Raw genomic sequence first — 53,508 nt, forward strand, 5'->3', positions numbered from 1 at the left:
CGACGCCGGAGCGCGCGGTGGACGGCACGTTCCTGATGCCGGTGGAAGACGTGTTCTCGATCTCGGGCCGCGGCACCGTGGTGACGGGTCGTGTCGAACGCGGCGTGATCAAGGTCGGCGAGGAAATCGAGATCGTCGGCATCCGTCCGACCGTCAAGACGACCTGCACGGGCGTGGAAATGTTCCGCAAGCTGCTGGACCAAGGCCAGGCTGGTGACAACGTCGGCATCCTGCTGCGTGGCACGAAGCGTGAAGAAGTCGAGCGCGGCCAGGTGCTGTGCAAGCCGGGTTCGGTGAAGCCGCACACGCACTTCACGGCCGAGATCTACGTTCTGAGCAAGGAAGAAGGCGGCCGTCACACGCCGTTCTTCAACAACTACCGCCCGCAGTTCTACTTCCGCACGACGGACGTGACGGGCGCGGTGGAGCTGCCGAAGGACAAGGAAATGGTGATGCCGGGCGACAACGTGTCGATCACGGTGAAGCTGATCGCCCCGATCGCGATGGAAGAAGGCCTGCGCTTCGCCATCCGTGAAGGTGGTCGCACCGTCGGCGCCGGCGTCGTCGCGAAGATCATCGAATAAGCGTGGACCCCCGGCCTGCTGCGCACGCTACGGCGCGCGCGTAGGCCGCCCCCGAGGGGGCTTCGGGGCATTCCCGGGAGACCCGTGAACGTCCCGCTCTCCGGCCACCATTTGCGCGCCCGTCGCCCTAGCGGCGGCGGGAGTGCTGTGCAAAGAGGAACACCATGTCCACGAAGCAAAAGATCCGCATCCGCCTGAAGGCCTTCGATTACAAGCTGATCGACCAGTCGGCCCTCGAGATCGTCGACACCGCCAAGCGCACCGGCGCCATCGTCAAGGGCCCGGTGCCCCTGCCGACGCGTCTGCAGCGTTTCGACATCCTGCGTTCGCCGCACGTCAACAAGACCAGCCGCGACCAGTTCGAGATCCGCACCCACCAGCGCCTGATGGACATCGTCGACCCGACCGACAAGACGGTCGACGCGCTGATGAAGCTCGACCTGCCCGCCGGCGTCGACGTCGAAATCAAGCTGCAGTAAACCGGGCTGGCGCAGCGGCTTCGGCTGCTGCTACAATCATCGGCTTTCCCCGACTCCGGCCTCGATGGGCCGGGCTCGGGGATTTCGTCCGCGTGGGTTTCGTGGGTGTTTCCACGGGCCCGTCAGGACATCACCCCGGCCAATCGTTGTCGGGATCGTGAACAAAGGCGTCCTTCCGCCAAGTCGGGCGCTGGAGAAATGACCATGAGCATGAGCGAACAGCTCGGCTTGCTGGGCCGCAAGGTGGGCATGATGCGCATCTTCACGGACGATGGCGACGCCATCCCCGTGACGGTGCTCGACGTGTCCAACAACCGCGTCACGCAAGTCAAGACGGTGGCCACCGACGGCTACAGCGCGCTGCAAGTCGCGTTCGGCGCCCGCAAGGCGAGCCGCGTCAACAAGCCCGAAGCGGGTCACCTGGCCAAGGCCGGTGTCGAAGCGGGCGAAGTCCTGAAGGAATTCCGCGTCACCGCCGAGATCGCCGGGCAGTACCAGCCGGGCGCCGTCGTGCCGGTGAGCCTGTTTGCCGCGGGCCAGCTCGTCGACGTGCAAGGCACCTCGATCGGCAAGGGCTACGCCGGCACCATCAAGCGCCACAACTTCGGCTCGCAGCGCGCGTCGCACGGCAACAGCCGTTCGCACAACGTGCCGGGCTCGATCTCGATGGCCCAGGACCCGGGTCGCGTGTTCCCGGGCAAGAAGATGACCGGCCACATGGGCGACGAGACCGTCACCACCCAGAACCTGGACATCGTCCGTGTCGACGAAGCGCGTTCGCTGCTGCTCGTCCGCGGTGCGGTTCCGGGTGCCAAGAACGGCCACGTCGTCGTGCGTCCCGCCGTCAAGGTCAAGCTGAAGAAGGGGGCCCAGTGATGCAACTCGAGCTCCTGAACGAACAGGGCCAGGCCACGGCCAAGGTCGACGCGCCGGACACCGTGTTCGCGCGTGACTACAACGAAGCGCTCGTGCACCAGGTCGTCGTTGCCTACCAGGCCAACGCGCGCCAGGGCACCCGCGCCCAGCTCGACCGCGGCGAGGTCAAGCACTCGACGAAGAAGCCGTTCCGCCAGAAGGGCACCGGCCGCGCTCGCGCCGGCATGACCTCCTCGCCGCTGTGGCGTGGGGGTGGTCGCATCTTCCCGAACCGCCCGGACGAGAACTTCTCGCACAAGGTCAACAAGAAGATGTACCGCGCCGGCATGGCGTCCATCCTCTCGCAGCTGGCCCGTGACGGCCGTCTGGCGGTGGTGGATTCGCTGACCGTCGACGCGCCCAAGACCAAGCTGCTGGCCCAGAAGCTCAAGGCCATGGGCCTGGAGTCGGTGATGGTGATCGCCGACCAGATCGACGACAACCTCGCGCTGGCCTCGCGCAACCTGGCCAACGTGCTCGTCGTCGAGCCGCGCTACGCCGATCCGCTGTCGCTGGTCTTCTACAAGAAGGTCCTGGTGACCAAGGGCGCGATCGAGCAGCTCAAGGAGATGTTCGCATGAGCGCCCCGCAAAAGTTCGACGAAGGCCGCCTGGCCAAGGTGCTGGTCGCTCCGATCATCTCCGAGAAGGCCACCAGCGTCGCCGAGAAGCACAACCAGGTCCTGTTCAAGGTCCTGCGTGACGCCACCAAGCCCGAGATCAAGGCTGCGGTGGAGCTGATGTTCAAGGTCGAGGTGGCTTCGGTCACGACGACCGTGCAGAAGGGCAAGGTCAAGCGCTTCGGCCGCACGATCGGCCGCCGCGATCACGTCAAGAAGGCGTACGTGGCGCTGAAGCCGGGTCAGGAGCTCAACTTCTCCGGGGAGGCCGCGTAATGGCTGTCATCAAGGTCAAGCCGACGTCGCCCGGCCGCCGTGCCGTGACGAAGGTGGTGCACAAGCACCTGCACAAGGGCGCCCCGGAAGCTTCGCTGCTCGAGCCGCAGAAGCAGAAGGCCGGCCGCAACAACAACGGCCACATCACGATGCGGCACAAGGGTGGTGGCCACAAGCACCACTACCGCGTCGTCGACTTCGTGCGCAACAAGGACGGCATCCCGGCGAAGGTCGAACGCATCGAGTACGACCCGAACCGCACCGCCCACATCGCGCTGCTGTGCTACGCCGACGGCGAGCGCCGCTACATCATCGCCCCGCGCGGTGTCGAAGCCGGTGCCACGCTGCTGTCGGGCGCGGAAGCCCCGATCAAGGCCGGCAACACGCTGCCGATCCGCAACATCCCCGTGGGTTCGACGATCCACTGCGTGGAGATGCTGCCGGGCAAGGGCGCGCAGATCGCGCGTTCGGCCGGCGCCAGCGTCACGCTGATGGCGCGCGAAGGCACCTACGCGCAGGTTCGCCTGCGCTCGGGTGAAGTGCGCAAGATCCACATCGACTGCCGCGCCACGATCGGCGAGGTCAGCAACGAAGAGCACAGCCTGCGCCAGTACGGCAAGGCCGGTGCGATCCGCTGGAAGGGCATCCGTCCGACCGTCCGCGGCGTTGCGATGAACCCGGTCGACCACCCGCACGGTGGCGGCGAAGGCCGCACCGGCGAAGGCAAGCCGCAGGTGTCGCCGTGGAACACGCTGACCAAGGGCTACCGTACGCGCAGCAACAAGCGCACGCAGACGATGATCGTCTCGCGCCGCAAGAAGTGAGGCCGTAGAACATGGCACGTTCACTCAAGAAGGGTCCCTTCGTGGACCACCACCTGATGGCCAAGGTCGAGAAGGCCTCCGCCAACAAGGACAAGAAGCCGATCAAGACCTGGTCGCGCCGTTCGACGATCCTGCCCGAGTTCATCGGCCTGACCGTCGCCGTGCACAACGGCAAGCAGCACGTTCCCGTGTACGTGACCGACCAGATGGTCGGTCACAAGCTCGGCGAATTCGCGCTGACCCGTCTGTTCAAGGGTCACCCGGCCGACAAGAAGGCCAAGCGCTAAGGGGACGAAGAGCATGGAAACCAAGGCAATCGTCCGCGGTGTGCGCCTCTCGGCCGACAAGGGTCGGCTGGTGGCGGACATGATCCGCGGCAAGAAGGTCGACCAGGCGATCAACATCCTCACGTTCACGCCGAAGAAGGCGGCCGTCATCATCAAGAAGGCGGTCGAATCGGCGGTGGCCAACGCGGAGCACAACGACGGTGCGGACATCGACGAGCTGAAGATCAAGTCGATCTACGTCGAGCAAGGCGCCACGCTGAAGCGTTTCTCGGCCCGTGCGAAGGGTCGCGGCAACCGCATCAGCAAGCCGACCTGCCACATCTTCGTGACCGTCGGCAACTGAGGAGCTGGAAAAGACATGGGACAAAAAATCCATCCGACCGGCTTCCGGCTGAGCGTCACGCGGGCCTGGGGCTCGCGCTGGTTCGCCTCGAACCGCAACTTCGCCGGCATGCTGGCCGAAGACCTGCAGGTTCGTGACTACCTGAAGACCAAGCTGAAGAACGCGGCGGTCTCGCGCATCCTGATCGAGCGTCCGGCCAAGAACGCCCGCATCACGATCTTCTCGGCTCGTCCGGGCGTCGTGATCGGCAAGAAGGGCGAGGACATCGAGAACCTGAAGGCCGAGCTGACCAAGCGCCTCGGCGTTCCGGTCGCGGTCAACATCGAGGAAGTGCGCAAGCCCGAAGTCGATGCCCAGCTGATCGCTGACTCGATCACCCAGCAGCTCGAGAAGCGCATCATGTTCCGCCGTGCGATGAAGCGCGCGATGCAGAACGCGATGCGCCTGGGCGCGCAGGGCATCAAGATCATGTCCGCCGGTCGTCTGAACGGCATCGAGATCGCGCGTACCGAGTGGTATCGCGAAGGTCGCGTGCCGCTGCACACCCTCAAGGCCGACATCGACTACGGCTTCTCCGAAGCCAAGACCACCTACGGCGTCATCGGCGTCAAGGTGTGGGTCTACCGCGGTGACCGCCTGGCCAACGGCGAAGCGCCGCAGCTGGCGAAGACCGAAGGTGACGACGAGCGCCGTCCGCGCCGTGGTCCGCGTCCGGGCGGTGACCGTCCGGGTGCCGGCCGCGGCCGTCCGGGTGGCGATCGTGGCCCGCGTGCCGACGGTGCTCCGTCGGCGGCCCCTGCCGGCGACGGCAAGGGTGGTCCGGCCGTCAAGCGCGTGCGTCGCGCCGGCGCTCCGGCTGCCGGCGGCGAGACCAAAGGAGAATAACGATGCTGCAACCTGCACGTCGCAAGTTCCGTAAGGAACACAAGGGCCGCAACACCGGCATCGCCACGCGGGGCAACAACGTCTCGTTCGGCGAGTTCGGTCTGAAGGCCACCGAGCGCGGCCGCATCACCGCGCGCCAGATCGAGGCGGCTCGCCGCGCGATCTCGCGTCACATCAAGCGGGGCGGTCGCATCTTCATCCGCATCTTCCCGGACAAGCCGATTTCGCAGAAGCCGGCGGAGGTCCGGATGGGTAACGGCAAGGGCAACCCCGAGTTCTACGTCGCCGAGATCCAGCCGGGCAAGGTGCTGTACGAGATCAACGGCGTTCCGGAACAGCTCGCTCGCGAGGCGTTCACGCTGGCGGCGGCCAAGCTGCCGCTGCGCTGCACGTTCGTCGCCCGCCAGGTCGGCCTGTAACGCCAAAGGAAGCAACATGAAGGCATCCGAACTGCGTTCCAAGGACGTCGCGGCGCTGGAGAAGGAAGTCTCCGATCTGCTGAAGGCCCATTTCGGCCTGCGCATGCAGAAGGCGACCCAGCAGCTGACCAACAACTCGCAGCTGGGCAAGACCCGCCGCGACATCGCCCGCGCCAAGACCATCCTGGCCGAGAAGAAGAGGGCCGCGAAATGAGCGAAACCCAGACCACCGCTCCGGTGAAGAACACCCGGACGCTGATCGGCCGTGTCGTCAGCGACAAGCGCGCCAAGACCGTCACGGTCCTGGTCGAGCGTCGCGCGGCGCACGAGCTCTACGGCAAGATCGTGGCGCGCTCGCGCAAGTACCACGCCCACGACGAGAACGGCGAGTACAAGATGGGTGACCTGGTCGAAATCGCCGAAGGGCGTCCGATCAGCAAGACCAAGAGCTGGGTCGTGACCCGCCTGATCGAGAAGGCGAAGCTGGTCTAAGACCCGCACGCCTGCTCGCGAACGGCCGCCGCCGGATACTCCGGCGCCGGCCGTTTTTCATTGCGCCGGCCAGAACATCAGGAGTGCGCATGCTGAAGATCGGTGACCCCCTGCCCGCCGGGCAGCTCCACGAATACGTCGATGTCGCGACCGAGGGCTGCGCGCTCGGGCCGAACGCCGTCGATGTCCGCGCGGCTGCGGCAGGCAGGACGATCGTCGTCTTCGGTCTGCCGGGCGCCTTCACGCCGACGTGCTCCGAACGGCACGTGCCGGGTTACGTCGAGAAGGCGGCCGAGCTGCGTGCCGCCGGCGTCGACGAGGTCTGGTGCGTGTCGGTCAACGACGCCTTCGTCATGGGCGCCTGGGGGCGCCAGCTCGGCGCCCGTGGCGCGGTGCGCATGATGGGCGATGGCAATGGCGACTTCGCGCGTGCTGCCGGCCTGACGCTGGATCTCACGGCGCGCGGCATGGGGCTGCGCTCGGCGCGTTACGCGATGCTCGTCGTCGACGGCATCGTGCGCTCGCTCGACGTCGAGGCGCCGGGCAAGTTCGAGGCGAGTTCCGCCGAGGCGATGCTGCAGCGCCTGCGGTCCTGCTGATTCTGCAAACGAGCGTTTGACACGCCGGCCGGAAGGCTGGCATAATCCGTGGCTTCGCCGAAATGGCGGCTTCTGTCATGAGCACCCAAGCGGTGCGGGTGGCAAAAAGCCTCCGGCTCGGATCAGCCCAGATCTACCCAGACACGGGCCCAAGACTGACCGGCAAGACTCGAGCAATCGGGTGGCGCGGGGAGAAGTTGGGGTACGAACAATGATCCAAATGCAATCGCGGCTCGACGTGGCCGACAACACGGGTGCCAAGTCCGTCATGTGCATCAAGGTGCTCGGCGGCTCCAAGCGGCGCTATGCCGGCATCGGCGACGTCATCAAGGTCAGCATCAAGGAAGCCGCCCCCCGTGGTCGCGTGAAGAAGGGCGAGGTCTATTCGGCCGTCGTCGTTCGCACCGCCAAGGGTGTGCGTCGCCAGGACGGCTCGCTGATCAAGTTCGACGGCAACGCCGCCGTGCTGCTCAACGCCAAGCTCGAGCCGATCGGCACCCGCATCTTCGGCCCGGTCACGCGCGAACTGCGCAGCGAGCGCTTCATGAAGATCGTGTCGCTGGCGCCGGAAGTTCTCTGACGCGACCGACAGATTCGAGGTTCGACACTCATGAACAAGATTCGTAAAGGCGACCAGGTCATCGTGCTGACCGGCCGTGACAAGGGCAAGCGCGGCACCGTGACGCAGCGCGTCGATGACGATCACGTCATCGTCGACGGCGTGAACATGGTCAAGAAGCATGTGAAGCCGAACCCGATGAAGGGCACGACCGGCGGCGTCATCGACAAGGCGATGCCGATCCACCAGTCCAACATCGCCATCTACAACGCCGCCACCGGCAAGGCCGACCGCGTCGGCATCAAGATCGATGGCGACAAGAAGACCCGCGTCTTCAAGTCCAGCGGCGAAGAGATCAAGGCGTAAGCACCATGGCAAAGACTCAAGCTTCCGCGACGTCGCGTCTGCAGGCTCTGTACCGCGAGCAGATCGTCCCCGAGCTGATGGCCAAGTTCGGCTACACCTCGGTGATGCAGGTTCCGCGCCTCGAGAAGATCACGCTGAACATGGGCGTGAGCGAGGCCGTGGCCGACAAGAAGGTGATGGATCACGCCGTCGGCGACCTCACCAAGATCGCCGGCCAGAAGCCCGTCGTCACCAAGAGCCGCAAGGCCATCGCGGGCTTCAAGATCCGCGAGAACGTGCCCATCGGCTGCATGGTCACGCTGCGTGGCGTGCGCATGTATGAATTCCTCGACCGCTTCGTCACCGTGGCGCTGCCGCGCGTGCGCGACTTCCGTGGTATCTCCGGTCGCGCGTTCGACGGCCGTGGCAACTACAACATCGGCGTCAAGGAACAGATCATCTTCCCCGAGATCGAGTACGACAAGATCGACGCGATCCGCGGGCTGAACATCAGCATCACGACCAGCGCGAAGAGCGACGACGAGTGCAAGGCGCTGCTCGCCGCGTTCAAGTTCCCGTTCAAGAACTGAAGGCAAGCCATGGCCAAACTGTCCCTCAAGCAGCGCGAAGAAAAGCGCGAGAAGCTGGTCGCCAAGTACGCCAAGAAGTACGCCGAGCTGAAGGCCATCATCGACGACGCGCAGCGTTCGGAAGAAGAGCGCTACGCCGCCCGTCTTGAACTGCAGAAGCTGCCCCGCAACGCCAACCCGACCCGTCTGCGCAACCGCTGCGCCCTGACCGGTCGTCCGCGCGGCACGTTCCGCATGTTCGGCCTGGGCCGCAACAAGATCCGCGAGCTCGCCTTCAAGGGCGACATCCCCGGCATGGTCAAGGCCAGCTGGTGATTCGGGTAGCCGCGAAGGAGATTTTTTATGAGCATGAGTGATCCCATCGCCGACATGCTGACCCGCATTCGCAACGCCCAGAGCGTTGAGAAGGCCGCGGTCACGATGCCGTCGTCGAAGCTCAAGGTCGCGATCGCGCAAGTCCTGAAGGACGAGGGCTACATCGACGGTTTCGTCGTGAAGGCCAATGCGGGCAAGAGCGAACTCGAGATCTCGCTGAAGTACTACGCCGGTCGTCCGGTGATCGAGCGCATCGAGCGCGTCAGCCGTCCCGGCCTGCGCATCTACAAGGGCCGCGACGAGATTCCGCAGGTCATGAACGGCCTGGGCGTGGCGATCGTCACGACCCCCAAGGGCGTGATGACCGATCGCAAGGCTCGCCAGACCGGTGTCGGTGGCGAAGTCCTGTGCTACGTGGCCTAAACAAAGGACGAACGACATGTCCCGCGTAGGAAAGATGCCGGTCGCCGTCCCGCAAGGCGTGGACGTCGCGATCTCGGCCGACAAGATCACCGTCAAGGGCGCCAACGGCACGCTCGTGCGCGACCTGACCCCGCTCGTGACGATCAAGAACGAAGCCGGCAAGCTGAGCTTCGTGCCCGCCAACGACACGGCCGCGGCCGATGCGATGAGCGGCACGATGCGTGCGCTGGTGGCCAACATGGTCAACGGCGTCGCCAAGAGCTTCGAAAAGAAGCTGACGCTCGTCGGCGTGGGCTTCCGTGCCCAGGCCCAGGGCCAGAAGCTGAACCTGCAGATCGGTTTCTCGCATCCGGTGGTGAAGGAGATGCCCGAGGGCGTCAAGGTCGCCACCCCGACCCAGACCGAAATCGTCATCTCGGGCGCCGACCGCCAACGCGTCGGTCAGATCGCCTCCGAGGTTCGCGCCTTCCGTCCGCCCGAGCCGTACAAGGGCAAGGGCATCCGCTATGCGGACGAGCGCGTGATCCTCAAGGAAACGAAGAAGAAGTAAGGAGCGCACCATGATGACGAAGAAGGAACAGCGCCTGCGTCGTTCGCGCCAGACCCGGCTGCGTATTGCCCAGCAGGGCGTCGCTCGCCTGAGCGTCTTCCGCTCCAACCTGCACATCTACGCCAACGTCTTCTCGGAAGACGGCAGCAAGGTTCTCGCTTCCGCCTCGACCGCCGAGAAGGAAGTGCGTGAGCAGATCGGTGCCGGCAAGGGTGGCAACACCGACGCGGCAGCCCTGATCGGCAAGCGCATCGCCGAGAAGGCCAAGGCCGCCGGCATCGAGAAGGTCGCGTTCGACCGCGCGGGCTTCGCCTACCACGGCCGCGTCAAGGCGCTGGCCGAGGCGGCTCGCGAAGCCGGCCTGCAGTTCTGACGGGCGCAAAGGAAGACTCGAAATGGCAAAGTTCACTCCCCGCCAGCAGGCCGAAGGCAACGACGACGGCCTGAAGGAAAAGATGATCGCGGTCAACCGCGTCACGAAGGTCGTCAAGGGTGGCCGCACGCTGAGCTTCGCTGCGCTGACCGTCGTCGGCGACGGCGACGGCCGCATCGGCATGGGCAAGGGCAAGGCCAAGGAAGTGCCGGTTGCGGTGCAGAAGGCCATGGAATCGGCCCGCCGCAACATGGTCAAGGTCGCGCTGAAGAACGGCACGATCCATCACAAGGTCGAAGGCGAACACGGTGCAGCCAAGGTCCTGATGGCCCCGGCCAAGCAGGGTGACGGCATCATCGCCGGCGGCCCGATGCGCGCCGTCTTCGAAGTGATGGGCGTGACGGACATCGTCGCCAAGAGCCACGGCTCGACCAACCCGTACAACATGGTGCGCGCGACGCTGAACGCGCTGAAGCGCTCCACCACGCCGGCCGAAGTGGCCGCCAAGCGTGGCAAGTCGGTCGAAGACCTCTTCAACTGACCCCGCGCCGGAGAAGCCTCATGTCCGACAAGAAGACCCTCACGGTCAAGCTCGTCCGCAGCATCGCCGGTACGCGCGAATCGCATCGCGCCACCGTGCGTGGTCTGGGCCTGCGCAAGCTGAACAGCCAAAGCGTCCTGGAAGACACGCCTGCCGTGCGCGGCATGATCAACAAGGTCTCGTACTTGGTGAAGGTGCTGTAATGCAGATCAACAACCTCAAGCCCGCCGAGGGCAGCAAGAAGGCGCGCCGTCGCGTCGGCCGCGGCATCGGCTCGGGTCTGGGCAAGACCGCCGGTCGTGGTCACAAGGGCCAGAAGTCTCGTGCCGGTGGCTTCCACAAGGTCGGCTTCGAAGGCGGCCAGATGCCGCTGCAACGCCGCCTGCCCAAGCGCGGCTTCAAGTCGCAGCAACTGAAGTACAACGGCGAAGTCACGCTGGCCGAACTTGAGACGCTGGGCGTCGACGAGGTCGATCTGCTCGTGCTCAAGGCGGCTGGCCTGGTGCGCCAGATCGTCAAGCAGGTCAAGGTCGTCAAGAGCGGCGAGATCACCCGGAAGGTGACGCTCAAGGGCATCGGCGCGACCGCCGGCGCCAAGGCCGCGATCGAGGCCGTCGGCGGCACGTTCGCCTAAAGGGACTCGCAGCCCGTGGCAACCTCCGCGAACCAGCTGGCCAAGAGCGGGAAATTCGGCGACCTCCGTCGCCGGATCGTCTTCCTGCTGCTGGCCTTGGTGGTCTACCGCATCGGTGCGCACATTCCCGTGCCCGGCATCGACCCGAACCAGCTGCAGCAGCTGTTTCAGGGTCAGGGCGGCGGCATCCTGAACCTGTTCAACATGTTCAGCGGCGGCGCCCTGTCGCGCTTCACCGTCTTCGCGCTGGGCATCATGCCCTACATCTCGGCGTCGATCATCATGCAACTGATGACCTACGTCGTGCCCTCGCTTGAGGCGCTGAAGAAGGAAGGCGAGGCGGGTCGCCGCAAGATCACGCAGTACACGCGCTACGGCACGCTGTTCCTGGCGATCTTCCAGAGCCTGGGCATCGCCCTGGCGCTCGAGGGTTCGCAAGGTCTGGTGCTCTCGCCGGGCTTCGGCTTCCGCATGACGGCGGTGGTCAGCCTGGTGGCCGGCACGATGTTCCTGATGTGGCTGGGCGAGCAGATCACGGAACGCGGTCTGGGCAACGGCATCTCGATCCTGATCTTCGCCGGCATCGTCGCCGGGCTGCCGAGCGCCATCGGCGGGCTCTTCGAGCTGGTTCGCACCGGCGCGATGAGCATCATCGCCAGCCTGTTCATCTGCGCGGTCGTCGTCGCCGTCACCTTCGTCGTGGTGTTCGTCGAGCGGGGTCAGCGCAAGATCCTGGTGAACTACGCCAAGCGCCAGGTCGGGAACAAGGTGTACGGCGGCCAGTCGTCGCACCTGCCGCTGAAGCTGAACATGTCGGGCGTGATCCCGCCGATCTTCGCGTCGTCGATCATCCTGCTGCCCGCGACCATCGTCGGCTGGTTCGCCACCGGGGAAGGTCTGCGCTGGCTGAAGGACATCTCGGCGGCTCTGTCGCCCGGGCAGCCGATCTACGTGATGCTCTATGCGGGCATGATCGTGTTCTTCTGCTTCTTCTACACGGCGCTCGTGTTCAACAGCCGCGAGACCGCCGACAACCTGAAGAAGAGTGGCGCGTTCATCCCGGGCATCCGTCCGGGTGACCAGACCGCGAAGTACATCGATCGCATCCTGTCGCGTCTGACGCTGGCCGGCGCGGTGTACATCACGGCGGTGTGCCTGCTGCCCGAGTTCCTGGTTCTGAAGTACAACGTCCCGTTCTACTTCGGGGGCACCTCGCTGCTGATCATCGTGGTCGTGACGATGGATTTCTGGGCTCAGGTCCAGTCCTACGTGATGAGCCAGCAGTATGAGAGCCTGCTCAAGAAGGCGAACTTCAAGGCGGGCTGATGCGAGATGGCGAAGGACGACGTCATTCAGATGCAGGGGGAGATTCTTGAGAACCTCCCCAACGCCACCTTCCGAGTGAAGCTGGAGAACGGGCACGTTGTGCTCGGCCACATCTCCGGAAAGATGCGGATGCACTACATCCGAATCCTTCCGGGTGACAAGGTGACGGTCGAACTCACCCCCTACGATTTGAGTCGCGCGCGGATCGTTTTCCGCGCCAAGTGAGGTCAAGGAGAAGACCATGAAAGTCGCAGCTTCGGTCAAGAAGATGTGCCGCAACTGCAAGATCATCCGACGCAAGGGCGTCGTGCGCGTGATCTGCACCGACCCGCGCCACAAGCAGCGTCAAGGCTGATAGTCAGAGGAAGAACATGGCACGTATCGCCGGCATCAACATCCCGCCGCACAAGCACGCGGAAATCGGCCTGACCTCGATCTACGGCATCGGCCGTACGACGGCGCAGAAGATCTGCGACTCGGTGGGCATTCCCTACTCGAAGAAGGTCAAGGACCTGAACGATTCCGAGCTGGAGAAGATCCGCGAGGAAATCGGCCGTCTGACCATCGAAGGCGACCTGCGCCGCGAGCTGTCCATCAACATCAAGCGTCTGATGGACCTCGGTTGCTACCGTGGCTTCCGTCACCGCCGCGGCCTGCCGGTGCGCGGCCAGCGCACCCGCACCAATGCCCGCACCCGCAAGGGTCCGCGCAAGGGTGCCGCCGCGCTGAAGAAGTAAGCCGCCGCCACGCACGAGGAAGATCTACATGGCCAAGTCCCCCGTCAACAACGCCGCGCGTCGCGTCAGCAAGAAGATCCGCAAGAACATTGCGGACGGCATTGCCCACGTCCACGCGTCGTTCAACAACACCATCATCACGATCACGGACCGCCAAGGCGGTTCGCTGGCGTGGGCCTCCAGCGGTGGCCAGGGCTTCAAGGGCTCGCGCAAGAGCACGCCGTTCGCTGCCCAGGTCGCCGCCGAGAACGCCGGCCGTGCCGCGCAGGAACAGGGCATCAAGAACCTGGACGTGCGCATCAAGGGCCCGGGCCCGGGTCGCGAGTCCAGCGTTCGTGCGCTGGCGTCGCTGGGCATCCGCATCACGTCGATCAGCGACGTGACGCCGGTCCCGCACAACGGCTGCCGTCCCCAGAAGCGCCGTCGCATCTGATGCGTCGCCGGCAGGCTCGTCCTGCCGGTGCTAGAATTCGCGGTTTCTCTCACGCCGGCGGCACTGACTGTGCACGCCGGCTGTTTTCCTCAAGGTTCCGGCCTTGAACCCCAAGCCCACCGTCCGCGCCCCGAGCACGAAGCGATTCGTCTGCGCAGGACTCGCGCGGGTCTCCGCCTGACGGCGGAGTCTGCCGCGTCAGCAACAACCAAGGATATCCAGTGGCACGTTACCTCGGCCCGAAGGCCAAGCTCTCCCGCCGTGAAGGCACCGACCTGTTCCTGAAGAGCGCCCGCCGCTCGATCGGCGACAAGGCCAAGTTCGACAGCAAGCCGGGTCAGCACGGCCGCACCAGCGGCTCGCGTACCTCCGACTACGGTGTTCAGCTGCGCGAGAAGCAGAAGGTCAAGCGCATGTACGGCGTGCTGGAGCGCCAGTTCCGCCGCTACTTCGCCGAAGCCGAGCGCCGCAAGGGCAACACCGGCTCGAACCTGCTCGCGCTGCTCGAGTCGCGCCTGGACAACGTCGTCTACCGCATGGGCTTCGGCTCGACCCGCGCCGAGTCGCGCCAGCTCGTGTCGCACAAGGCGATCACGGTCAATGGCCAGGTCGTCAACATCCCGTCGTACATGGTCAAGGCCGGCGACGTCGTCGCCGTGCGCGAGAAGGCCAAGAACCAGCTGCGCGTCCAGGACGCCCTGAAGCTGGCGCAGACCATCGGCCAGTGCGAGTGGGTGCAGGTCGACGCCACCAAGATGGAAGGCGTGTTCAAGAAGGTCCCGGATCGTGACCAGTTCGGCGCCGAGATCAAGGAAGCGCTGATCGTCGAACTCTACAGCCGCTGATCGGTCGCGGCCGGCGCGTGCCGGCCGCCGCCTCTGCGGTTGTCCCCATCTGGCGTTTCGCCTGCCGGGCGCGAAGCGGCCCCTACACAAAGCCCGGCGGTCCATCAGCCTTATCGGTGTAACGAGCCGAGGGTATTGACAGGAAACCACACACTCCATGCAAACCACTCTTCTGAAGCCCAAGGCCATTCACGTCGAGCCGCTCGGCGGCTACCGCGCCAAGGCGGTGCTCGAACCGTTCGAGCGCGGCTACGGCCACACGCTGGGCAACGCGCTGCGCCGCGTGCTGCTGTCGTCGATGGTGGGCTACGCGCCGACGGAGGTCACGATCGCCGGCGTGCTGCACGAGTACTCCGCGATCGACGGCGTGCAGGAAGACGTCGTCCACATCATGCTCAACCTGAAGGGCGTGGTGTTCCGTCTGCACAACCGCGACGAGGTCACGCTGGTGCTGCGCAAGGAAGGTGAGGGCGCGGTCACCGCGGCCGACATCCAGACGCCGCACGACGTCGAGATCATCAACCCCGATCACGTGATCGCGCACCTGTCGCAAGGCGGCAAGCTCGACATGCAGATCAAGGTCGAGAAGGGCCGCGGCTACGTGCCGGGCAACCTGCGCCGCTACGGCGACGAGGCGACCAAGGCCATCGGCCGCATCGTCCTCGATGCGTCGTTCTCGCCGGTCAAGCGCGTCAGCTACGCGGTCGAGAACGCCCGCGTCGAACAGCGCACCGACCTCGACAAGCTGGTCATGGAGATCGAGACCAACGGCGCCATCACGCCGGAAGAAGCGATCCGCCAGTCGGCCAAGATCCTCGTCGAACAGCTCGCCGTGTTCGCGCAGCTCGAAGGCCAGGTCAGCGACATCTTCGAGCCGCAGCCGCAGCGCACGCCGAACTTCGACCCGATCCTGCTGCGTCCGGTCGACGAGCTCGAACTGACGGTGCGTTCGGCCAACTGCCTGAAGGCCGAGAACATCTACTACATCGGCGACCTGATCCAGCGCACCGAGACCGAGCTGCTGAAGACCCCGAACCTGGGTCGCAAGTCGCTCAACGAAATCAAGGAAGTGCTGGCCTCGCGCGGCCTGACCCTGGGTGCGCGCCTGGAAAACTGGCCGCCGCAAGGTCTCGACAAGCGTTGAGATCGCGGGCCGCTCGCGGCCCCGCTGCAAGAAACCGCTGCGGCTCCCGGCGACGGGAGCCGCGGTGTCGATAGGGGCCCCGCGGCCCCGGTCCAGCCTCGGTACCTGACACGGCCGGGGTGTCATAACCAAAGAAGGAACGCGCCATGCGCCACCGCCACGGACTTCGCAAACTGAACCGCACCAGCAGCCATCGCCTCGCGATGCTGCGCAACATGGCCAACTCGCTGATCCGCCACGAGGCGATCAAGACGACCGTGCCGAAGGCCAAGGAACTGCGCGCCGTCGTCGAGCCGCTGATCACGCTGGGCAAGACCCCGACGCTGGCCAACCGCCGCCTGGCGTTCGACCGCACCCGCGACCGCGAAGTGGTCACCAAGCTGTTCAACGAACTCGGCCCGCGCTACGCCACCCGGCCGGGCGGCTACACCCGCATCCTGAAGATGGGCTTCCGCGTCGGCGACAACGCGCCGATGGCCTTCGTCGAACTGGTCGATCGTCCGGAACCGGCCGAAGAGACCACCGAAGCGGCCGAATAAGCCGATTCAGCCGAACAGACGGCCGTCGATTTCGACGGCCGTTTTGCTTTTCGGGGCGCCGCGCGATGCGGTGTCTGCCGGCTCCCCGCCGGCATGCGGTCTGCGGCCTCGCGGCCGCAGACCTGGCGCTTTCACCGATCTCCGTTCCGAGCCGTCAAAGCCGCGAGTCCGGCAGCGGGCTGATCTGCGCCAATCGATGAGAATGCGTCGCATCTAGACTTCGGGTGTGATCAAGCGAACCGACGCCCTGGTGCTGACCGGTGTAACCGCAACAACGCCGTGGAGCACGGTTCGCCGATGGCTCGCGACGAGGCTGCGCCTGTCTTCGGCGGAAGCGGCCTTCGTGTCTGGAGCGATCCTCCTCGCGGCCCTGCTGATCCTGCTCGCCTTCCTGCCGGCGCCGCATGACGATGCGCGGCTGTTCTCGGACGGGTGGGGCGCCGAGAGTTTTGTCGAAGGGGAGGCCTGCTCGCCTGGCGACGTCGCCGTGCCCCAGCTGATGCCCCGGCCGCCAGTGAAGGCGACCGCCGTGGACCGGACCAGCCTGGCGCTGCGCTACCTCACCTGGGGATTGCTGCTGCCGCTGCTGGCGGCGACGGCGCTGTCGTCGCGGCGCGTGTGGGTGTGCAGGCCGGACCTCGTCATCGTGTTGCTGTACGGCCTGGTCCCGGCGTACCTGCAGTGGTCGGCCAATCCGGCGTTCGTCGCCTTGCGCCAAACGCTGGCCGACGTCTGGCTGCAGCGCTGGCCGATGGCGGAGAGCCAGATCGTGTGGCTCGACATGATCTCCGTGGCGCTCTGGCACGGCGGCGGACTCGCGCTGGGCTTTGCCGTCTGGTCGCTGGTGGCCGCTGCTGCGGCCCTGTCCGCCACCGATCGACTGCGTGTCGCCAGAAGCCTGGTGCCGCTGGGCATCGTGATTCTGACGCTCGGCCTCACCGAGGCGTCGGCGTCGTACCTCCGGGGGGAGGGTGTCGTGCTGGATGTGCTCCCGGTGCTGCGGGCCACGGCTCTCGCCGCTGGCGCCGTCTGGAGCGCCGTGGCCGGTGCACGAGCGATGCGGCCGCTGCCCGTGCGGGTGCGCTCGGTCGCCGCCGTCGTGCTGTGGGCGCTTCCGATCGGCCTCGCGCTGGGCCACGGCTGGTGGATGTACTTCGAGTGGACCGGCCGCTATCGCGTCTGAACGCATGAGGCGTCATCAGCTGCGGGTACTAGCGCGTTGCGAAAAAAGCATGTTATAGTCACTGTCTCAGTCGCGGGGTGGAGCAGTCTGGTAGCTCGTTGGGCTCATAACCCAAAGGTCGCAGGTTCAAATCCTGCCCCCGCAACCAAATTCAGAAGCCCGTCTCGTGCGGGCTTCGTCGTTTGCGGCGCTCGCGAACACACGCCCTCCCCGGTGGCGTCACGGCGCGGCACGAGCGCGTCCCCACTTGGCGTGAAGTGCGGGCGCTCCATACCCCACCCCTTCAGGCGGAAAGCCCGGCGAGTCCGGCGTGGCGTGCTACGTTGTGCGCTGGTCGGGCTGGGTCGAAGGTGATGAAGCCGAGGTTCCCGGGATGCCGTGCCGCGTCGAGCCGCCCTGGCCGCGCAGTCGTGTCGAGGCGCCGCGCCGGGCCCAGCGCCCGCATCGCCGCGTGTGGCATGTTTCCGTCTGCGCGTCGCGCGATGGGCGCCCGATGACAGCGCCGTCCGGCCCCGAAGGCGTGAGCGCCGGTCCCGGCTGCGGGCTGTTGTCGGCCGCTCCCGCATCGGCCACGTCGGCGCCCGCACAAGCCGGCCCGCCCGACAGGCCCTCGGCCTCCTCGGCTGCCCGCGTGCTCGACTGCCTTTACGACGTCTTCCGGATCACCGAGGACGACGGTCGTGCGCCATCGGCGCAATGGCCGTCGCTCGCCGATCGGCTGGCCGCCGTCTGGGGTGGCCCGCCGGGCGTCAGCGCCTGCGTCGAGGTGGACGGTGTGCGCTACGCCAGTCGCGGCCATCTCGACCGGCCTGACGCCCACGCCGCCGAGATCCTGCGCGCCGGTGTCGCGGTCGGCTGCATCGGCGTGCAGTTCCACGGTTCGGCCGGCGTCGAGGCGGCGGCTTCGGTCTGCGCCGGGGAAGCCTGCCGGCTGCTGCGGGCGGTGGCCTCGCACGTCGGCTCCCGCCTGGCACAGCACGAAGCCCAGGCCGCGCTGCGCGAGAGCGAACAGCACTTCCGTAACGTCGCCAACGGCGGCTCGGCCTTGATCTGGACGGCCGAACTCGACAAGCGCTGCACCTACTTCAACGACGTCTGGCTGCGTTTCACCGGCCGCACGACGGCGCAGGAGACGGGGGCCGGGTGGCTCGAGGGTGTGCACCCCGACGACCGCGACTGGGTGGTGCGCCGCTACGAGCAGGCCTTCGACCGGCGCGAGAGCTTTCGCATGGTCTACCGCCTGCGCCGCGCCGACGGCGAGTACCGCTGGCTGCGCGACGACGGCGCGCCGCGCCACGACAGCCTGGGGCGCTTCGTCGGCTACATCGGCCACTGTGTCGACGTCACAGACCAGCAGAACGCCGACGCCGAACTCGCCCACCACCGGCGCCATCTGGAGCGTCTGGTGGCCGAGCGCACGCGTGAACTCGCCCAGGCCAAGGAGGCCGCCGAGGCGGCCAATCTCGCCAAGAGCACCTTCCTGGCGAACATGTCGCACGAGATTCGCACGCCGCTCAACGCCATCCTCGGCATGGCGCACCTGACCCGGCGCTCGGGCGTGACACCGCAGCAGGCGGAACGGCTGGCGCGCATCGACGCCGCTGGCGCGCACCTGCTGGACACCATCAGCACGCTGCTGGACCTGTCCAAGATCGAGGCCGACATGCTGGCGCTCGACCACGTGCCGCTGCAGGCCGCCGATGTCGTCGCCGACGTCGCCGCGATGCTCGCCGACGGCGCCCGCGCCAAGCGTCTGGAACTGCGCACCGAGCTTGCGCCGCTGCCCGGCCCGCTGCTCGGCGACCCGACGCGCCTGCGCCAGGCGCTGACCAACTACGTCGCCAACGCGATCAAGTTCACCGACGCCGGCAGCGTCACGCTGCGCGTGGCGCTGCAGTCCGAGCCCCCCGACGCCGTGCTGCTGCGCTTCGAGGTCGAGGACACCGGCATCGGCATCCCGGCGGACGTGCTGCCGCGGCTGTTCAACGCCTTCGAGCAGGCCGACGGCTCGATCACCCGGCGCTATGGCGGCACCGGGCTCGGCCTGGCGCTGACGCGGCGCCTGGCCCGGCGCATGGGCGGCGAGGCGGGGGCGCGCAGCCTCCCGGGCGAGGGCAGCGTCTTCTGGTTCACCGCCTGCCTGTCGCGTGCACCCGGTGCCGCCGCTGCACCGGCGCCGGTGGCGGCGGTCGCGGACGCCGAAGCGATGCTGCGCTGCCATCACGCCGGCCGGACCGTGCTGCTGGTCGAGGACGACGCGGTGAACCGCGAGGTCACCAGCTGCCTGCTGGCCGAAGCCGGCCTGGCCGTCGAGCTCGCCGAAGACGGCCTGCAGGCGCTGGAGTGCGTCGCGCGCCGGTCCTACGACCTGGTGCTGATGGACATGCAGATGCCCGGCCTGGACGGGCTGGAGGCCACCCGGCGGCTGCGCCAGCTGCCGCGTGGCCATGACGTGCCGGTGGTGGCGCTGACGGCCAATGCCTTCGCCGAGGACCGTGGCCGCTGCCTGGCGGCCGGCATGGATGACTTCATCACCAAGCCGGTGGACCCGGCACGGCTGTTCGAGGCGGTGCTCGCCCGCCTGACGCCCGGCCCGGTGCCGGGCGCGCCCGCGCGCCGCTGACCTTCAGGCCCAGGCGCCGGGCGCGGGGGTGGCCAGGGCGTCGAACGCCGGGCGCGCGAACAGCCAGCCCTGCATCAGCGTGATGCCCGCGTCGAGCAGCGCGTCACGCTCGCCGGCGGTCTCGACGCCTTCGGCGACGACGGTGAGGCCCAGTTCATCGCACAGCCGCACCAGCGAGCGCACGATCGCGCGTGAACGCGGCCGGCGGTCCAGCGCGCGGCTGAGGTCCATGTCCAGCTTGACGATGTCGGGTTCGAACGCGGCCAGCAGGTTCAAGCCCGAGTAGCCCGCGCCGAAGTCGTCGAGCGCGGTCAGGAAACCGAGCCGGCGGTACTCGGTGACGATCTCCACCAGGTGGCCGACGTCGTGCACGCGCTCGGTCTCGGTGATCTCGAACATGATGCGGTCCAGCGCGAAGCCGCAGTCGTTGGCGGCCCGCAGCGTCGCCTGGATGCAGGCCGACGGCCGGTAGATCGCGTTGGGCATGAAGTTGATCGACAGCCGCTCGCGCATGCCCAGGCGCGCCGCGCCCGCGATGGCGTCGCGGCGGCAACGCTGGTCGAAGGCGTAGCGGTTGCGGTCGTCCACCTGGGCCAGCACGCTGGCCGCCGACTCGCCGTTCGGCCCGCGCACCAGGGCTTCGTGGGCGAAGACGCTGCGGGCCGGCACGTCGACGATCGGCTGGTACGCGAAAGCCAGCGGGGCGCCGAAGGCCTCCCCGTCGCGACAGATCGCGCAGCGCTCACCGTGGCCTGGATGGCCGGCTTCCGACATCGTGCATCTCCTGGGCGCGGCCCCGTCGGCCGGCGAGCCGAGTATCGGGCGCCGGCGGCGGCCTCGATCCGCCGATAAGCGCGGCGATGTCCGCCACCGGCGAGCCGTCAGACCGAAAGAAAAGCCCCGTGCCGGAGCGGCAGCGGGGCTCGGGTGGCGCCGGCGTGGCCGGTGTTTACTTGAACGGGCTCGGGCGCGGCGTCTTGTCGGTCGACGGCGGCAGGATCGGCAGCGTGAAGCTCGGCTGGTCGCCGGTCAGCGTCTTCAGGAAGGAGACGATCTTGGCGTTCTCGTCGGGCGTGAACTTCTTGCCCAGTTGCAGCCGGCCCATGATGTCCACGGCCTCGGTCAGCGTGTTCGCGGCGCCGTCGTGGAAGTACGGGTAGGTCATCTCGACGTTGCGCAGCGTCGGCACCTTGAAGTTGAAGCGGTCGGCGTCCTTGCCGGTCACCGCGACGCGGCCTTCAGCGGGGCTGCTGGCCTTGTACGGCGCGACGACACCCATCTTCTGGAACGAGTTGCCGCCGACGGCCGGGCCGTTGTGGCAGCCGACGCAGCCGCTTTCCTTGAACAGCTTGTAGCCGGCGAGCTCGTCGGCGTTCAGCGCGTCCTTCTTGCCCAGCAGCCACTGGTCGAAACGCGAGTTCGGCGTCACCAGCGTCTTCTCGAACTCGGCGATCGCGGCCGTGACCTGCTCGATGTCGATCTTGTCCTTGCCGAAGACCTGCTTGAACTCGCGCTGGTAGGCCGGGATCGACTCCAGCACGCCGAGCGCCAGCGTGTGCGTGAACGCCATCTCGCCCGGGTTGGCGATCGGGCCGCCGGCCTGGGCCTGCAGGTCGGCCGCACGGCCGTCCCAGAACTGGGCGACGTTCAGGCTCGAGTTCAGCACCGTCGGGGCGTTGATCGGGCCTTGCTGCCACTTGTCGCCGATCGAGGTCGGGATGTTGTCGGTGCCGCCCATCGACAGGTTGTGGCACGAGTTGCACGAGATGAAGCCGGACTTCGACAGGCGCGGATCGAAGTAGAGCTTCTTGCCGAGCTCGACCATGCCCAGGTTGACCTGCTGCGGGGGCACGATCGGCTGGATCGGCTCCTGGCTCTGCGCGACGGCCGCGCCGACGACCAGGACGCTGGCAGCGGCCAGGGCGACCGGGGTCCAACGAATGTTCATGGAATCTCCTCTATCCGTCCGAATCTGTTGCCGGTGGCCGGGACGGCCCATCGGGCACCGGGGCGATCTGGAATCAGTCCAGATGACGGATGCATTCCATGCCTGGGGCGATGGTCACGATCTGACACAACGCAAGTTCGGACGAATTGAACAAATCGCAATTTCTGTTCCCTGGGCAGAGCGACCCCGTGCTGTGGCCCTGCGGCAACTGCCGCAGTGCGATGGTCGGGATCTGCCGGCCGCCGCCCTCAGCGTGACGGGCGGACCGCCGCAGCCCCGGGCGGTTCGCTCGGCGGCGTGTCCACCCGTTGCAGCGTCGGCCGATGCACCGGCAGCCCCCGCGCCCAGAGCGGAAAGCGCTGCACGAAACGCAGCACGAAGTAGCTGCGCATGCGCACCCACAGCCGCCAGCGCGGCGCCGGCTCGGGCTGCACCTCCTCGCAGCTGTGGCGGATCAGGTGCTGCAGCCGCTCGCGCAGCTGCGCGGCGAAGCCGCGGTCGCGCAGCACGACGTTGGCCTCCAGGTTCAGCGCCAGGCTCAGCGGGTCGAGGTTGCTCGAGCCGACGGTCGCCCAGTCGTCGTCGACCACCGCCACCTTGCCGTGCATCGGCCGGTCGCAGTACTCGTGGATGTGCACGCCGTCGCGCAGCAGGTGGTCGTAGAGCAGGCCGGCGGCGGTCTTCACGATCGGCATGTCGGGCGTGCCCTGCAGGATCAGGCGCACGTCGACGCCGCGCCGGGCCGCGCGGCGCAGCTCCTTCAGCAGGCGCCAGCCGGGGAAGAAGTAGGCGTTGGCGATGATCACGCTGTGGCGTGCGGCGCGCAGCGCGGCGCGGTACTGGCGTTCGATGTCGGCGCGGTGTTCCAGGTTGTCGCGCGTGACGAGCATCGCCTGCACCGGGCCTTCGGTGCGTGGCGGCGGCAGCCGGGGCCGCGGCACCGGGCGCTCGCCGCGTGCGCCGCCGCGGATCGCCGCGAGCGCGAAGCGGCGGATGGTCTCGACGACCGGCCCGCGCAGCCGCACCGCGAAGTCCTGCTTGGCCTGCGGGCCGAAGTCGGCCAGGTGGTCGGCCGAGTAGTTGATGCCGCCGACGAAAGCCGTCTCGCCGTCGACGACGACGATCTTGCGGTGCATGCGGCGCAGCACGTTGAAGCGCCGCCCGAACAGCCGCCAGCTCGGGTCGAAGCTGCGCAGGCGCACGCCGGCGGCGCGCAGCGAGCCGGTGAACTCCGCCGACAGATCGGGCGAACCGTAGCCATCGACCATCACGTCGACCTGCACGCCGCGCTGCGCGGCTTCCAGCAGCGCCGCGTGCAGCGCCAGCCCGACCTGGTCCTCGAACAGGATGAAGGTCTCCAGCAGCACCTCGTGGCGGGCGTTGCGGATGGCGTCGAAGACGGCGGGGAAGAAGGCCTCGCCGTTTTCGAGCAGCTCGACGGCGTTGCCGTCGGTCCAGCGCGGGCGGCGTCTCACAGCGCGATCTCCGCAGCCAGCGGCGCGTGGTCCGACAGATGCGCCCAGGGCCGGCGCGGCAGCGGCAGCGGCCGGTGGCCGCGTGTGTTGCGCACGTAGATGCGGTCCAGGCGCAGCAGTGGCCAGTGTGCCGGGAAGGTGCGCGCCGAACGCCCGTGCGCCTGCACGAAGACCTCGCTCAGCCCCAGGCCGCGTTCGAGCACCGGGTGGGCGCGGTCGCGCCAGTCGTTGAAGTCGCCGGCGACGACCAGCGGCGCGTCGTCGGGCACCTCGCGCCGCACCAGCTCGCACAGCTGTTCCAGCTGGCGGCGGCGGTGGGCCTCGGCCAGACCCAGATGCACGCAGACCGCGTGCACGCGCATGCCGTCGGCCGGCCGATGCAGCGTGCAGTGCAGCAGGCCGCGGGCCTCGTGGCCGTCGACCGACACGTCGTGATTGGCGTGGGCGACGATCGGGTACTTGGACAGCAGCGCGTTGCCGTGGTCGCCGTGCGGATAGACGGCGTTGCGGCCATAGGCGAACTGCGGCCACAGCGCGTCGGCGATGAACTCGTAGTGCGGGGCCTGCGGCCAGCGTGCGACGTGCTCGGACTGGCGACAGTGCGTGCCGTGAACCTCCTGCAGGAAGACGAGGTCGGCGTCGACGTCGCGCACCGCGTCGCGCAGCTCGTCCAGCACGAAGCGGCGGTTCAGCGCGGTGAACCCCTTGTGGGTGTTGACGGTCAGGACGCGGATCGGCGGCGGACGGTTCATGAGGGGCAGCGGCAACGGGGCTGCCCCAGTGTCGGCAGCCGGGCGCCGTGCGCCTGTAGGAAGACGCCGCCGGGCGGCGACGGTGCCGGCCGCGCCGCGCTGCCGGTCAGCGTGCCGGCCCCGGGCCTGCCGGCCCGCGGCGTGTCAGCCGACCGGCTCGGTGCGGACCCGCGTGCGCGAGCGCCGTCCCAGGCCCTCGACCGCCGGCTGCGGCGCGGCCGCGGCGGGCGTCGCGCGGCGCGGCTTGGCGCTGCCCTTGGGCGCCGGCGCGGGCGCGGGCGGCGGTGCCTCGGCGGCCCGGGCGCGGCGCCTGGGCTTGGCGGCCGGGGCGTCCGCCTGGGCTTCGCGCTTGCGCGCCGCCAGTGCCAGCCGGCGCACACGCGCGATGTCGCGGTCGGTGATGACGCCGTTGACGCCGGAGATCGCGGCCAGCTTCATGCCGTGTTTCAGGCCCAGCTTGTAGATCTCGCGCACCTTCTCCCACTCGATCGCGCGGCCGACGGTGAAGTTCTCGAAACGGCCTTCCAGCGCCAGCACGATGGTCTCGGCCAGGCAGGCGTAGGCGACGCCGGGCGGCAGGCCGATGTTCTTCATCTTCACGTGGCCGGGCAGCTGGATCTCGCCGGACTCGATGACCAGCACGTCGGGGCGTTTGGCCACGTCCTCGGGCGACAGGTCCAGCGGCCGCGCGACGTCGGTGATCACGCAGCCGGGCTTGACCTTCATGATGTCCAGCACCTTCTTGCCGGCGCCCGAGGTCGCGGTGACGATCATGTCCATGTCCGCGATGTGCGTGTCGGCCTTGGCGCTGAGCACGATCTTGGCGTCGGGCGTCTGGCGCAGGATGGACTCCTGCAGTGCCAGCAGCTTGGCGGTCTCGGGCGAGACCAGCGTCACCTCCTCGGCGGCGCGCACCAGGAGCCGCGCGCAGGCCGAGCCGATGGCGCCGGTGGCGCCGACGACCATGGCCTTGAACTTCACGCGCTCGTCGCCCTGGGGCGGCTCGATGAGCCGCAGCCGCAGTAGCGCGTCGTGCGCCGCCCACAGCGCGCCCGAGGCGCTGTAGCTGTTGCCGGTGGTGATCGGCAGCGTCGCGCGCCGCGCCACCGTCGCGCCGGCATCGCCGACGACCTTGGTGAACGCGCCCAGGCCCATGATCTGGGCGCCGAGCTTGCGCGCCATCTCGGCGGCGGCCAGCAGTCGGCGGTAGGTGAACTCCGGCGGGTGGCTCATGATCTCGCGCGGCGTGCCGCCCACCGAGATCAGCCAGCCCTCGGCCTCGGCGCCGGTCGGCGACTTGATGCCCTCGACCTTCGAGTAGACGAAGGGCGGCGCATAGGCCATCGCCTTCTCCAGCGAGTCCATCAAGAGCGGCGGCGAGACCTTGGACAGCATCTCGATCGGCTTGACCTTCTTGAAGTACTCCTGCGACAGCGGGTGGATGACGAAGGCGAAGCGGTTCTTGCGCTGGAAGCCGTTGGGGTAGAGCACGCGCGGACGCGCGTCGAGCATCTGGATCAGCTCGAGGTAGTCGTCGTCGTACAGCGTGCCCGGCGCCTTGCCGGTGGCCGCCAGGATCATCGCGTCGAGCAGCTCGTGGCCGAGCACCTGGCCCTGCACCACCGGCGAGGCGTCGACGATCATCGCCACGCCCTTCTCGCGGAAGGCTTCCAGCCGCGCGTCGTTGACGGTCGCGGTGACGATGGTCTTGCCGGCCAGCTCCTCGGTGCCGAAACGGTCGAGCTCGTGCACCGGCGCGACGACGACGGTGGCCTTCTTCATCGCCTCGCGCAGCACGTGATCCGACCAGCGCTCCAGCAGCGCCGTGCTCGGCAGGCGCCTGGGCGTCCAGCCGGCGACGTAGTGCGAGCCGGTGGCGTACAGCGACAGCGCGTCCAGCGAGGTCAGCAGCTTGGGCACGCCCAGCTGCAGCAGCGGGTCGGCGAAGAACAGGTTGGGCGTGAACTCGGCCATCGCCGAGGCCAGCTTGCGGTTGGCGACGCCGGAGAAGAACAGCACCAGCGCGTTGTCGAAATAGCGCCCGAGATCGGCCTGCACGTGGCGCAGCGCCCATTCGAGATAGATTTCGGCGAGGTGGGCGCCGGTGGTGCACGGCGCGTGCTTGAGCGTGGCGGCGAGCTCGGCGCCGCCGACCGTGGCGCCGACGCTGCGCGGGTCTGGCCCGGCGCCGATGCCGATCGCGGCGGCGCGGCGGTCCCAGTAGGCCAGCCGGCGCGCGGCGACGGTCTCGTCGCCGTCGGTGCCGATGCGCCGCACGCGCAACGGTTGGCCGAGCAGCGTGGTGCGCAGCTCGAAGTCTTGCGCTGCTGCGCCGAGGCTGATGCCGATCACGCTCTTCATACGTTGTTCGCGCCAGAGTGGACCCGGAAGGGCATGGTGGAGGGTTGACGAGATGGCCAACTTGATCGGGGACATGGCCCGCACCGTCGGGCTGCCCAAGCTGAAGCAGGCGGCGGGCCTGGTGACGAAGCGGCTGCCGATACCGCAGCCCCTGTTGATCGTAGGGCCGGGTGCCAGCGCCAAGCTCGGCCAGGCGATCGGGGATTTCACCCATCGGAAGGTCATGCTGGTCACCGACGCGACGGTGATGAAGCTCGGTCTGGCCGAACCCTTGCGCGCCGCGCTGGCCGCGGCGGGCACCGAGGTCGTGGTCTTCGACCGCGTCGAGCCCGACGCGCCGATCCCGCTGGTCGAAGCCGGCATCACGCTGCTGCGCGACGAGGGCTGCGACGCCATCGTCGCCTTCGGCGGCGGCTCGGTGATGGACGCGGCCAAGGTCATCGGCCTGGCGGTGGCCAACGGCAAGCCGCCCAAGGCGCTGGTCGGCTACTTCAAGGGCCTGCACGGGCCGCTGCCGCTGTACGCGGTGCCGACGACCGCCGGCACCGGCAGCGAGGTCACCGTCGCCGCGGTGATCTCCGACCCGAAGGCCGCGCGCAAGCTGGTCGTCGCCGACACGCGGCTGGTGCCGCGCATGGCAGCGCTGGACCCGGAACTGATGGTCGGCCTGCCGCCGGCGATCACCGCCGCCACCGGCATGGACGCGCTGACGCACGCCGTCGAGGCCTACATCGGTGACTGGTGCACCGACACCACCGACCGCTGGGCGCTGGCCGCGGTCGGCATGGTCTTCGAGCAGCTGGAGCGCGCCGTCACCGACGGTGGTGACCTCGTCGCGCGCGAACGCATGGCGCTGGCCTCGACCTACGCCGGGCTGGCCTTCACCCGTGCCAACGTCGGCAACGTGCACGCGATCGCGCACCAGTTGGGCGGCCTGTACCACGTGCCGCACGGGCTGGCCAACGCCATCGTGCTGCCGGCGGTGCTGCGTTTCTCGGCGCCGAACTGCGAGCCGCGGCTGGCGGTGCTGGCGCGGCGCGCCGGGGTCGGTGCGCCCGACGACGGCGACACGACGCTGGCGCACAAGTTCATCGACGCGGTGGCCGAGCTGAACCGGCGCATCGGCATCCCGGCGACGGTCGACGCGCTGCGGGCCGCCGACATCCCCAAGCTCGCCCAGGCCGCCTGCCGCGAGGCCGACGCCAACTACCCGGTGCCGCGTGTGATGACGCCGGGTGACTGTGAAGCGATCCTGCGTTCGCTGCTGCCGGCCAAGGCGCCGGCGCGCAAGCGCACGGCGGCCAAGACAGCCGCCAAGCCGGCGGCGAAGAAGGCCGCCGCGCGCAAGAAGGCCGCAGCGCCGGCCTGATCAGCGCAGCGCGAGCTCGGGGCCGAGTTCGCGCAACCAGGCCAGCACCGCCGGCTCGGGCCAGTGCCAGGGCTGCTCGAACCCTGGCGTGCCGTCGCGCGGGTGCCACTGCTGCAGCACCCAGCGCTTCGCGCCGGCGGTCTTCAGCGTCACTGCCATCTTCGCCAGCGTCTCGTCGCTCTGCAGCGACGGGTGGTAGGTGGTGCGCACCTCGTGGTCGACGCCGCTGGCGACGACGGCGCCCAGCGCCTCGTGCACCGGCGCGCCGCTGCACGGGCGGCCGGTCAGCGTGTCGTGGCCGGCGAGGTCGGTCTTCAGGTCCAGGCCGACCCAGTCCAGCTGCGGCAGCAGCGCGGCGAGCTTCTGCGGATAGATGCCGGCGCTGTGCAGGCCAACGGCGAAACCCAGGCCGCGCGCGGTGGCCACGGCCTCGGGCAGCGCCGGGTCCAGTGTCGGCTCGCCGCCGCTGAAGACGACGCCGTCGAGCAGCCCGCGGCGGCGCGCCAGCGTCGCGACGACTTCGTCCCAGGCCGGGCCCGCGGCGCCGTCGCGCCGCTGCAGCGCCGGGTTGTGGCAGTAGACGCAGCGCCAGGGGCAGCCCTGGACGAAGACGACCGCCGCGAGGCGGTCGGGCCAGTCGGTCGTGCTCAGCGGCTGGAAGCCGCCGATGGCGAGGGCTTCAGGCGCAGCCACACTCGACGCTGGCCGTGACGTCGGCCGTGGCGGACGGGCGGCCCGGCTCGTCGAAGTAGCGGCGGTCGAGGAACTCGCCCTGCTTGCCGATGTTGAACGAGGCCATCGGACGGTGATAGCCCATCACGCGCGTCCAGACTTCGCAGCGCGTGCGTTCGTGTTCTTCGAGCTGCGGGTGAACGAGGGGGGTCTGGCTGTGGCTCATGGGTCTGTTTCCTTCGGGGGGAGCTGGGGGGGAGCTGGGGTCAGGTCCTGCGGGACCTGACCCCGTCTTCCGGTGGGACTGCGGGGCAGGGGGGGCTGGGGTCAGGTCTCGCAAGACCTGACCCCGTCCGTCTGACCCCGTCCGTCGTGTCGTCTGCCTCACGCCGTCGCGGCGCGCGCCTTGCGTGCCAGGGCTTCTTCGTCGCACTTCGGGCAGAACGCGTGCTCGCCGGCGAGGTAGCCGTGTTTCGGGCAGATCGAGAAGGTCGGCGTCACCGTGATGTAGGGCAGCCGGTAGCGTTCGAGCGAACGCCGCACCAGGTCGCGGCAGGCGCGCGCCGACGACACACGTTCGCCCAGATACAGATGCAGCACGGTGCCGCCGGTGTATTTGCGCTGCAGCTCCTCCTGGCGCTCCAGCGCCTCGAAGGGGTCGGTCGTGAAGCCGACCGGCAGCTGCGAGGAGTTCGTGTAGTACGGGCGCTCGGCCGTGCCGGCCTGCAGGATGCCGGGCAGGCGCTTGCGGTCTTCCTTCGCGAAGCGGTAGGTCGTGCCTTCGGCCGGCGTCGCCTCCAGGTTGTAGAGGTGGCCGGTCTCCTCCTGCAGCTCGACGATGCGCGCGCGGATGTGGTCCAGGTAGCGCACCGCCATCGCGTGGCCCTCGGGCGAGGTGATGTCGTGGCGGTCGGCCGTGAAGTTGCGGATCATCTCGTTGATCCCGTTCACGCCGATCGTCGAGAAGTGGTTGCGCAGCGTGCCGAGGTAGCGCTTGGTGTACGGGAACAGGCCGCTGTCGATGTGGCCCTGGATGACCTTGCGCTTGATCTCCAGGCTGGTGCGCGCGATGGCGATCAGGCGGTCGGTGCGCGCCAGCAGGCCGGCTTCGTCGCCGGCGTGCAGATAGCCCAGGCGGGCGCAGTTGATCGTCACCACACCCAGCGAGCCGGTCTGCTCGGCCGAGCCGAACAGGCCGTTGCCGCGCTTCAGAAGCTCGCGCAGGTCCAGCTGCAGCCGGCAGCACATCGAGCGCACCATGTTCGGCTGCAGGTCCGAGTTCAGGAAGTTCTGGAAGTACGGCAGGCCGTACTTCGCCGTCATCTCGAACAGCGGCAGCGTGTTCGGGTGCTCCCAGTCGAAGTCGCTGGTGATGTTGTAGGTCGGGATCGGGAAGGTGAACGAGCGGCCCTTGGCGTCGCCTTCCATCATCACGTCGATGTAGGCGCGGTTGATCATGTCCATCTCGGCCTGCAGATCGCCGTAGGCGAACGGCATCTCCCGGCCGCCGATCACCGGCACCTGCTCGCGCAGGTCCTCGGGGCAGGTCCAGTCGAAGGTCAGGTTGGTGAACGGCGTCTGCGTGCCCCAGCGCGACGGCACGTTCAGGTTGTAGATCAGCTCCTGCAGGCTCTGGCGCACCTGGTCGTACGTCAGCCCGTCCTTGCGGATGAAGGGCGCGAGATAGGTGTCGAAGGAGCTGAAGGCTTGGGCGCCGGCCCATTCGTTCTGCAGCGTGCCGAGGAAGTTGACGATCTGGCCGACGGCGCTGGACAGGTGCTTGGGCGGGCCGGCCTCGACCTTGCCCGGCACGCCGTTCAGGCCTTCGTGCAGCAGCGTGCGCAGCGACCAGCCGGCGCAGTAGCCCGACAGCATGTCCAGGTCGTGGATGTGCAGGTCGGCCTCGCGGTGGGCGATGCCCACTTCCGGCGGGTAGACGTGGTTCAGCCAGTAGTTGGCGACGACCTTGCCCGAGACGTTGAGGATCAGCCCGCCCAGCGAGTAACCCTGGTTGGCGTTGGCGTTGACGCGCCAGTCCTGGCGCGCCAGGTACTCGTTGACCGAACGCTCGACGTCGACGGCGACGCTGCGGTCCTGGCGCAGCGCGCGGCGCTGCTCGCGGTAGACGATGTAGGCGCGCGCGGTGTCGAAGTGGCCGGCCTCCTGCAGCACACGCTCGACCTCGTCCTGGATCTGCTCGACGCCAGTAACACGGCGGCGCAGGCGTTCGGTGACCTGCTGCGTCAGCTCGGCGGCGCGCGCGGCGTCGTATTCGCCGGTGGCGGCGCCGGCACGCGCCAGCGCGTCGGCGATCTTGGCGGGGTCGAAGGCGACGGTGCGGCCTTCACGCTTGATGACCGCCAGCGGGGCGGCCTGGGTGTCGGCAGAGGGGGGCAGGGCGGCGTCTGTCATGCGCGTTGACACTATCTATGGTGTGTAGGCGGCGAACGATACCCAATAGATAGCGTCTACTGGTGCGGAACTCGGGCGGTCTTGACGCAGTGCAAGCTCGTCGCGCGAGGGGCTTGCGCCGGCGGCGGTGGCGCGCTTGGCGGCGCCTCGGGCCTCCGGAGACCCTGACGGCGGTGTGGTGCGCAGGTCGCGTCGACCGGTCGGTGGAGGCCCGGTTCGCAGCTGTCTTGACGTCCCGCAAGCCGCTGGCCGCACCCGCGCCTAGACTCCGCCCGCCATGCAACAGCCCCCCTTCGCGGCGCCCGAACTGGTCTGCCCCGCGGGCTCTCTGCGGGCCCTCCAGTTGGCCGTCGACGCCGGCGCCGACACGGTCTACCTGGGCCTGAAGAACGCCACCAACGCCCGGAACTTCGCCGGCCTGAACTTCGACGACGCCCAGGTGCGCGAGGGCATCGCCTACGCGCACAAGCGCGGCCGCAAGGTCCTGATGGCGCTGAACACCTTCGCCCAGTCGGCGGACGTGACGCCCTGGTACCGCGCGGTCGACACCGCCGTCGACTTCGGCGCCGACGCGCTGATCTGCGCCGACACCGCGGTGATGGCCTACGCCACGCGCACGCACCCCGAGCTGCGTCTGCACCTGTCGGTGCAGGCCTCGGCGACGAGCTACGAGGCGATCAACTTCTACCAGCGCCACTACAACATCCAGCGTGCGGTGCTGCCGCGTGTGCTGACGCTGCAGCAGGTGCAGCACGTGCTGCGCAACACGACGGTCGAGATCGAGTGCTTCGCCTTCGGCAGCCTGTGCGTGATGGTCGAAGGCCGCTGCACGCTGTCGTCGTACGCCACCGGCCAGTCGCCGAACAACGTCGGCGTCTGCTCGCCGCCTTCCGCCGTGCGCTGGACCGACACGCCCACCGGCGTCGAGTCGCGCCTGGGCGGCATGCTGATCGACCACTACGCGCCCGACGAGCCTCGCGGCTATCCGACGATCTGCAAGGGCCGCTTCGTCGTCGAAGGCAAGCGCGACTACGCGATCGAGGAGCCGACCAGCCTGAACACGCTGGCCATCCTGCCCGAGCTGATGAAGATGGGCGTCAAGGCGCTGAAGATCGAAGGCCGTCAGCGCAGCCCCGCCTACACCGAGCAGGTGACCAAGGTCTGGCGCCAGGCGATCGACGCGGCCAAGGCCTCGCCCGACCGCTTCAGCGTGCAGCCGGCCTGGACCGCCACGCTGGGCCACCTCGCCGAAGGCCAGCAGCACACGCTCGGCGCGCTGGACCGCCCGTGGCGCTGAGACCGGACGAGACGATGAGTTCCGAACGCATTAAGCTGACCGTCGGCCCGGTGCTGACCTACTGGACGCGCCAGGCGCTGATGGATTTCTACGCCGGTGTCGCCGAATCGGCCGCCGACGCCGTCGTGCTCGGCGAGGTCGTCTGCTCGCGCCGCTACGAGTTCAAGCTCGACGACTGGCTGGACCTGGCCGCCGACCTGCGCGCCGCCGGCAAGGAGGTCGTGCTGGCGACGCAGGGCCTGATCGAGTCCGAGTCCGACCTGCGTGTCGTGCGCCGCATCGCCGAGCAGCGCGACTACCTCGTCGAGGCCGGTGACGCCTCGGCGCTGGCGGTGCTGGAGCCCGCCGGCGTGCCGTTCGCGATCGGCCCGCACGTCAACGTCTACAGCCGTGCCGCGCTCGAGGAGCACGCACGTTTCGGCGCCGTGCGCTGGACGGCGCCGACCGAGCTGCCGCTGGACGCGATGGGCCGCGTGAACCCGGCCGCCGACCCGGTGAAGGCCGGCCAGACGCCGGTCGAGACCGAGGCCTTCGCCTTCGGCCGCACGCCGCTGGCGTTCTCGGCGCGCTGCTTCACCGCGCGCCACCACCGGCTGAGCAAGGACCAGTGCGAGTTCCGCTGCCAGGACTATCCCGACGGCCTGCTGCTGTCGACCAGCGACGGCAAGCCCTTCCTGGTTCTCAACGGCATCCAGACCCAGGGTGCGGCGCAGCACTGCCTGATCGAGCAGCGTGAGCAGATCGTCGCCCACGGCGTGCGCCGCCTGCGCCTGTCGCCGTGCTCGCAGCACTTCAGCACCGTCGTCGCCTGCTTCGAGCAGGTGATGAACCAGGGGGCGCCGGCCGCGGCCGCGCGCCGTGAGCTCGAGGCCATCGCACTGCCGGGCGGTCTGGCCAACGGGTACGCGCAAGGTCGCGCCGGCATGGAATGGAAAGCCGCATGAGCACCAAGTCCCAAGCCTTCGTCGCGCCGCGTTCGCTGGCCGAGCTGCACGCGCTGGCGGCCGCCAAGGTCAAGCCCATCGTGCAGCGCCTGCCGATGCAGCCGCCCAGCCTGGTGCTGGCGCTGGCGATGAACAAGCTGCTGCTGCCGCGCCTGCCGGCCGACGCCAAGGCGGCGCTGTCGGGGCGCAGCGTCGAGGTCGCGGTCACCGACCTCGGCCTGGCGATGAAGCTGCAGCTCGCCGAACGCGGCTTCGTGCTGGCGCCGCAGAGCCAGCCGGTCGCGCTGCGCATCGCCGCCGCGTTGCCCGACTACCTGCGCCTGCTGCGCGGCGAGGACGACGCCGACCGCCTGTTCTTCGAGCGCGCCCTCGTGATGGAAGGCGACACCGAGATGGGCCTGGTGCTGAAGAACACGCTCGACGCGCTGGGGCCGCTGTTCCGCTTCTGATCCGGCGCAACGCCGTTTCTTGTCAATTTTGCAGCTTCGGGTAATTTGACCGTTTTGGCGCGTTTCAGGACCCATAACCCGGTCTTTTGCAACGACTGCCGCCGCCGTTCTTCCCGATGATCGAACCCGGGGCTCCCGCCGCCTGGGGCCCCGTTCGATCCACGAAGAACACCGGCATGAACATCACCGCCTTCACCGTCCGCACCCGGCTGCTCGCCAGCTTCGGGCTGCTCGCCTCGATCGTGCTCGTGGTCAGCGGCTTCGCGCTGCACGCGCAGTGGAAGAGCTATCGGGTCTTCGCCGGCTACGTCAACGAGGACGCGCAGCGCCTGCAATTGGCCAACCGGATGCTCGACGCCGCCAATGCGCGCGCGATCGGTGCGCGCGATCTGGTCATCGTCGACTCCGATGCCGATCGTGCCGCCCTGAAGTCTGCCGTCGGCCAGGCCGACGAACGTGTGCAGCAGAACCTGGCGCGCCTGAAGCAGGCGCTCGCCGCTGCCGACGACGTGGGCGATCGCGAGCGCGAACTCTTCAACGCGATCGAACGCATCGAGGCCGAGTACGGCCCGGTGGCTCGGGCGATCGTCGATCTCGCCGCCTCGGGCCAGAGCGAGGCGGCGATCCGCCGCATCGACGAGCGCTGCCGGCCCTTGCTGGCACGACTGATCGGGGCTGCGGACGCCTATGTCGAGCACGGCAACGAACTGGCCGCCGAACATGTCGCGCAGGCCGACGCGGCCTTCGCCGCCCAGCGCTGGCTGCTGATCGGTGTCGGGCTGGCGGCCATGCTGCTGGCCGGCGTGCTGGCCCACCTCGTGACCGGCGGCATCACGCGGGCGCTGGGTGCCGAGCCGGGTGAACTCGGTGCGGCGGCTTCGCGCGTGGCCGACGGCGATCTCGGCCCGGTGCCGGGTGCCGAACTTGCGCCGGCCGGCAGCGTGCTCGCCTCGCTGGGCGCGATGCAGCAAAGCTTGGCGCGCATCGTCGCCCAGGTGCGTTCGGCCTCCGACTCGATCGCCACCGGTTCGGCGCAGATCGCCACCGGCAACGCCGACCTGTCGCAGCGCACCGAGACCCAGGCTTCCAACCTGGCACAGACGGCGGCCTCGATGGACGAGATGAGCGCCTCGGTGCGCCACAACGCCGAGACCGCGCAGCAGGCGACGCAACTCGCCGGCTCGGCCAGCACCGTGGCCCGCCAGGGCGGTCAGGTCGTCGGCGCGGTGGTCGCGACGATGCAGGAGATCAGCGACAGCTCGCGCCGCATCGCCGACATCACCAGCGTCATCGACGGCATCGCCTTCCAGACCAACATCCTGGCGCTGAACGCCGCCGTCGAGGCGGCCCGCGCCGGCGAGCAGGGCCGCGGTTTCGCGGTCGTCGCCGGCGAGGTGCGTTCGCTGGCCCACCGTGCCGCCGAAGCGGCACGCGAGATCAAGACGCTGATCGGCAGCTCGGTCGACAAGGTCGAGGCCGGCACGCGCCTGGTCGGCGACGCCGGCCGCACGATGGACGAGATCGTTGCCCAGGTGCAGCGTGTGGCCGACCTGATCGGCGAGATCGGCCATGCCACCACCGAGCAGACCGCCGGCATCGCCCAGGTCAGCACCGCCGTCGGCGGTCTGGACCAGGCGACGCAGCAGAACGCCGCGCTCGTCGAAGAGAGCGCCGCGGCCGCCGAGAGCCTGCGCCAGCAGGCCGCGCGGCTGACCACGCTGGTCAGCGTCTTCCGCCTCGGCGCCGGTGAAGCGGAGCCGGCGGCCGTCGCGCCCGCGGCGGCGGCGGCCCGCCCGACGCTCGCCGTGTCGCCGCCGCCGCGCCCGGCGCGCCCGGCGCCGCTGCCGGCCGCGCCCCGCCGGCCGGCCCTGCCCGCCCCGGTGGCCGCGCCTGCCGCCGCCGCGCCGTCCTCGGCCGGCGACGACTGGACCACGTTCTGAGCCTGTGGCCGCGCTGTCGCGCGACGCCGACGCCGCGCTTGATGCAGGTCATGTGCACTGCAGCAAACGGGCGGGCAGCGTGCACCGTCGTGCCGCGCTAGGCTGAACGCCCCACACGGCGCGCCGCGCGCCGGCCAGAATCGGTCTGGTGGCCGCACCGGGTCTCGACCGGTCGGTCGCCGCGCCGCGCGCCCACCGCGCGGCGCCGTCGTCGCGCCGTCCGAACGGCGGGGCGCATCGCCGAGACGACCACCGAGGACGGATCCATGGGTGCTCAGGAAGGCCTGATCGAGAACCTCACCTACGACGAGCTGCGCCCCGGCCAGCGCGCGCAGATGATGCGCACGCTGTCGATGGACGACATCAACGCCTTCGCGCTCGTCTCTGGCGACGTCAACCCGGCGCACGTCGACGCCGAGTACGCCGAGGGCACGCGGTTCAAGGGCGTCATCGCCCACGGCATGTGGGCCGGCGCGCTGATCTCCAGCCTGCTCGGCACCGAGTTCCCCGGGCCGGGCACGATCTATCTCGAGCAAAGCCTGCGTTTCCACCGCCCGGTGCACGTCGGCGACACGCTGACGGTGGGCGTCACGGTGGCCGAGAAGGACGACGCGACGCGCAACGTCACGCTCGACTGCATCGTGCTCAACCAGCACGGCGATCAGGTCGTCACCGGCCGCGCGCTGGTGCGTGCGCCGACGCAGAAGATCGTGCGCCCGCGCGCCGCGATGCCGACGATGCACCTGTTCGACCCCGAGGCGCGGCTCGAAGCCTGGGTGCAGACGCTGAGCGGCCACCCGCCGGTGCGCTGCGTCGTCGTGCACCCTTGCGACGAAGGCTCGCTGCACGGCGCGCTCGACGCGCGCGCGCACGGGCTGATCGAGCCGGTGTTCGTCGGCCCGGCGCTGCGCATCCGCACGCTGGCCGAGCAGCTGCAGGTCTCGCTGGACGGCATCGAGATCGTCGACGTGCCGCACAGCCACGCCGCCGCGGTCGCCGCCGCGGCGCTGGCCGCGCGTGGCGAGGCGCAGATGCTGATGAAGGGCAGCCTGCACACCGACGAGCTGATCAAGGCCGTGCTCGACGAGAACTCGCTGCGCACCGGGCGGCGCATGTCGCACGTCTACCGCTTCGAGGTGCCGGCCTACCCGAAGCCGCTGCTCGTCACCGACGCGGCGATCAACATCGCGCCGACGCTGTCCGACAAGGCCGACATCGTGCGCAACGCCGTCGAGCTGGCGCACGCGCTGGGCGTGCACCAGCCGCGGGTCGCGCTGCTGTCGGCGGTGGAGACGGTGACGCCGCGGCTGGCCTCGACGCTGGACGCCGCGGCGCTGTGCAAGATGGCCGATCGCGGCCAGATCACCGGCGCGCTGCTCGACGGGCCGCTGGCCTTCGACAACGCGATCTCGGTCGAGGCCGCGCGCATCAAGCACATCGAGTCGCCGGTGGCCGGCAATGCCGACATCCTCGTCGTGCCCGATCTGGAGGCCGGCAACATGCTCGCCAAGCAGCTCGAGTACCTGGCCGGTGCGGCGAGCTGCGGCGTCGTGCTCGGCGCGCGCGTGCCGATCGCGCTGACCAGCCGCGCCGACGCGGCGATCTCGCGCATGGCCTCGGCGGCGCTGGCCGGCGTCGTCGCCCGCGCCATCGCCGCCGGGAAGGCGCGATGAACGCTGCACCGCGCGACGCGGTGCTGGCGCTCAACGCGGGGTCCTCGTCGCTGAAGTTCGGCGTCTACGAGCGCCAGGGCCCGGCCTTGTGGACCGGGCTGTTCGAGGGCCTGGAGCCCGGCGGCGCGCCGAGCTGGCATCTTGGCGACGACCCAGCCAGCGCGCTGATGCCGGCACCGGGCCAGGACAGTTTTGCCGCCGCGCTGGACGCGCTGCTGGCCTTGCTGGCGGCACGCGGGCGGCGGCTCGCGGCGGTGGCGCACCGCGTCGTGCACGGCGGCGAGCGCTGCGTCGCGCCCTGCGTGCTCGACGCCGAACTGCTGACCTATCTGCACACGCTGGAGCCGCTGGCGCCGCTGCACCAGCCGCACAACCTGGCCGGCGTCGCGGCGATCCACCGCGCGCTGCCGGCGCTGCCTCAGGTGGCGTGTTTCGACACCGCCTTCCACGCGACGATGCCCGAGGTCGAACGCCGGCTGCCGCTGCCGCGTGACTTCGAGTCGCGAGGCCTGCGGCGCTACGGCTTTCACGGCCTGTCCTACGAGTCGGTCAGCGGCACGCTGGCCGGCGTCTCGGCGCGTGCCGGCGGCCGGCTGCTGATGGCCCACCTGGGCAACGGCGCCAGCCTCTGCGGCGCCGTCGGCGGGCGTTCGGTCGCCTCGTCGATGGGCCTGTCGGCGCTGGACGGGCTGATGATGGGCACCCGCAGCGGCGCGTTGGACCCCGGCGTGCTGCTCCACCTGTGGCGCGACGGCTGGACGCTGGAGCAGGTCGAGCGCCTGCTCTACAAGGAGTCGGGGCTGCTCGGCGTGTCCGGGCTGTCGGCCGACATGCGCACGCTGCGCGCCAGCGCCGAGCCGGCGGCGGCCGAGGCGATCGCGCTGTTCACCCACCGCCTGCTGCGCGAAGCCGGCGCCATCGTCGCCGTGCTCGGCGGGCTGGACGTCCTGGCCTTCACCGGCGGCATCGGCGAACACGACGCGCAGCTGCGCGAAGACGTCGCCGCAGGGCTGGGTTTCACCGGCCTGGTGCTCGACGCCGCCGCCAACCGCGCGGCGCCGCCCGACCGGCCGGTGCCGCTGCACGCCGCCGGCAGCGCCGTCGAGGTCTGGGTCGTGCCGACCGACGAAGGCCGGGTCGCCGCCGATGCCGCGTTCCGCCACCTGGACGGCGGCTGAGTTTCAAGGAGTCCGCATGCACAACCCGAACGTCGCCGCCGCCGTGCTCGCCGATCCGGCGCTGGACCCGGCGCTGGCCGCCGCACGCCGCCTCGACAGCCATTTCCACGCCGCCGTCGCGCCGGCCTTCTCGGGGCTGTCGCCGATCTCGCTGGCGCTGGCCTGGCAGGACTGGGCGCTGCACCTGGCGACGCAGCCGGCCACCGCGCTGGCGCTGGTCGCCCGCGCCCAGCAGTCCTGGCTGCAGGCCTGGGGCGAGATGCTGGGCCACGCCGAACCCGGCAACGGCGACGCCCGTTTTGCCGCCCCGGCGTGGAAGCACTGGCCGTGGGCGCCGGTGGTGCACGGCTGGCACGCCACCGAACGCTGGTGGCAGGACGCGACCGACCTGCGCGGCGTCGACCCGCACCACCGCGAGGTCGTGCGTTTCTTCGCCCGCCAGTGGCTGGACATGCTGGCGCCGTCGAATGCCGGCCTGGCCAACCCCGAGGTGCTGCAGCGCACCGCCGAACGCGGCGGCGCCAACCTCGTCGACGGCACGCTGCACGCGCTCGACGAGTGGCGCCGCCAGCACGGCCTGGAGCCGCTGCGCACGCCCGAGCGGCGTTACGAGCCCGGTGTCGACGTCGCCGTGACGCCGGGCCAGGTGGTCTGGCGCAACCACCTCGTCGAGCTGATCCAGTACCTGCCGCTGACCGCCTCGGTGCAGGCCGAGCCGGTGTTCATCGTGCCGTCGTGGATCATGAAGTACTACATCCTCGACCTGTCGCCGCACAACTCGTTCGTCAAGTGGCTGGTCGAGCAGGGCCACACGGTGTTCATCCTCAGCTGGCGCAACCCCGACGAGTCGGACGCGCTGCTGGCGATGCAGGACTACCTGGAACTCGGCATCTTCGACCCGCTGGCGCAGATCGCCCGCATGATCCCCGGCCGGCGTGTGCACGCCTGCGGCTACTGCCTGGGCGGCACGCTGCTGTCGCTGGCCGCCGCGGCGCTGGCGCGGCCGGGGCGCATCGCGCGCGCCGAGCTGCTGCCGGAGCTGGCCAGCGTCTCGCTGCTGGCGGCCGAGACCGATTTCACCGAGCCCGGCGAGATGGGCGTGCTGATCGACGAGTCGCAGGTCACGCTGCTCGAGGACATGATGGCCGAGCGCGGCTTCCTCACCGGCGCGCAGATGGCGGGCTCCTTCGCCTACCTGCATTCACGCGACCAGGTCTGGTCGCGGCGGCTGCGCGAGTTCTGGCTCGGCGAGCCCGACAGCCCGAACGACCTGATGGCCTGGAACGCCGACCTGACGCGCATGCCGGCGGCGATGCACAGCGAGTACCTGCGCCGCTGCTACCTGCGCAACGAGATCGCCGAAGGGCGTTTCCCGGTCGAAGGCCGGGCGGTGTCGCTGTCGGACATTGCGGCGCCGATGTTCGTCGTCGGCACCGAGAAGGACCACGTCTCGCCGTGGAAGTCGGTCTACAAGATCCACCGCCTGGCCGACACCACGATCACCTTCGTGCTGACCAGCGGCGGCCACAACGCCGGCATCGTCAGCGAGCCCGGCCACGCCAACCGGCGCTACCGCATGGCCACACGCGAGGTCGACGGCGCCTGGGTCGACCCGCAAGCCTGGGCCGAGCAGGCGCCGCGCCACGAAGGTTCGTGGTGGACCGCCTGGCACGACTGGCTGCTGGCCCAGGGCAGCGGCGAGACCGCCAAGGCGCGCACGCCGGCCAAGGCCGACGTCGTCTGCGCCGCGCCGGGCACTTACGTGCACCAGTGCTGGCGTGACTGAGTCCGGACATGGGACGCCGGAAGGCGTCCCGTGCCGGACGAAGGCCTGAGCGCGATTTCACGCGCGAGGGCTGGCCTCGATCCGGTCTCAATCCGGTTTGACGAAGCGCGCCACGGCGGCGATCAGCTCGCGCGGCCGCTCGCGGTGCGGCACGTGGCCGCAGTCCTCCAGTTCCAGCAGCACCGTGCCCGGCACCTGCCGCGCCACGCTGCGGATCTGCTCCAGCGTGCCGTAGTCGTCGCGTTCGCCCTGCACCGCGAGCAGCGGGCAGCGGATCGCGGCGACCTCGTCGACGATGGACCAGCCGTGGAAACGTTCGTCCAGCCAGACGCCGTTCCAGCCCCAGAAGGCCGAGTCGGGGTCGTCGTGCCAGCGTGCCAGCCGGGCGCGCAGGTCGCCTTCGACGTAGGCCCGGCGGGCGGCGCGCAGGCCGGCGAGCGTGAGGTCTTCGACCCACAGGTGCGGCGCGACGATCACCGCACCGGCGGCGACGCCGGGGAAGGCCGCGGCGTGCAGCAGCGCGATCGTCGCGCCGTCGCTGTGGCCGAAGAGCCAGAGCGGCTCGCGCGCCGGGTCGAGGCCGCGCTCGGCGAGCAGCGCCGGCAGCAGGTCCTGCGCCTGGCGGTGCAGATAACTCGCGTCCCAGTGTTCGTCGGCCGCGCGCGGCGTCGAGCGGCCGTAGCCGGGGCGCGAATAGACCAGCCCGCGCCAGCCGAGCGCGGCGCAGAGCCGGTCGGGGAAGTCGCGCCAGGCCGCCGCCGAACCCAGGCCCTCGTGCAGGAAGACCATGCACGGCGTGCCCGGCGGCGCGTCGCGGCCGATCTCGCGCCACTCGATGCGCACGCGGCGGCCGTCGAACGGCAGCTCGCTGAACGAGGTTCCCTCACGCATCGCGCGACCTTAACGCCGTGGGCCGGCTTGGACCTTTCGCGTCCGGGGCCTTGGCGCCGGCTTTTGGCATCGACGGCGCACCCGGCCCAGAATGATTCCGCTGCCTGACGGTTCCGGACGTCGGGTGGTCAGGAAGATCGAGTTACGGGGCCCTCGCGGCCCCGTTTTTTTTGCCCTCAGCGAACGCGCAGACGCGGCGCTTCGCCGGCTGCCGGCACGACACGGCCGACGACCGCGGCGTCGCCGAAACCGTGTTCGCGGAAGACCGCCAGCACCGCGTCCAGCGCCTCGGGCGCGCAGGCGGTGAGCAGGCCGCCGCTGGTCTGCGGGTCGGTCAGCAGCGCGCGGTCCTCGGCGGCGAAGCCCTCGGGCAGCTCGACCTCGGCGCCGTAGCTGGCCCAGTTGCGCCCCGACGCGCCGGTGACGAAACCCTGGCCGGCGAGCGCACGCACGCCCGGCAGCAGCGGCACCGAGGCCCAGTCGAGCTCGACGTCGTGGCCCGAGCCGCGTGCCATCTCCAGCGCGTGGCCGGCGAGCGCGAAGCCGGTGACGTCGGTCAGCGCGTGCACCGCGTCCAGCGCCGCGAGGTCGGGCCCCGGCGTGTTGAGTTTCGTCGTCGTCGCGATCATGCGGTCGTAGCCCTCGGCGCCGAGCGCACCCTTCTTCAGCGCCGCCGACATCACGCCGACACCCAGCGGCTTGCCCAGCACCAGCAGGTCGCCGGGCTTCGCGCCGGCGTTGCGGCGCACCCGCTGCGGGTGCACCAGGCCCAGCGCCACGAGGCCATAGATCGCCTCGACCGAGTCGATCGAATGGCCGCCGGCGATCGGGATGCCGGCGGCCCGGCAGACCGAGGCGCCGCCTTCGAGCACCCGCCCGATGGTCTCGGTGGACAGCACCGCGATCGGCATGCCGACCAGCGCCAGCGCCAGGATCGGCTTGCCACCCATCGCGTAGACGTCGGACAGCGCGTTGGTCGCGGCGATGCGGCCGAAGTCGAAGGGGTCGTCGACGATCGGCATGAAGAAGTCGGTCGTCGCGACCAGCGCCTGCTCGTCGTTGAGCTGGTAGACCGCGGCGTCGTCGCTGGTCTCGATGCCGACCAGCAACTCGGGCGGCACCGGCATCGCCGACGCGCCGCGCAGGATCTCGGTCAGCACGCCCGGGGCGATCTTGCAGCCGCAGCCGCCGCCGTGCGACAGCGAGGTCAGACGGGGCTCTGCAGGGGCGGGGGCGGTGGTCATCGGCGGCTTTCGCAAAGATGGATCGGCCGCGAGCATAGTCCCGCCCGGGAAACCGAGCGCCTGCGCGGGCCGGGCCGAAATTCCATAATCGCGCCCCCAATCGACCCAGGGAGAACCGATGTTCCACCGCCTGATGTCGCGCGCGCTGCGCGCCGCTGTCGTCGCCGCCGCCTTCACCGCCGTCGGCGCCCAGGCGCAGCAGGTGCTGCGCGTCACCGCGATCCCCGACGAGTCGCCGACCGAACTGGCGCGCAAGGCCGCGCCGCTGGTCAAGTACCTCGAGTCCAAGCTCGCGATGAAGGTCGAGTACACGCCGGTGACCGACTACGCCGCGGCCGTCGAGACCCTGGTCACGCGCAAGATCGACCTCGCCTGGTTCGGCGGCTTCACCTTCGTGCAGGCCAACATCCGCTCCGGCGGCCAGGTGATCCCGCTGGTGCAGCGCGAGGAGGACCAGAAGTTCCGCTCGGTCTTCGTCACCGCCGACCCGGCGGTGCGCTCGCTGGCCGACATCAAGGGCCGCGACTTCAGCTTCGGCTCGCAGAGCTCGACCTCGGGCCACTTGATGCCGCGCAGCTTCCTGATGGCCGCCGGGCTGGAACCCGACCGCGACTTCCGCCGTGTCGCCTACAGCGGCGCGCACGACGCCACGGTGGCCGCGGTCGCCGCCGGCAAGGTGGCCGCCGGGGCGCTGAACATCTCGGTCTGGGACAAGCTCGTCGCCGAGGGCAAGGTCGACACGCAGCGGGTGCGTGTCTTCTACACGACGCCCGCGTACTACGACTACAACTGGACCGTGCACGCCCAGATGCCGGCGCCGCTGCGCGAGAAGCTCAAGGCCGCCTTCCTGGCGCTGTCGCGCGACACCGCCGAAGGCCGCGAGGTGCTGGAACTGCAGCGCGCGACGCGTTTCGTGCCGACCAGCCCGGACAACTACAAGGGCATCGAAGCCGCGGCACGCGCCGCCGGCCTGATCTGAGCGCGGCCGCGATGCGCATCGCGCTGGCCGCCGCCGTCGGCCGCCACCCGGCGGCGCGTGCCGACGTGCCGGCGGCCATCGACGGCCTGACGCTGGACATCGCGCCTGGCGAGGCGGTGGCCGTCATCGGCCCGTCGGGCGCCGGCAAGACGACGCTGCTGCAGCTCATCGCCGCGGCGCTGCGGCCCTCGGCCGGGCAGGTCGTGCTCGACGGCACCGACCCTTGGACGCTGCCGCGCGCGGCGCTGCAGCGGCTGCGCGGCCGGCTGTTCCTGGCCCCGCAGACGCCGCCGCTGCCGCCGCGCCAGCGTGTCGTCACCGCGGTGACGGCCGGCCGGCTGCCGGCGATGGGCTTCTGGCAGAGCCTGGCGGCGCTGGTGCACGCGCAGGACATCGGCGCGGCCGAAGCGGCGCTGGCGCGTTTCGACCTCGCCGACAAGCTCTTCGAGCGTGTCGACCGCCTGTCCGGCGGCGAGCGCCAGCGTGTCGGCCTGGCGCGTGCGCTGCTGTCGCCGGCGTCGCTGTGGCTGGTCGACGAGCCGCTGTCGGCGCTGGACCCGGCGCGTGCCGCCCAGGCGCTGGCCGCCTTGCGCGACGAGGCCGCGGCGCGTGGCGTGACGCTGGTCGCGTCGCTGCACCAGGTCGACGCGGCGCTGGCCGCGTTCCCGCGCGTGATCGGCCTGCGCGACGGCCGCCTGGCTTTCGACCTGCCGGCCGCCGAGGTGACGCCGGCGCGGCTGCAGGCCTTGTACGCGGCGCGCGAGGACCTCGCGCCGGTGATCGAGGATCTGCCGGCCGAACGCGCGCTGGTCGCCGGCCGATGCTGAACCCGGCGCGCCGCGACCCGGCCTGGGCCGGGCGGATCTTCTGGACCGGCGCCGTGCTGGTGCTGCTGTGGCCTCTGGTCGTGGCCACCGAGTTCCGGCCGCTGCGGTTGTTCGAGCCCGAGACGCTGGCCGTCAGCGGGCGTTTTCTCGCCGCCTTCTTCCCGCCGGCGCTCGCGCCCGAGTTCCTGGCGCTGGTCGCGAAAGCGACCTGGCGCACCGTGGCGATCGCCACCGCCGGCATCACGCTGGCGCTGCTGATCGCGGTGCCGGGCGCGCTGCTGACGGCGCGTGTGCTGTCGCTGTCGGCGCTGGCCGGGCCGATGGCCGCTGTGCCGCTGGTCGTGCGTCAGGCGGTGCGCGCGCTGCTCGTCGTGCTGCGCAGCGTGCCCGAACTCGTCTGGGCGCTGGTCTTCGTGCGTGTCGTCGGCCTGGGGCCGACCTCGGGCGTGCTGGCGATCGCGCTGACCTACGGCGGCATGCTCGGCAAGGTCTACGCCGAGATCCTGGACAGCGGCGAGGCCGCGCCGGCGCAGGCGCTGCTGCGCCAGGGCGCCGGCCGGCTGCAGGCCTTCTTCTGGGCGCTGCTGCCGCAGAACGCGCACGAGCTGGCCTCGTACACCGTCTACCGCTGGGAATGCGCGATCCGCTCGTCGGTGGTGCTCGGTTTCGTCGGCGCTGGCGGCCTGGGTCAGGAGCTGGACGGCTCCCTGAAGATGTTCGCCGGCGCCGAGGTGGCGACGATGCTGATCGTCTTCGTCGCGCTGGTGGCGCTGGCCGACCGCGCCAGCGCGACGATCCGCAAGGTGCTGGGATGAGCGTGCCGCGGCCTGTCGCCGACTGGCGCGTGCGCGCGCTGCTGGGCGCGCTGGCGGCGCTGGTCGTCGCCAGCTTCGTTTCGCTGGACCTGCAGTGGCGTGCCTTCTTCTCGGCCGAGGCGCTGGGCTCGATGGCACGTTTCGTCGCCGAGTTCTTCCCGCCGGCACACGACCCGGTGTTCGTCGCCAAGGTCGTGCGCGGCGCCGGCGAGACGCTGGCGATGTCGCTGCTGGGCACGGCGCTGGCGGCCGTCGGCGGGCTGCTGCTGGCGCTGCCGCGCCGCGGCCGGTGGCTGGCGCGCTGGCTGATGAACGCGCTGCGGGCGGTGCCGGAACTCGTCTGGGCGGCGCTGCTGCTGGTCGCCGCCGGCCTGGGGCCGATGACCGGCACGCTGGCGCTGGCGCTGCACACCACCGGCGTGCTCGGCCGGCTGTTCGGCGAGGCGATCGAGAACGCGCCGCCCGGCCCGGCCGAGGCGCTGCGCGCGCAGGGTGTCGAAGGCTGGCGCGTCGCCGCCTGGGCGACGCTGCCGCAGGTGCTGCCGCAGCTCGTCAGCTACACGCTGTACCGCTGGGAGAACAACATCCGCGCCGCCGCGGTGCTGGGCGTCGTCGGCGCCGGCGGGCTGGGGCAGATGCTGGCCTTCCACCTCGGCCTGTTCCAGATGGGCCGCACGGCGACGGTGCTGCTGGCGATGATCGTGCTGGTGCTGGCGGTCGACGCGGCCAGCGTCTTCGTGCGCCGGATGCTGATGCGCTGAGCACAATGGCACGCCGGCCGCCCGCGAGCACGGGGGCCGGGCCGCGCAGGGCGCGTGCCAGAATCGTCGCCGACATGAAGATCCTGCTCACCGGTGCCGCCGGTTTCATCGGCATGACGACGGCGCTGCGGCTGCTCGCGCGCGGCGACGAGGTGGTCGGTCTCGACAACCTCAACGACTACTACGACGTCCGGCTCAAGCTCGACCGCCTGGCGCGGCTCGAGCCGCACCCGGGCTTCCGCTTCGTCAAGCTCGACGTCGCCGACCGTGCCGGCATGGAGGCGCTGTTCGCCGCCGAACGTTTCGACCGCGTCATCCACCTCGCCGCGCAGGCCGGCGTGCGCTACTCGCTGCAGAACCCGCACGCCTACGTCGACAGCAATCTCGTCGGCTTCATCAACATCCTCGAGGGCTGTCGCCACGCGCAGGTGCAGCACCTCGTCTACGCCTCCAGCTCCAGCGTCTACGGCGGCAACACGAAGATGCCGTTCTCCGAGCACGACAGCGTCGACCACCCGGTCAGCCTGTACGCGGCGACGAAGAAGGCCAACGAGCTGATGGCCCACACCTACAGCCATCTCTACGGCCTGCCAACGACGGGGCTGCGCTTCTTCACCGTCTACGGCCCCTGGGGCCGGCCGGACATGGCGCTGTTCCTGTTCACCAAGGCGATCCTGGAAGGGCGTGCGATCGACGTCTTCAACCACGGCCGCATGAAGCGCGACTTCACCTACGTGGACGACATCGTCGAAGGCGTGATCCGCGTGCTCGACCGCACGGCCGAGCCCGACCCGGCCTACCGTCCCGAGGCGCCCGACGCCGGCACCAGCAACGTGCCCTACCGCGTCTTCAACATCGGCAACCACGCGCCGGTGGAGCTGATGGAGTTCATCGGCCACGTCGAGGCCGCGCTCGGCCGCGAGGCACAGAAGAACCTGCTGCCGATGCAGGACGGCGACGTGCCGGCGACCTACGCCGACGTTGACGCGCTGAGTGCCTGGACCGGTTTCGCGCCGGCCACCGACCTGCGCACCGGCATCGGCCGCTTCGTCGACTGGTACCGCGGCTACTACCGCGTCTGATCAGCGCGGCAGCGCCGTGGCCGTCGGCTCCGGCGGAGCGGCCTGCTGCAGCAGCTCGTGCACGTGGCGCACGGGGATCGCGTAGCTGATGCCCGAGGGGTACTGGATCGCGTTCTCGCGCGTGCCGCGCACCAGCACCATGTTGACGACGGCGACGACCTCGCCGGTCTCGGCGTCCAGCACCGGGCCGCCGCTGTTGCCGGGGTAGGCGGTGGCGTCGAGCTGGAAGATGTCGAAGCTGCCCTCGCGCAGCTTCTGCAGCGCCCGCGGGTCGAGCTGGCGCGAGTTCGCCGCCGGCAGCGCGATCGAGGTCACCGCCGAGACGATGCCGCGGTGCGTGACCGGCGAATAGCCCAGCGCGCCGGCGATCGGGAAGCCCATCAGCGCGATCGACATGCCTTCGCGCGCGGCGTCGGCGTCGGCCAGCGGCAGCGGCGGCAGCGACGGGCCCTCGATCTTCAGCAGCACCAGGTCGTGCGAGCGGTCGGAGCCGGCCAGGCGCGCCGAGCGGGCTTCCGACACCTTGCCGTTGCGCGCCACCAGCACCGACAGCCGCGACAGCTGCTCGACCTCGTTGGCCGGCGGCAGCACGTGCTGGTTGGTGATGACGTAGCTGCCGTCGAGCACGGCGAAGCCGCTGCCGCGGAACGAGAAGCGCGGGTTGTCCAGCGGGTTGAAGGTGCCGACGGCGACGACCCCGGGCTTGGCCGCGGCGATGACGTCGGGCAGGCCGGCCCAGGCCGGCAAGGTCAGCGACAGCAGCGAAGCCGCCAGCCAGGCGCGGCGCCGGGGACCGGTGCCGTGGCCGGCGCCGCGACGGGCATCGATCGGGGAGGTGGGGGCGGGGATCAGCGTCGGGAACGGGGCGCGCACGGTAGGGCCAGCATAGCACCCGCAGGTGGTGCGTCCGGCCCCCCGCTCAGGCTGCCCGGCGGCCGTCGGGCAGCGGCCGGGCCGCCGGCTCCGCCGGGTCGGGCGCGAGGTCGGCGTGCGTCGTGCCGGTCTCCAGCAGGCGCACGCAGCGCATCCAGGCCGGGTCCGGCGCCTCGACGCGGAAGCCGTGGTAGTGGCCGGTGGCCGTCGGCACGCGCCGCACGACCTCGGTCAGCACCGTGGATTCGACGCCTTCGCCGAGCTGCACCTTGGCCCAGCCGCGTGCGCCCAGCGGCAGGTCGTTCGCGCCGTGGGCCTGGAAGCCCTGCTGCGACAGCTCCACCACCTCCAGCGCCTGCGGCCGGTCTTCCAGCGTCAGCACCGCCGGGCACTTCAGCGAGTAGCGCGGGTGGCGGCGCAGCGCGGCGCCACCGGCCTGGTGGCCGTAGGGCAGCGGCGGCAGCACCGCGGCGTACTCGGGGCTGTCGTAGATGCTGTGCAGCAGCCCCAGCCGGCGCGTGTCGAGCTGGGCGAAGCAGTCGGTGCGCTGGGTGAAGAAGTAGTCCAGCAGCGCCGGCGTCATCACCGGGTCGTTGGTCGTGAAGTAGCGGCGCTCGGGCAGCTTGGCGTTGGGCAGGCGCGAGGTGATGAAGTAGCGGTACAGGTCCTTGCGCGGCGGGCGGCCGTCGTAGCCTTCCTTCAGCAGCGTCGGGGCCTCGTGCAGGTCCAGCGTCGCGCCGACCGCCGGCGCGCCGTTGGCGAAGTCGTAGTGGTCGACCTCGGAGGCCTGCAGGCGGCGGAAGAACAGCAGCGACTCGTAGAGCTCGATCTTCGCCGGGTTGACGGCAATGACCAGGTGCCGGGTGTCGAAGTAGTGCACGCAGTAGTCGTGCATGAACTTCATCAGCGGGAACAGGATCCTGCCGCCGGTGGAGCGGAACTTCGGGTGCACCGCCAGCGCCGAGATCTCGGCGATGCGCCCCGGCTGGGCGCGCACCGCGGTCAGGTCGAACACCGACTGCAGCGGGAAGCCGAAAACGCCCTCGCGGATCATCGACAGGGTGCCGACGACCTCGCCGTCCCAGAACGCGGCGATCGTCGTCGTCGTCGGCAGCGCGTGGTATGGCGTGACGCGCAGGCCCGACGGGTGCGGCTTCATGAAGCCGCTGGCGACGTAGGCGTCGTGCAGCAGCCGGAAGCAGGCTTCGAGATCCTGGCGGCTGTCGACGATGCGGATCTCCAGCCGGCCGTCCGGGGCCGGCTCGCAGTCGACCATGCGGCGGAAGATCGCGTGCCGGGCGGAGTCGGGCAGCATCCCCATCGCGGAACGCAGACCGGCGTGGACGTTCTTTCGCAGGGTGCTCATGGCTCAGGTTACGGCGTGCGGCGCGGCAGGTTGAGGATCTGCAACACCTTGTCGCAATTGAGCGCCTGGCGGACCGGTGAGAACCAGTACACGGACGGCTTCATCCACGGGGTGCCGACCACCGATTCAAGGGCCCGTTGCAAGGTGTGTCGGCGCCGGGTCGCGGTCTACACTGCGTGCACCGGACCCGCTCCAGAGCTTGTCGCCTGCGCCGAATCCGAGGGAGCCGTGATGAACGACACCGAACGACCCATCGAACCCCAAGAACCGGATCACGCCGAGGGCACTCCGTCTGGCGGCTTCTCCCCGCGTCGCCGGCGCTTGCTGAGGGTCGCCGGCGGTGCCGCGCCGGCCTCGCTGCTGCTGGTCGGCCGCCCGGTGCACGCCACGACCTTCAGCTGCCTGTCGACCTCGGCCTGGGGCTCGGTGATGGTCAACCCGTCGGCCAGCGTCTCGGCGCGCGCGATCGCCAACGGCACCAAGATCCAGGCCTGGTCGCTGGACCAGTGGTGCCGCAATCTCGAGCAGGTCGGCATCGGCCGGCCCTGGGACAAGCTGTGCTCGGGCAACACCAGCTTCGGCTCCGGCTTCGACAGCTGGAAGCGCAAGGTCAAGGTCTCCGACTGCAACGTGCCCAAGCCCAGCGGTCTGGACAGCACCGGCCGCCTGCTCTACGACGTGCTGACCAAGACCAACGGCTGCGAGGGCATGGACGACTTCCCGCGCCACCTGATCGTCGCCTGCCTGAACCAGCGGCTGCTGCAGGGCAAGGGCATGGACATCGACCCGACGCGCTGCGTGCCGATCCTCGACGTCAACCAGATGGCCTCCGGCAGCTACACGCTGCCCTCGGGCAAGTACTGGGGCCGTGGCGAGATCCTCGACTACGTGAAGAAGAACAACGTCTCGCGCCCGATCTGATGGCGTGACCGCGGCGACCTGGTCCCTCACGCGCGAGGCGGCGATCCACGTCCGGTCCTGGGACGACTCGGCCTGCGCGATCGCCTTCGACGAACGCAGCGGCGACACCTTCACGCTCGGCGCGCTGGCGCTGGAGTTGATGGCGATGCTGCACGAGCACGGCGCGCAGTCCGAGCCGGCGCTGGCCGCAGCACTCGCCGCGGAGCTGGGCACCGAGCTGCCCGCCGACATGGCCGGCGCCATCGGCACCGAACTCGAACAGCTGCGGACACGGGGCCTCGTCGCGCGCCTGGACTCTTGAAGATCTCCGACCTCGATCGTGCGGCGCTGCGCGCGCGGCTCCGCGGCGCCGGCCTGCGGCTGGACCTGCACCCCTTCAGCGCCTGCGTGCGTTCCGAGCTGCCGGCGCTGGCCGACGCCGTGGCGCTGCTCTACGCCGACTTCCCGCTCGCCGCCGACGACGGCTTCGCCGACTTCCATCTCGAGATCCGCGCCGAGCCGCGCTGGCTGCCGTTCGGCCGCTGGCGCGCGCGTTTCCTCTACGACGGGCTGCCGGCCTTCGTCAGCCTGCCCCGGCGCCAGGCGCCGACGATGCTCGAATGGGGCCTCAACTGGTGCGTGGCCTCGCATGCCCACCAGTTCCTGGTCTGCCATGCCGCGGTGCTCGAGCGCGACGGCCGCGCGCTCGTGCTGCCGGCGCCGCCGGGCTCGGGCAAGAGCACGCTGACCGCGGTGCTGGCCCATCGCGGCTGGCGCCTGCTGTCCGACGAGCTCGCGCTGCTGGACCCGGCCACCGGCCTGGTGCACGGCATGGCGCGTGCCGTCAACCTGAAGAACGCCTCGATCGACCTGGTCACCGGTTTCGTGCCCGAGGCCGTGATGTCGCCGCCGGTGCCGGACACGCTGAAGGGCACGGTGGCGCTGATGCGCCCGCCGGCCGAGGCCGTGCGCCGCCGCGCCGAGCCGGCACGGCCGGCCTGGGTGGTGCTGCCGCGCTGGCAGGCCGGAGCCCGCGCCGGCTTCGAGCGGCTCGACCGCGCGCAGGCGGCGCTGCTGCTGGCCGAGCAGTCCTTCAACTACCACGTGCTCGGGCGGCGGGGTTTCGACACGCTGACCACGCTGGTCGGTGCCGTCGACTGTCTGAGCTTCCGCTACGGCACGCTCGACGAGCTCGAGCCGGCCTTCGAGGCGCTGGCCGCCGGCCGGCCACCGGGAGACGCGCATGGCGCCTAGCCTGCTCGTGCGTGTGCTGCGGGAGCCGGCATGCGCTGCCGCGCTGGCGCCGGCCGGCTGGGACCTGCTGGTGCGCCAGGCGCGCCGCGCCAACCTGATCGCCCGGCTGCACGACGCGCTGGCCGAGGCCGGCGTCCAGGCGCCGCCGCCGGCTCAGGCCCATCTGGCGGCCGCGCGCCAGATCGCCGACGCCCAGCGCCAGCGCATGCGCTGGGAGCTGGCCTGCATTGCCGAGGCCCTGGCCGGGGTCACGCCGCACTGCGTCGTGCTCAAGGGCGGCGCCTACCTGGCGCTGGACCTGCCGTTGGCGCGCTCGCGGCTGTACGGCGACCTCGACATCCTCGTGCCGCGTGCGGCGCTGGCCGACGTCGAGAGCGCGCTGCTGATCCACGGCTGGATCGTCGAAGGCCTGTCGGGCTACGACGAGCAGTACTACCGCCGCTGGATGCACGAGCTGCCGCCGATGCGCCACCGCAGCCGCGAGACGGCGCTCGACGTGCACCACACGCTGCTGCCGCTGACCTCGCGCACCGCGCTGGACACGCCGGCGCTGTTCGAGGACCTGCGCCCGCTGGCCGCCTGGCCCGGCCTGTCGACACTGGCGCCGGCCGACCTGCTGCTGCACAGCGCGACCCACCTGTTCCACGAAGGCGAGTTCGCCCACGGGCTGCGCGACCTGTTCGACCTGGATGCGCTGGTGCGCCACTTCGGCGGCGAGGCCGCCTACTGGGACCGCGTCGTCGAACGCGCCGGCCGGCTGGGGCTGCGGCGCTCGCTGCACTATGCGCTGCGCCACAGCGCGCGTGCGCTCGCCACGCCGGTGCCGCCGGAGGTCCAGCGTGAACTGCAGCGCGCGGCGCCGCCGTGGCCGCTGCCGGCGCTGCTCGACGCCTGTTACGCGCGGGCGCTGCAGCCGCAGCACCCGAGCTGCGAGACACGGGGGGCGCCGCCGGCGCGGCTGGCGCTGTACCTGCGTTCGCACTGGCTGCGCATGCCGCTGCCGCTGCTCGCCCGCCACCTCGCGCGCAAGGCCTGGCGCCGGTTCAGCGGCGCCGAGCGCCGCGAGCAGGAGGCGGCGCAGCGCCAGCAGGCCTGACCCGGCAGGCCCGACGGCGCGGCCCGGTCTTCAGCTCGCCTTCTTCAGCAGCTCGGCGACCTCGGCCTGGCCGTCGAAGCCCGGGCCGAGCTTGGCCAGCTTGTCGAGCTCGGCGCGCGCGCCGGTCTTGTCGCCCGACTGCAGCATCAGCTTGGCCAGCGTCAGCCGCAGCGACGGCGAGTCGGGCGACCGCTGCACGGTCTCCTTCTGCAACTGCAGCGCGCGCGGCAGCTGGCCTTCGGCGGCCGCGGCCAGCGCCAGCGTGTCGCGCAGCGCCGGCTGGCCCGGGGCCAGCGTGTTCGCCTTCTCGGCCAGCGCCAGCGCGCCGGGCTTGTGCTGCTGCAGCATCAGCCAGGCGACGTTGTTCAGCGCCATCGGGTTGGACGGCTGGCGCTGCAGCACGTCGCGGTAACGCGCCTCGGCGGCGGCCCAGTCCTTCGTGGCCAGCGCCAGGTCACCGAGGTGGAAGCGGAACGCGATGTCGTCCGGGTGCTGCTTCTGCCAGCTGGCGGCGAATCGCTCGGCCTCGTCGCCTTGCCCGGCGGCGCGCAGCGTCGCGTGCAGCCGGATCGCCGACTCGGCGCCCGGCGCCTTCTGCACGGCGCTGCGGATCAGCGCGAGCGCCGCCTCGGGCTTGCGCCGCGCGGTCTCGACGTCGGCCTCGGCGAGATAGCCGATGGCCTCGCCGGGGCGCTGCTTCTGGATCTCGCGCGCCAGCGCCACGGCCTCGGCATAACGCCCGCTGCCGGCGTACAGGCCGAGCAGCGCGCGCTGGGCGGGCAGCAGGCGCGGCGCGAGTTCCAGCGCGGCCTTGAGGCTGCGTTCAGCGCCGGCCTCGTCCTTCAGGCCCAGATAGGCGTCGGCCTGGCCGAGCAGCCCGGCCGGCGAGCGCGGCTGCAGCTGGGCGAGCTTCTGGAAGCTCGTCAGCGCCTGCTGGTAGTCGCGGTTGGCCAGCTCGCTGCGGGCCAGCGCGGCGAGCAGCTCGCGGCTGGACGGCAGCGCCGCCACGGCCTCGCGGGCCGCCGACAGCGCCCCGCGGGTGTCGCGCCGGGCGAGGCGGTCGTCGATCAGCCGCAGCCGCGGCAGCGCCTCGTTGGGCGCGGCCTTCACCGCGGCCGCGTACTGGGTGCTGGCGGCGTCGGCGCCGCCGCCAGTGCGCTCGTGCCACTCGGCCAGCGCCAGCATCGCGCGCCAGTTCTTCGGGTCGCGCGCCAGCTCGTCGTCGAAACGCTTGCGGGCCGCGTCGGCCTTGCCCTCGGCCAGGTCGAGCGCGGCCAGGCTG

At 70.1% G+C, this 53,508-nt stretch carries 63 protein-coding genes and 1 tRNA gene (1 of these 64 only partly in view); 51 read left to right on the top strand and 13 right to left on the bottom strand.

The features are described 5' to 3' along the window. The 34 genes from LOC65_RS05590 to LOC65_RS05755 form a co-directional block, all read left to right on the top strand. A partial coding sequence (locus LOC65_RS05590) for an EF-Tu/IF-2/RF-3 family GTPase (RefSeq protein ID WP_255719017.1) occupies positions 1-584 on the top strand: 584 nt, incomplete at its 5' end. A 164-nt stretch (positions 585-748) separates the two neighbouring features. Next, positions 749-1,063 (top strand): 30S ribosomal protein S10, encoded by a 315-nt coding sequence (gene rpsJ, locus LOC65_RS05595; RefSeq protein WP_009855657.1) that lies wholly within the window; start codon positions 749-751, stop codon positions 1,061-1,063. Between the two features lie 204 nt (positions 1,064-1,267). Beyond that, complete coding sequence (rplC, locus tag LOC65_RS05600; protein ID WP_009855658.1) at positions 1,268-1,939, top strand: 50S ribosomal protein L3; 672 nt, start codon at positions 1,268-1,270, stop codon at positions 1,937-1,939. Then, positions 1,939-2,559 (top strand): 50S ribosomal protein L4, encoded by a 621-nt coding sequence (rplD, locus tag LOC65_RS05605; protein WP_009855659.1) that lies wholly within the window; start codon positions 1,939-1,941, stop codon positions 2,557-2,559. The genes rplC and rplD overlap by 1 nt, the downstream gene beginning before the upstream one ends. After that, on the top strand, positions 2,556-2,873 hold the full coding sequence (gene rplW / locus LOC65_RS05610; protein ID WP_009855660.1) for a 50S ribosomal protein L23: 318 nt from the start codon (positions 2,556-2,558) through the stop codon (positions 2,871-2,873). The genes rplD and rplW overlap by 4 nt, the downstream gene beginning before the upstream one ends. After that, positions 2,873-3,697, top strand: a complete 825-nt coding sequence (gene rplB / locus LOC65_RS05615; RefSeq protein WP_009855661.1) for a 50S ribosomal protein L2 — start codon at positions 2,873-2,875, stop codon at positions 3,695-3,697. Before rplW ends, rplB begins: the two co-directional genes overlap by 1 nt. Positions 3,698-3,708: 11 nt before the next feature. Continuing rightward, on the top strand, positions 3,709-3,984 hold the full coding sequence (gene rpsS, locus LOC65_RS05620) for a 30S ribosomal protein S19 (RefSeq protein WP_009855662.1): 276 nt from the start codon (positions 3,709-3,711) through the stop codon (positions 3,982-3,984). Between the two features lie 13 nt (positions 3,985-3,997). Next, complete coding sequence (gene rplV, locus LOC65_RS05625) at positions 3,998-4,327, top strand: 50S ribosomal protein L22 (RefSeq protein WP_009855663.1); 330 nt, start codon at positions 3,998-4,000, stop codon at positions 4,325-4,327. A gap of 15 nt (positions 4,328-4,342) precedes the next feature. After that, the gene (gene rpsC / locus LOC65_RS05630) at positions 4,343-5,212 is read left to right on the top strand and encodes a 30S ribosomal protein S3 (RefSeq protein ID WP_009855664.1); all 870 of its coding nucleotides are present in this window, start codon (positions 4,343-4,345) and stop codon (positions 5,210-5,212) included. Positions 5,213-5,214: 2 nt separating this feature from the next. Then, complete coding sequence (rplP, locus tag LOC65_RS05635; protein ID WP_009855665.1) at positions 5,215-5,631, top strand: 50S ribosomal protein L16; 417 nt, start codon at positions 5,215-5,217, stop codon at positions 5,629-5,631. A 16-nt stretch (positions 5,632-5,647) separates the two neighbouring features. Then, a complete protein-coding gene (gene rpmC / locus LOC65_RS05640) occupies positions 5,648-5,845 on the top strand; it encodes a 50S ribosomal protein L29 (protein WP_009855666.1) in 198 nt (65 codons plus the stop codon). Continuing rightward, positions 5,842-6,123, top strand: a complete 282-nt coding sequence (gene rpsQ / locus LOC65_RS05645; RefSeq protein ID WP_009855667.1) for a 30S ribosomal protein S17 — start codon at positions 5,842-5,844, stop codon at positions 6,121-6,123. Before rpmC ends, rpsQ begins: the two co-directional genes overlap by 4 nt. Positions 6,124-6,212: 89 nt before the next feature. Continuing rightward, positions 6,213-6,722: a peroxiredoxin gene (locus LOC65_RS05650; protein WP_230246881.1), complete on the top strand. Its 510-nt coding sequence runs from the start codon at positions 6,213-6,215 to the stop codon at positions 6,720-6,722. A gap of 211 nt (positions 6,723-6,933) precedes the next feature. Continuing rightward, on the top strand, positions 6,934-7,302 hold the full coding sequence (rplN, locus tag LOC65_RS05655) for a 50S ribosomal protein L14 (RefSeq protein WP_009855669.1): 369 nt from the start codon (positions 6,934-6,936) through the stop codon (positions 7,300-7,302). Between the two features lie 30 nt (positions 7,303-7,332). Continuing rightward, positions 7,333-7,647: a 50S ribosomal protein L24 gene (rplX, locus tag LOC65_RS05660; RefSeq protein ID WP_009855670.1), complete on the top strand. Its 315-nt coding sequence runs from the start codon at positions 7,333-7,335 to the stop codon at positions 7,645-7,647. 5 nt (positions 7,648-7,652) lie between these two features. After that, positions 7,653-8,216: a 50S ribosomal protein L5 gene (rplE, locus tag LOC65_RS05665; RefSeq protein WP_029719005.1), complete on the top strand. Its 564-nt coding sequence runs from the start codon at positions 7,653-7,655 to the stop codon at positions 8,214-8,216. Positions 8,217-8,225: 9 nt separating this feature from the next. Continuing rightward, positions 8,226-8,531: a 30S ribosomal protein S14 gene (gene rpsN / locus LOC65_RS05670; RefSeq protein WP_009855672.1), complete on the top strand. Its 306-nt coding sequence runs from the start codon at positions 8,226-8,228 to the stop codon at positions 8,529-8,531. A gap of 27 nt (positions 8,532-8,558) precedes the next feature. Further along, entirely contained in the window at positions 8,559-8,954 is a 396-nt protein-coding gene (gene rpsH, locus LOC65_RS05675) for a 30S ribosomal protein S8 (RefSeq protein WP_009855673.1), read from the top strand. Positions 8,955-8,970: 16 nt separating this feature from the next. Further along, positions 8,971-9,504: a 50S ribosomal protein L6 gene (gene rplF, locus LOC65_RS05680; protein ID WP_230246882.1), complete on the top strand. Its 534-nt coding sequence runs from the start codon at positions 8,971-8,973 to the stop codon at positions 9,502-9,504. Between the two features lie 10 nt (positions 9,505-9,514). Then, positions 9,515-9,877, top strand: coding sequence for a 50S ribosomal protein L18 (rplR, locus tag LOC65_RS05685; RefSeq protein WP_009855675.1), 363 nt, complete (start codon positions 9,515-9,517; stop codon positions 9,875-9,877). Positions 9,878-9,899: 22 nt separating this feature from the next. After that, on the top strand, positions 9,900-10,418 hold the full coding sequence (rpsE, locus tag LOC65_RS05690; RefSeq protein WP_009855676.1) for a 30S ribosomal protein S5: 519 nt from the start codon (positions 9,900-9,902) through the stop codon (positions 10,416-10,418). 20 nt (positions 10,419-10,438) lie between these two features. Continuing rightward, the gene (rpmD, locus tag LOC65_RS05695) at positions 10,439-10,621 is read left to right on the top strand and encodes a 50S ribosomal protein L30 (RefSeq protein ID WP_009855677.1); all 183 of its coding nucleotides are present in this window, start codon (positions 10,439-10,441) and stop codon (positions 10,619-10,621) included. Then, positions 10,621-11,052, top strand: coding sequence for a 50S ribosomal protein L15 (gene rplO, locus LOC65_RS05700; RefSeq protein ID WP_009855678.1), 432 nt, complete (start codon positions 10,621-10,623; stop codon positions 11,050-11,052). Before rpmD ends, rplO begins: the two co-directional genes overlap by 1 nt. A gap of 15 nt (positions 11,053-11,067) precedes the next feature. Then, positions 11,068-12,378 carry a preprotein translocase subunit SecY gene (gene secY, locus LOC65_RS05705; protein ID WP_009855679.1) on the top strand — a complete coding sequence of 437 codons (1,311 nt, stop codon included), beginning with the start codon at positions 11,068-11,070 and terminating at the stop codon, positions 12,376-12,378. A 6-nt stretch (positions 12,379-12,384) separates the two neighbouring features. Beyond that, on the top strand, positions 12,385-12,603 hold the full coding sequence (gene infA / locus LOC65_RS05710; protein ID WP_009855680.1) for a translation initiation factor IF-1: 219 nt from the start codon (positions 12,385-12,387) through the stop codon (positions 12,601-12,603). Positions 12,604-12,619: 16 nt separating this feature from the next. After that, on the top strand, positions 12,620-12,733 hold the full coding sequence (gene rpmJ, locus LOC65_RS05715) for a 50S ribosomal protein L36 (protein ID WP_009548427.1): 114 nt from the start codon (positions 12,620-12,622) through the stop codon (positions 12,731-12,733). Between the two features lie 16 nt (positions 12,734-12,749). Beyond that, positions 12,750-13,115: a 30S ribosomal protein S13 gene (rpsM, locus tag LOC65_RS05720; RefSeq protein WP_009855681.1), complete on the top strand. Its 366-nt coding sequence runs from the start codon at positions 12,750-12,752 to the stop codon at positions 13,113-13,115. A gap of 28 nt (positions 13,116-13,143) precedes the next feature. Then, positions 13,144-13,548, top strand: a complete 405-nt coding sequence (gene rpsK, locus LOC65_RS05725; protein ID WP_009855682.1) for a 30S ribosomal protein S11 — start codon at positions 13,144-13,146, stop codon at positions 13,546-13,548. A gap of 221 nt (positions 13,549-13,769) precedes the next feature. After that, positions 13,770-14,393, top strand: a complete 624-nt coding sequence (rpsD, locus tag LOC65_RS05730) for a 30S ribosomal protein S4 (protein ID WP_009855683.1) — start codon at positions 13,770-13,772, stop codon at positions 14,391-14,393. Positions 14,394-14,550: 157 nt separating this feature from the next. Further along, the gene (locus LOC65_RS05735; protein ID WP_009855684.1) at positions 14,551-15,537 is read left to right on the top strand and encodes a DNA-directed RNA polymerase subunit alpha; all 987 of its coding nucleotides are present in this window, start codon (positions 14,551-14,553) and stop codon (positions 15,535-15,537) included. 146 nt (positions 15,538-15,683) lie between these two features. Continuing rightward, complete coding sequence (gene rplQ, locus LOC65_RS05740; protein ID WP_009855685.1) at positions 15,684-16,076, top strand: 50S ribosomal protein L17; 393 nt, start codon at positions 15,684-15,686, stop codon at positions 16,074-16,076. A 226-nt stretch (positions 16,077-16,302) separates the two neighbouring features. Further along, positions 16,303-17,259, top strand: coding sequence for a hypothetical protein (locus LOC65_RS05745; protein ID WP_230246883.1), 957 nt, complete (start codon positions 16,303-16,305; stop codon positions 17,257-17,259). Between the two features lie 71 nt (positions 17,260-17,330). Next, positions 17,331-17,407, top strand: a tRNA-Met gene (locus LOC65_RS05750). 483 nt (positions 17,408-17,890) lie between these two features. After that, positions 17,891-19,882: a PAS domain-containing hybrid sensor histidine kinase/response regulator gene (locus LOC65_RS05755; protein WP_230246884.1), complete on the top strand. Its 1,992-nt coding sequence runs from the start codon at positions 17,891-17,893 to the stop codon at positions 19,880-19,882. A gap of 3 nt (positions 19,883-19,885) precedes the next feature. On the opposite strand, the gene LOC65_RS05760 is transcribed toward LOC65_RS05755, so the two are convergent. The 5 genes from LOC65_RS05760 to LOC65_RS05780 form a co-directional block, all read right to left on the bottom strand. Continuing rightward, positions 19,886-20,656: an EAL domain-containing protein gene (locus LOC65_RS05760; RefSeq protein WP_230246885.1), complete on the bottom strand. Its 771-nt coding sequence runs from the start codon at positions 20,654-20,656 to the stop codon at positions 19,886-19,888. A 175-nt stretch (positions 20,657-20,831) separates the two neighbouring features. Continuing rightward, a complete protein-coding gene (locus tag LOC65_RS05765) occupies positions 20,832-21,830 on the bottom strand; it encodes a cytochrome-c peroxidase (RefSeq protein ID WP_009855635.1) in 999 nt (332 codons plus the stop codon). 248 nt (positions 21,831-22,078) lie between these two features. Beyond that, complete coding sequence (gene clsB / locus LOC65_RS05770) at positions 22,079-23,305, bottom strand: cardiolipin synthase ClsB (RefSeq protein ID WP_230246886.1); 1,227 nt, start codon at positions 23,303-23,305, stop codon at positions 22,079-22,081. Next, positions 23,302-24,057 (bottom strand): endonuclease/exonuclease/phosphatase family protein, encoded by a 756-nt coding sequence (locus tag LOC65_RS05775; protein WP_230246887.1) that lies wholly within the window; start codon positions 24,055-24,057, stop codon positions 23,302-23,304. The genes clsB and LOC65_RS05775 overlap by 4 nt, the downstream gene beginning before the upstream one ends. 144 nt (positions 24,058-24,201) lie before the next feature. Further along, positions 24,202-26,418 (bottom strand): dehydrogenase, encoded by a 2,217-nt coding sequence (locus tag LOC65_RS05780; RefSeq protein WP_230246888.1) that lies wholly within the window; start codon positions 26,416-26,418, stop codon positions 24,202-24,204. Positions 26,419-26,491: 73 nt separating this feature from the next. Between LOC65_RS05780 and LOC65_RS05785 the strand changes: the two genes are divergently transcribed. Further along, the gene (locus LOC65_RS05785) at positions 26,492-27,787 is read left to right on the top strand and encodes an iron-containing alcohol dehydrogenase (protein WP_230246889.1); all 1,296 of its coding nucleotides are present in this window, start codon (positions 26,492-26,494) and stop codon (positions 27,785-27,787) included. Here the strand turns inward: LOC65_RS05785 and LOC65_RS05790 are convergent, their stop codons facing one another. The 3 genes from LOC65_RS05790 to LOC65_RS05800 form a co-directional block, all read right to left on the bottom strand. Continuing rightward, positions 27,788-28,480, bottom strand: coding sequence for an anaerobic ribonucleoside-triphosphate reductase activating protein (locus tag LOC65_RS05790; protein WP_230246890.1), 693 nt, complete (start codon positions 28,478-28,480; stop codon positions 27,788-27,790). It abuts the gene before it with no gap. Beyond that, positions 28,467-28,685 (bottom strand): anaerobic ribonucleoside-triphosphate reductase, encoded by a 219-nt coding sequence (gene nrdD, locus LOC65_RS05795; protein ID WP_009857323.1) that lies wholly within the window; start codon positions 28,683-28,685, stop codon positions 28,467-28,469. Before nrdD ends, LOC65_RS05790 begins: the two co-directional genes overlap by 14 nt. 158 nt (positions 28,686-28,843) lie before the next feature. Further along, complete coding sequence (locus tag LOC65_RS05800; RefSeq protein ID WP_230246891.1) at positions 28,844-30,871, bottom strand: ribonucleoside triphosphate reductase; 2,028 nt, start codon at positions 30,869-30,871, stop codon at positions 28,844-28,846. A 277-nt stretch (positions 30,872-31,148) separates the two neighbouring features. On the opposite strand from LOC65_RS05800, the gene LOC65_RS05805 reads away from it, so the two are divergent. The 7 genes from LOC65_RS05805 (at position 31,149) to LOC65_RS05835 (ending at position 40,138) form a co-directional block, all read left to right on the top strand. Then, on the top strand, positions 31,149-32,168 hold the full coding sequence (locus LOC65_RS05805) for a peptidase U32 family protein (RefSeq protein WP_009857325.1): 1,020 nt from the start codon (positions 31,149-31,151) through the stop codon (positions 32,166-32,168). Between the two features lie 14 nt (positions 32,169-32,182). Next, on the top strand, positions 32,183-33,112 hold the full coding sequence (locus LOC65_RS05810; RefSeq protein ID WP_029718573.1) for a U32 family peptidase: 930 nt from the start codon (positions 32,183-32,185) through the stop codon (positions 33,110-33,112). Next, on the top strand, positions 33,109-33,561 hold the full coding sequence (locus LOC65_RS05815; protein ID WP_009857327.1) for an SCP2 domain-containing protein: 453 nt from the start codon (positions 33,109-33,111) through the stop codon (positions 33,559-33,561). Before LOC65_RS05810 ends, LOC65_RS05815 begins: the two co-directional genes overlap by 4 nt. 176 nt (positions 33,562-33,737) lie before the next feature. After that, entirely contained in the window at positions 33,738-35,501 is a 1,764-nt protein-coding gene (locus LOC65_RS05820; protein WP_230246892.1) for a methyl-accepting chemotaxis protein, read from the top strand. Positions 35,502-35,767: 266 nt separating this feature from the next. Further along, entirely contained in the window at positions 35,768-37,174 is a 1,407-nt protein-coding gene (locus tag LOC65_RS05825; protein ID WP_230246893.1) for a bifunctional enoyl-CoA hydratase/phosphate acetyltransferase, read from the top strand. Further along, a complete protein-coding gene (locus tag LOC65_RS05830; protein WP_230246894.1) occupies positions 37,171-38,352 on the top strand; it encodes an acetate/propionate family kinase in 1,182 nt (393 codons plus the stop codon). Before LOC65_RS05825 ends, LOC65_RS05830 begins: the two co-directional genes overlap by 4 nt. A gap of 16 nt (positions 38,353-38,368) precedes the next feature. Next, positions 38,369-40,138, top strand: coding sequence for an alpha/beta hydrolase (locus tag LOC65_RS05835; RefSeq protein ID WP_230246895.1), 1,770 nt, complete (start codon positions 38,369-38,371; stop codon positions 40,136-40,138). Between the two features lie 87 nt (positions 40,139-40,225). On the opposite strand, the gene LOC65_RS05840 is transcribed toward LOC65_RS05835, so the two are convergent. After that, positions 40,226-41,029, bottom strand: coding sequence for an alpha/beta fold hydrolase (locus LOC65_RS05840; protein WP_009857332.1), 804 nt, complete (start codon positions 41,027-41,029; stop codon positions 40,226-40,228). A gap of 176 nt (positions 41,030-41,205) precedes the next feature. Continuing rightward, positions 41,206-42,273, bottom strand: coding sequence for a selenide, water dikinase SelD (gene selD, locus LOC65_RS05845; protein ID WP_230246896.1), 1,068 nt, complete (start codon positions 42,271-42,273; stop codon positions 41,206-41,208). A gap of 118 nt (positions 42,274-42,391) precedes the next feature. Between selD and LOC65_RS05850 the strand changes: the two genes are divergently transcribed. The 5 genes from LOC65_RS05850 to LOC65_RS05870 all read left to right on the top strand — a co-directional run bounded on the left by LOC65_RS05850 (position 42,392) and on the right by LOC65_RS05870 (position 46,737). Then, positions 42,392-43,252: a putative selenate ABC transporter substrate-binding protein gene (locus tag LOC65_RS05850; RefSeq protein WP_009857334.1), complete on the top strand. Its 861-nt coding sequence runs from the start codon at positions 42,392-42,394 to the stop codon at positions 43,250-43,252. 11 nt (positions 43,253-43,263) lie between these two features. Continuing rightward, complete coding sequence (locus LOC65_RS05855) at positions 43,264-44,079, top strand: phosphonate ABC transporter ATP-binding protein (RefSeq protein ID WP_230246897.1); 816 nt, start codon at positions 43,264-43,266, stop codon at positions 44,077-44,079. Beyond that, complete coding sequence (locus tag LOC65_RS05860) at positions 44,073-44,894, top strand: ABC transporter permease (protein WP_230246898.1); 822 nt, start codon at positions 44,073-44,075, stop codon at positions 44,892-44,894. Before LOC65_RS05855 ends, LOC65_RS05860 begins: the two co-directional genes overlap by 7 nt. After that, entirely contained in the window at positions 44,891-45,655 is a 765-nt protein-coding gene (phnE, locus tag LOC65_RS05865) for a phosphonate ABC transporter, permease protein PhnE (RefSeq protein WP_230246899.1), read from the top strand. The genes LOC65_RS05860 and phnE overlap by 4 nt, the downstream gene beginning before the upstream one ends. Before the next feature lie 74 nt (positions 45,656-45,729). Beyond that, entirely contained in the window at positions 45,730-46,737 is a 1,008-nt protein-coding gene (locus LOC65_RS05870) for an NAD-dependent epimerase (RefSeq protein WP_230246900.1), read from the top strand. Here the strand turns inward: LOC65_RS05870 and LOC65_RS05875 are convergent, their stop codons facing one another. Then, entirely contained in the window at positions 46,738-47,610 is an 873-nt protein-coding gene (locus tag LOC65_RS05875; protein WP_164962593.1) for a S1C family serine protease, read from the bottom strand. A gap of 46 nt (positions 47,611-47,656) precedes the next feature. After that, entirely contained in the window at positions 47,657-48,976 is a 1,320-nt protein-coding gene (locus LOC65_RS05880) for a PilZ domain-containing protein (RefSeq protein WP_230246901.1), read from the bottom strand. Between the two features lie 321 nt (positions 48,977-49,297). Between LOC65_RS05880 and LOC65_RS05885 the strand changes: the two genes are divergently transcribed. Genes LOC65_RS05885 through LOC65_RS05900 form a run of 4 tightly spaced genes read left to right on the top strand, consistent with a single transcriptional unit; the run spans position 49,298 to position 52,226 of the window. Then, on the top strand, positions 49,298-49,897 hold the full coding sequence (locus tag LOC65_RS05885; RefSeq protein ID WP_230246902.1) for a hypothetical protein: 600 nt from the start codon (positions 49,298-49,300) through the stop codon (positions 49,895-49,897). Between the two features lie 4 nt (positions 49,898-49,901). Continuing rightward, positions 49,902-50,198: an HPr-rel-A system PqqD family peptide chaperone gene (locus LOC65_RS05890; protein ID WP_230246903.1), complete on the top strand. Its 297-nt coding sequence runs from the start codon at positions 49,902-49,904 to the stop codon at positions 50,196-50,198. Beyond that, the gene (locus LOC65_RS05895) at positions 50,195-51,130 is read left to right on the top strand and encodes an HprK-related kinase A (protein ID WP_230246904.1); all 936 of its coding nucleotides are present in this window, start codon (positions 50,195-50,197) and stop codon (positions 51,128-51,130) included. Before LOC65_RS05890 ends, LOC65_RS05895 begins: the two co-directional genes overlap by 4 nt. Further along, positions 51,120-52,226 (top strand): nucleotidyltransferase family protein, encoded by a 1,107-nt coding sequence (locus tag LOC65_RS05900; protein WP_230246905.1) that lies wholly within the window; start codon positions 51,120-51,122, stop codon positions 52,224-52,226. The genes LOC65_RS05895 and LOC65_RS05900 overlap by 11 nt, the downstream gene beginning before the upstream one ends. A gap of 30 nt (positions 52,227-52,256) precedes the next feature. On the opposite strand, the gene prsT is transcribed toward LOC65_RS05900, so the two are convergent. Further along, on the bottom strand, positions 52,257-53,508 hold the final stretch of the coding sequence (gene prsT, locus LOC65_RS05905; protein ID WP_230246906.1) for an XrtA/PEP-CTERM system TPR-repeat protein PrsT. It continues 1,514 nt past the right edge of the window; the window shows 1,252 of its 2,766 coding nt (coding positions 1,515-2,766); the start codon falls outside the window, past its right edge; its stop codon occupies positions 52,257-52,259.

The organism is Rubrivivax sp. JA1055, from assembly GCF_020966565.1.
GTDB lineage: Bacteria > Pseudomonadota > Gammaproteobacteria > Burkholderiales > Burkholderiaceae_C > Rubrivivax > Rubrivivax benzoatilyticus.

Excerpts from the sequence above, each read along its gene's own strand:
- infA (WP_009855680.1), top strand. The coding sequence starts at position 12,385 with ATGGCGAAGGACGACGTCATTCAGATGCAGGGGGAGATTCTTGAGAAC.
- LOC65_RS05650 (WP_230246881.1), top strand. The coding sequence starts at position 6,213 with ATGCTGAAGATCGGTGACCCCCTGCCCGCCGGGCAGCTCCACGAATAC.
- rpsE (WP_009855676.1), top strand. The coding sequence starts at position 9,900 with ATGGCAAAGTTCACTCCCCGCCAGCAGGCCGAAGGCAACGACGACGGC.
- rplN (WP_009855669.1), top strand. The coding sequence starts at position 6,934 with ATGATCCAAATGCAATCGCGGCTCGACGTGGCCGACAACACGGGTGCC.
- rplF (WP_230246882.1), top strand. The coding sequence starts at position 8,971 with ATGTCCCGCGTAGGAAAGATGCCGGTCGCCGTCCCGCAAGGCGTGGAC.
- rpsK (WP_009855682.1), top strand. The coding sequence starts at position 13,144 with ATGGCCAAGTCCCCCGTCAACAACGCCGCGCGTCGCGTCAGCAAGAAG.
- rplR (WP_009855675.1), top strand. The coding sequence starts at position 9,515 with ATGATGACGAAGAAGGAACAGCGCCTGCGTCGTTCGCGCCAGACCCGG.
- rpsN (WP_009855672.1), top strand. The coding sequence starts at position 8,226 with ATGGCCAAACTGTCCCTCAAGCAGCGCGAAGAAAAGCGCGAGAAGCTG.
- LOC65_RS05800 (WP_230246891.1), bottom strand. The coding sequence starts at position 30,871 with ATGACAGACGCCGCCCTGCCCCCCTCTGCCGACACCCAGGCCGCCCCG.
- rplC (WP_009855658.1), top strand. The coding sequence starts at position 1,268 with ATGAGCATGAGCGAACAGCTCGGCTTGCTGGGCCGCAAGGTGGGCATG.
- LOC65_RS05840 (WP_009857332.1), bottom strand. The coding sequence starts at position 41,029 with ATGCGTGAGGGAACCTCGTTCAGCGAGCTGCCGTTCGACGGCCGCCGC.
- nrdD (WP_009857323.1), bottom strand. The coding sequence starts at position 28,685 with ATGAGCCACAGCCAGACCCCCCTCGTTCACCCGCAGCTCGAAGAACAC.
- rpmD (WP_009855677.1), top strand. The coding sequence starts at position 10,439 with ATGTCCGACAAGAAGACCCTCACGGTCAAGCTCGTCCGCAGCATCGCC.
- LOC65_RS05820 (WP_230246892.1), top strand. The coding sequence starts at position 33,738 with ATGAACATCACCGCCTTCACCGTCCGCACCCGGCTGCTCGCCAGCTTC.
- rplO (WP_009855678.1), top strand. The coding sequence starts at position 10,621 with ATGCAGATCAACAACCTCAAGCCCGCCGAGGGCAGCAAGAAGGCGCGC.
- LOC65_RS05860 (WP_230246898.1), top strand. The coding sequence starts at position 44,073 with ATGCTGAACCCGGCGCGCCGCGACCCGGCCTGGGCCGGGCGGATCTTC.
- LOC65_RS05850 (WP_009857334.1), top strand. The coding sequence starts at position 42,392 with ATGTTCCACCGCCTGATGTCGCGCGCGCTGCGCGCCGCTGTCGTCGCC.
- LOC65_RS05830 (WP_230246894.1), top strand. The coding sequence starts at position 37,171 with ATGAACGCTGCACCGCGCGACGCGGTGCTGGCGCTCAACGCGGGGTCC.
- LOC65_RS05870 (WP_230246900.1), top strand. The coding sequence starts at position 45,730 with ATGAAGATCCTGCTCACCGGTGCCGCCGGTTTCATCGGCATGACGACG.
- LOC65_RS05780 (WP_230246888.1), bottom strand. The coding sequence starts at position 26,418 with ATGAAGAGCGTGATCGGCATCAGCCTCGGCGCAGCAGCGCAAGACTTC.
- LOC65_RS05760 (WP_230246885.1), bottom strand. The coding sequence starts at position 20,656 with ATGTCGGAAGCCGGCCATCCAGGCCACGGTGAGCGCTGCGCGATCTGT.
- rpsM (WP_009855681.1), top strand. The coding sequence starts at position 12,750 with ATGGCACGTATCGCCGGCATCAACATCCCGCCGCACAAGCACGCGGAA.
- rpsH (WP_009855673.1), top strand. The coding sequence starts at position 8,559 with ATGAGCATGAGTGATCCCATCGCCGACATGCTGACCCGCATTCGCAAC.
- rplW (WP_009855660.1), top strand. The coding sequence starts at position 2,556 with ATGAGCGCCCCGCAAAAGTTCGACGAAGGCCGCCTGGCCAAGGTGCTG.
- rpsJ (WP_009855657.1), top strand. The coding sequence starts at position 749 with ATGTCCACGAAGCAAAAGATCCGCATCCGCCTGAAGGCCTTCGATTAC.
- LOC65_RS05880 (WP_230246901.1), bottom strand. The coding sequence starts at position 48,976 with ATGAGCACCCTGCGAAAGAACGTCCACGCCGGTCTGCGTTCCGCGATG.
- rpsC (WP_009855664.1), top strand. The coding sequence starts at position 4,343 with ATGGGACAAAAAATCCATCCGACCGGCTTCCGGCTGAGCGTCACGCGG.
- LOC65_RS05775 (WP_230246887.1), bottom strand. The coding sequence starts at position 24,057 with ATGAACCGTCCGCCGCCGATCCGCGTCCTGACCGTCAACACCCACAAG.
- LOC65_RS05785 (WP_230246889.1), top strand. The coding sequence starts at position 26,492 with ATGGCCCGCACCGTCGGGCTGCCCAAGCTGAAGCAGGCGGCGGGCCTG.
- rplD (WP_009855659.1), top strand. The coding sequence starts at position 1,939 with ATGCAACTCGAGCTCCTGAACGAACAGGGCCAGGCCACGGCCAAGGTC.
- LOC65_RS05765 (WP_009855635.1), bottom strand. The coding sequence starts at position 21,830 with ATGAACATTCGTTGGACCCCGGTCGCCCTGGCCGCTGCCAGCGTCCTG.
- selD (WP_230246896.1), bottom strand. The coding sequence starts at position 42,273 with ATGACCACCGCCCCCGCCCCTGCAGAGCCCCGTCTGACCTCGCTGTCG.
- rplV (WP_009855663.1), top strand. The coding sequence starts at position 3,998 with ATGGAAACCAAGGCAATCGTCCGCGGTGTGCGCCTCTCGGCCGACAAG.
- LOC65_RS05825 (WP_230246893.1), top strand. The coding sequence starts at position 35,768 with ATGGGTGCTCAGGAAGGCCTGATCGAGAACCTCACCTACGACGAGCTG.
- rpsS (WP_009855662.1), top strand. The coding sequence starts at position 3,709 with ATGGCACGTTCACTCAAGAAGGGTCCCTTCGTGGACCACCACCTGATG.
- LOC65_RS05810 (WP_029718573.1), top strand. The coding sequence starts at position 32,183 with ATGAGTTCCGAACGCATTAAGCTGACCGTCGGCCCGGTGCTGACCTAC.
- rplE (WP_029719005.1), top strand. The coding sequence starts at position 7,653 with ATGGCAAAGACTCAAGCTTCCGCGACGTCGCGTCTGCAGGCTCTGTAC.
- phnE (WP_230246899.1), top strand. The coding sequence starts at position 44,891 with ATGAGCGTGCCGCGGCCTGTCGCCGACTGGCGCGTGCGCGCGCTGCTG.
- LOC65_RS05900 (WP_230246905.1), top strand. The coding sequence starts at position 51,120 with ATGGCGCCTAGCCTGCTCGTGCGTGTGCTGCGGGAGCCGGCATGCGCT.
- LOC65_RS05835 (WP_230246895.1), top strand. The coding sequence starts at position 38,369 with ATGCACAACCCGAACGTCGCCGCCGCCGTGCTCGCCGATCCGGCGCTG.
- rplQ (WP_009855685.1), top strand. The coding sequence starts at position 15,684 with ATGCGCCACCGCCACGGACTTCGCAAACTGAACCGCACCAGCAGCCAT.
- rpmJ (WP_009548427.1), top strand. The coding sequence starts at position 12,620 with ATGAAAGTCGCAGCTTCGGTCAAGAAGATGTGCCGCAACTGCAAGATC.
- rpsQ (WP_009855667.1), top strand. The coding sequence starts at position 5,842 with ATGAGCGAAACCCAGACCACCGCTCCGGTGAAGAACACCCGGACGCTG.
- LOC65_RS05735 (WP_009855684.1), top strand. The coding sequence starts at position 14,551 with ATGCAAACCACTCTTCTGAAGCCCAAGGCCATTCACGTCGAGCCGCTC.
- LOC65_RS05815 (WP_009857327.1), top strand. The coding sequence starts at position 33,109 with ATGAGCACCAAGTCCCAAGCCTTCGTCGCGCCGCGTTCGCTGGCCGAG.
- rpmC (WP_009855666.1), top strand. The coding sequence starts at position 5,648 with ATGAAGGCATCCGAACTGCGTTCCAAGGACGTCGCGGCGCTGGAGAAG.
- LOC65_RS05855 (WP_230246897.1), top strand. The coding sequence starts at position 43,264 with ATGCGCATCGCGCTGGCCGCCGCCGTCGGCCGCCACCCGGCGGCGCGT.
- LOC65_RS05805 (WP_009857325.1), top strand. The coding sequence starts at position 31,149 with ATGCAACAGCCCCCCTTCGCGGCGCCCGAACTGGTCTGCCCCGCGGGC.
- rplX (WP_009855670.1), top strand. The coding sequence starts at position 7,333 with ATGAACAAGATTCGTAAAGGCGACCAGGTCATCGTGCTGACCGGCCGT.
- rplP (WP_009855665.1), top strand. The coding sequence starts at position 5,215 with ATGCTGCAACCTGCACGTCGCAAGTTCCGTAAGGAACACAAGGGCCGC.
- rplB (WP_009855661.1), top strand. The coding sequence starts at position 2,873 with ATGGCTGTCATCAAGGTCAAGCCGACGTCGCCCGGCCGCCGTGCCGTG.